This window comes from Streptomyces sp. NPDC041796, assembly GCF_055590785.1.
In genome coordinates, this window is sequence record NZ_JBVJAH010000003.1 from 113,590 (window position 1) to 169,502 (window position 55,913).

A 55,913-nucleotide genomic window follows, 5' to 3' on the forward strand; every position below is an offset into this window, starting at 1 on the left:
CCCTCCCCCCACCCCCCCCGCCCCCCCCCCCCCCCCCCCCCCCCCCCCCCCCCCCCCCCCCCCCCCCCCCCCCCCCCCCCCCCCCCCCCCCCCGCCGGGCCGCCCACCCTGAACGGCTGACGCCGGGCCGTGGGGCGGTCGACCGTCGGTTGGTTTTTTCGTCGTCGATACCCCCCCGGGCACGGGCCGGCCGGTCGGCCGCCGTGCCCGGGTCCCCCGGTCACATCGCCTTGTCCGGGGCCTCAGTCGACGAAGGTCTCGCCCCGCTCCGCCTTCTCCACCAGCAGCGCCGGCGGTTCGAACCGCTCCCCGTACCGCTCGGCGAGCTCACGCGCGCGTGCGACGAAGCCCGGAAGGCCGCCCTCGTAGCCGTTGATGTACTGGAGCACACCTCCGGTCCATGCCGGGAAGCCGATGCCCATGATGGAACCGATGTTGGCGTCGGCGACGGAGGTCAGTACGCCTTCCTCCAGGCAGCGGACGGTGTCCAGCGCCTCGGAGAAGAGCATCCGCTCCTTCATGTCGTCGAAGGGGACGGCCGCGCCGTCGGCGGTGCCGAAGTGCTCCCGCAGGCCGGGCCACAGGCCCTGGCGCGTGCCCTGCTCGTCGTAGTCGTAGAAGCCCGCGCCGCCGCTGCGGCCGGGGCGGCCGAATTCGTCGACCATGCGGTCGATCACCGCGTCCGCCGGGTGCTCGGCCCAGGTGCCGCCCGCCTCCTCGACGGCGCGCCGCGTCTCGTTGCGGATCTTGCGCGGGAGGGTGAGGGTGAGCTCGTCCATCAGGGACAGCACCTTCGCCGGGTACCCGGCCTGCGCGGCGGCCTGCTCCACCGACGCGGGCTCCACGCCCTCGCCGACCATCGCCACACCCTCGTTGATGAACTGGCCGATGACGCGGGAGGTGAAGAAGCCGCGCGAGTCGTTGACGACGATCGGCGTCTTGTTGATCTGCCGTACGAGGTCGAAGGCGCGTGCGAGGGCCTCGTCACCGGTCCGCTCGCCCTTGATGATCTCGACGAGCGGCATCTTGTCGACCGGTGAGAAGAAGTGCAGGCCGATGAAGTCGGCCGTGCGCTCCACGCCCTCCGCCAGGAGGGTGATCGGCAGGGTGGAGGTGTTGGAGCACAGCAGCGCGTCGGGCTCGACGATCTCCTGGATCTCCTGAAACACCTTGTGCTTGAGCGCCGTGTCCTCGAACACCGCCTCGATGACGGCGTCGCAACCCGCCAGGTCCGCCGGGTCGGCGGTCGGTGTGATGCGGGCCAGCAGTTCGTCGCGCTTGGCCTCGGTGGTGCGGCCCCGGGACAGCGCCTTGTCGAGGAGCTTGACGGAGTACGCCTTGCCCTTCTGGGCCGCCTCGGCCGACACGTCCTTCAGGACGACGTCGATGCCCGCCTTGGCACAGGAGTACGCGATGCCCGCGCCCATCATGCCCGCGCCGAGGACGGCGACCTTGCGGACCGTGCGCGGTGCGATGCCCTGGGGGCGGCTGGCACCGGAGTTGACCGCCTGGAGGTCGAAGAAGAACGCCTGGATCATGTTCTTGGCGGTCTGTCCGGTGACCAGTTCGGTGAAGTACCGCGACTCGATGGTCAGCGCGGTCTCGAAGTCGACCTGGGAGCCCTCGACGGCGGCCGCGAGGATGTTGCGGGGCGCGGGGTAGGGAGCGCCATTGATCTGCTTCTTCAGGTTGGCCGGGAAGGCGGGCAGGTTGGCGGCGAACTTGGGGTGCGCCGGGGTGCCGCCGGGGATCTTGTAACCGGGGACGTCCCAGGGCTGCTGCGACTCGGGGTGGGCGTCGATGAACGCCCGCGCCTTGGCGATCATCTCCTCACGGGTGGCGGCCACTTCGTGGATCAGGCCGTTGTCCAGGGCTCGCTGCGGCGTGTACTGGGTGCCCTGGAGGAGCACCTTGAGCAGGGCGTCGGCGATGCCCATGAGGCGTACGGTACGGGCGACGCCGCCGCCTCCCGGGAGGAGGCCGAGGGTGACCTCGGGCAGGCCGATCTTGGAGCCGGGCGCGTCGAGGGCGATCCGGTGGTGGGAGGCGAGGGCGATCTCGTAGCCGCCGCCGAGGGCCGCGCCGTTGATGGCGGCGACGACCGGCTTGCCGAGGGTTTCGATGCGGCGCAGGGCGCGCTTCATCTCCATGCCGGCGTCGAAGATCTGCTGGGCGTCCGCGGGCCCGGCCTTCATCATGTCCTTGAGGTCGCCGCCCGCGAAGAAGGTCTTCTTGGCGGAGGTGTAGATGATGCCCCGGATGGAGTCCTTCTCGGCCTCGGCGCGGTCGGCGACGGCGGCGATGGAGGCCCTGAAGGCCTGGTTCATGGTGTTGGCGGACTGGTCGGGGTCGTCGAGGACGAGGGTGACGACGCCGGTCTCGTCCTGTTCCCAGCGGATGGTGGTGGACTCGCTCATGGTTCTGGCTGCTCCGTAAGGCCGTACGGGAAAGGACGGGGGTCAGACGCGCTCGACGACGGTGGCGATGCCCATGCCTCCGCCGACGCACAGCGTGGCGAGGCCGTAGCGCTTGTCCTGGCGCTCCAGTTCGTCGACGAGGGTGCCGAGGATCATCGCGCCGGTCGCGCCGAGCGGGTGGCCCATGGCGATGGCGCCGCCGTTGACGTTGACCTTGTCCAGGGACAGGCCCATGTCCTTGACGAAGCGCAGCACCACCGCGGCGAACGCCTCGTTGATCTCGACCAGGTCGATGTCGTCGATGGTCAGTCCGGCCTTGGCGAGGGCCTTCTTGGAGGCGGGCGCGGGGCCGGTGAGCATGATGGTCGGCTCGGAGCCCGAGACGGCCACGGAGACGATCCGGGCGCGGGGGGTCAGCCCGTACCGCTCGCCGACCTCCTTGTTGCCGATGGCGACGAGCGCGGCGCCGTCGACGATGCCGGAGGAGTTGCCGGCGTGGTGGACGTGGTCGATCTTCTCGACCCAGTGGTACTTCTGCAGCGCCACGGCGTCGAAGCCGCCCATGTCACCGATGGCCGCGAAGGAGGGCTTGAGGCCGGCGAGCGAGTCGGCGGTGGTGCCGGGCCGCATGTGCTCGTCGTGGTCGAGGACGACCACTCCCGCGCGGTCCTGGACGGGGACGACGGACCGGTCGAAGCGGCCGTCCTTCCAGGCGGTGGCGGCCCGCTCCTGGGAGAGCGCGGCGTACTCGTCGACGTCGCGCCGGGTGTATCCCTCGATCGTGGCGATCAGGTCGGCGCCGATGCCCTGCGGGACGAAGTTGGTGTCCCAGTTGGTCATGGGGTCGGCGAACCAGGCTCCGCCGTCGGAGGCCATCGGCACGCGGGACATCGACTCGACGCCCCCCGCGAGGACCAGGTCCTCCCAGCCGGAGCGGACCTTCATCGCCGCCATGTTGACGGCTTCCAGGCCGGAGGCACAGAAGCGGTTCTCCTGTACGCCGGCGACGGTGTCGGGAAGCCCGGCGGCGATCGCGGCGATCCGCGCGATGTCGGACCCCTGGTCTCCGACGGGGCCGACGACACCGAGCACGATGTCGTCGATGGCGGCGGGGTCGAGGCCGGGGAAGCGGCCGCGCAGCTCGTGGATGAGGCCGACCACCAGATCGATCGGCTTGGTGCCGTGGAGGGCGCCATTGGCCTTGCCGCGCCCGCGCGGGGTGCGGATCGCGTCGTACACGTACGCTTCGGTGCTCACTGGTCAAGCCTTTCAGGGAGGGGTCAGCCGAGCAGGGAACGGCCGATGATTTCCTTCATGATTTCGGTCGTACCGCCGTAAATAGTCTGGATCCGGCCATCGGTGAAGGCCCTGGCGACCTGGTATTCAGCCATGTAGCCGTAGCCGCCGTGGAGCTGCAGGCAGCGGTCGGCGACCCGTTTCTGCAATTCGGTGGCCCACCACTTGGCCATCGAGGCGTGGACCGCGTCCAGTTCCCCCTTCGCGTGGTCGACGACGCAGCGGTCGACGAACTCGCGGGTGACCGCGCATTCGGTGGCCATTTCGGCGATCTCGAAGCGGATGTGCTGGAGCCTGGCGAGCGGCCGCCCGAACGCCTCGCGTTCCTTGACGTACGCCGTGGTGATCTCCAGGAGGTGCTCGGCGGCGGCGATACCGGCGACCGCGATGTTCAGCCGCTCCTGCGCCAGGTTGGTCATCAGGTGGATGAACGCGCCGTTCAGCTCGCCGAGCAGGTTCTCCTTGGGGACGCGTACGTCGTGGAAGAACAGTTCGGCGGTGTCCTGGGACTTCTGGCCGATCTTGTCGAGGTTGCGGCCCCGTTCGAAGCCGTCCATGCCGCGCTCGACGACCAGGAGGGACAGGCCGTGCGCGCCGCCCTCGGGGGTGGTCTTGGCGACGACGATCACCAGGTCGGCGAGGATGCCGTTGGAGATGAAGGTCTTGGAGCCGTTGAGCAGCCAGTGGTCGCCCCGGTCCTCGGCGGTGGTGCGGATGCCCTGGAGGTCGGATCCGGCGCCGGGTTCCGTCATGGCGATGGCGGTGACGATCTCGCCGGTGCAGAAGCCGGGGAGCCAGCGCCGCTTCTGCTCGTCGGTGGCGAGCGAGGTGAGGTAGGGGCCGATGATGTCGTTGTGGAGGCCGATCGCGAGACCGGGGGCGCCGGCGCGGGTGAACTCCTCGGCGAGGACGGCGCTGTAGCGGAAGTCGGGGTTGCCGCCGCCTCCGTACTCCTCGGGGACGGCGATGCCGAGCAGGCCCTGGCGGCCGGCGGCGAGCCAGGCGTCGCGCGAGACGATGCCGTCCTTCTCCCACTGCTCGTAGTGCGGCAGGACCTCCTTGGCGAGGAAGGTGCGGACGGTCTCGCGGAAGGCGTCGTGCTCGGCCTCGAAGATCCGGCGCTTCACCCGGTCCCCCTGTCGTCGTCGTCGGTACGGGCGCTGTCGTCGGTACGCGCGGCGTCGGTACGGGAGCCGTCGGTGCGCGCGGGGGCGCTACTGGCGGCACGCACGGCGTCGGTACGGGAGCCGTCGGTCGGCGCGGCGTCGGTACGGACGCCGTCGGTACGGATGCTCGGTACGCCCCAGTCGCCGGCGACCTCGTCGGTGTCGGCGCCCGGCTGGGCGGGCGGCCGGGTCACGGAGCTCGGGGTTACGGAGAAGCGGGGCGCAGGGGCCGGCTGGGTGATCCCGCCGTGGTCCGTGAACGTGGAGCGGGCCGCGAGGTGTGGGTGGGCGGGGGCCTCCCGCAGCGACAGGACGGGGGCGACGCAGGCGTCGGAGCCCTCGAAGACGGCCGTCCATTCGGCTCGGGTCTTCTCCTTGAAGCGCGCGGCGACGGCGGCGCGCAGCTCTCCCCAGCGGTCGAAGTCCTTACGGGCCGGAACCGAGTCCTTGATGCCGAGCAGCCGGATGAACTCGTCGTAGAACCGCTGCTCCAGCGCGCCCACGGCCATGGACTGGCCGTCGGCCGTCTCATAGGTGCCGTAGAAGGGGCAGCCGCCGTCCAGGAGGTTGGCGCCGCGCCGGTCCTGCCAGCCGCCGGCGGCCATCATTCCGTGGATCATCGTCGCCAGGTGCGCGGCTCCGTCGGTGATGGCGGCGTCCACGACCTGGCCCCCGCCGCCCTCCTGGCGCGCGTGGTGCAGCGCGGCGAGGACGCCCACGACGAGGTAGAGCGAGCCGCCCGCGTAGTCGCCGACGAGGTTGGCGGGCACGGTCGGAGGCTCACCGGCCTTGCCGATCATGGAGAGTGTGCCGGTGATGGCGATGTACGCGATGTCGTGCCCGGCGCGCTGGGCGAGCGGGCCCTCCTGCCCCCAGCCGGTCATCCGTCCGTAGACCAGCTTCGGGTTGCGGGCGAGGCACGCTTCGGGGCCGACACCGAGGCGTTCGGCGACGCCCGGGCGGTACCCCTCGATGAGGACGTCGGCGCGCTCGACGAGGTCCAGGACGCGCTCCGGGCCGTCGTCCGCCTTGAGGTCGACGAGCACCGAGCGCTTGTTGCGGTTGGTGAGGTCGTACGCCGGGTCGATCGCCAGCCCCGCGCCGCCGGGCCGGTCGACCCGCACCACGTCGGCGCCCAGATCGCCCAGGAGCATGGCGGCGAACGGGCCGGGCCCGATGCCCGCCAGCTCGACCACTCGCACTCCGGCGAGCGGGCCGCTGCCTGTCGCTGCCATATGACCCCCTGGACTGTGACACAACTGCTGTAACAGTGATGATGCTAAGAACGTGTTCCACTCCGCACAAGCCCTGTGGACAAGCGCGTGGCAGCACACCCGGACAATCGCTCCTCACCCCGCACGCTAGCCTCTGCCTCCGACAACGGCGCGGACGGCGGAGGGGCTGGATGGACACACGGGACGGCACGGAGCGGGCGCATGACGTGGTGCTCTTCGGGGCGACCGGATTCGTCGGTGAGCTGACCGCCCGGTATCTCGCCGCGCACGCACCCGAGACCTGCCGGTGGGCGCTCGCCGGGCGCAGCCGGGCCAAGCTGGAGGCGCTGCGCGACCGGCTGGCCGCGGAGCACCCGCGGTGCGCGGACCTGCCGTTGCTCACTGCGGACGCCGGCGACCCGGACTCGATGCGCGGGCTCGCCGAGTCGGCCCGGGTGGTGGCGACCACGGTCGGGCCGTACGTGCTGTACGGCGAGCCGCTGGTGGCGGCCTGCGCCGAGGCGGGCACGGACTACGTGGACCTGACGGGCGAGCCGGAGTTCGTGGACCTGATGTACGTCCGCCACGACGGGCGGGCCCGTGAGACGGGGGCGCGGATCGTGCACGCCTGCGGTTTCGACTCGGTACCGCACGACCTGGGCGTCTACTTCACGGTGGCCCAGCTTCCCGAGGGTGTGCCGTTGGCCGTGGACGGGTTCGTCCGCTCCAACGCCTTCTTCTCGGGCGGTACGTTCGCCTCCGCGATGACCGCCATGGGGCGGGGCCGCCAGACGCTGCGGGCGGCCCGCGAGCGCCGGCTGCACGAACCGCGGCTGGTGGGGCGGCGGGCACGGGCGCCGCTCGGGGCGCCGCGCTTCAGCCGGGAGACCGGGGCGTGGGCGCTACCGCTGCCGACCCTGGACGCGACCGTGGTGGCCCGTTCGGCCGCGGCCCTGCCCCGGTACGGGCCGGACTTCCGCTACCGCCACTACGCGGCCGTCAAGGCCCTGCCCGTGGCCATCGGCGGGACGGCCGCCGTCGGGGCGCTGTTCACGCTGGCGCAGTTGCCGCCCGCGCGGCGGTGGCTGATGGACCGTTATGAAGCGGGGCAGGGGCCGGACGAGGGGCGCCGCGCGCGCAGCTGGTTCACGGTCCGGTTCGTCGGTGAGGGCGGCGGGCGGCGGGTGTTCACCGAGGTGTCGGGCGGCGACCCGGGTTATGACGAGACGGCGAAGATGCTGGCCGAGTCGGCGCTGTCCCTGGCCTTCGACGCGTTGCCCCCGACCGCCGGCCAGGTGACCACGGCGGCCGCGATGGGCGACGCCCTGCTGGAGCGGCTGAGCCGGGCCGGGATCCGCTTCCGGGTCGCCGACTCGCGCTGAGCCGGCGCCCTCAGTCGCGTACGAGGCAGAACGGGTGCCCCGCCGGGTCGGCGTAGACGTGCCAGCCGCGGGCGGGGTCGCCGTCGTCGAGGGGCGCCGCCCCGAGCGCGAGGACGTCCTTCCTCGCCGCTACGAGGTCGGCCACGCCGACGTCCAGGTGGAACTGCTGGGGGCGGGACGGGTCGGGCCAGGCCGGCGGGCTGTAGGGCTCGGCCCGCTGGAAGCCCAGCACCTGCCCGCCGTCCAGGTGGAGGGTCGCCCAGTCCGCGTCGAGCGACCAGCGGGGGTCGGGGCGGTTCACCTCGCCGCCGAGCAGCCCCTGGTAGAAGCGGGCCAGGACGAGGACGTCGGGACAGTCCAGGACGGTGCACTGGAGCCGGCCGATCATGACGTCGCCTCCTTCAGGGCCCGCCGGCACAGGGTGTCCGCGTGGCGGGTGGTCTCCGGGATGCGGTAGCGGGGCGTCAGGTGCAGCGTATGGGCGCAGGCGTTGTCGAGGGAGACCCGGTGGCCGACCGACACGAACACCGGCTTGACCTCGGCCCGGGTGCGCAGCGCCCGGCCGACCTCCTCGCCGTCCGCGAGCAGCGGGCTGGACGCCCCTCGTTCGGGGCCGGGCTGTTCGAAGGTGAAGGTGAACGGGTTCTTGGCGACGCCGATCACCGGCAGGCCGGTGAGGACGCCGAGGTGGGCGGCGAGGCCGAACCGGCGCGGGTGCGCCCGGCCGTAGCCGTCGCACACCACCAGTCCGGGACCGCCGCGCAGCGCTTCCAGCGCGGCCAGGACGGTCGGTATCTCGCGGAAGGCGAGGAGCCCGGGAACGTACGGGAAGGACACCCGGCCCACGGCGGTCGCCTCCTCCACGACGGTGAGGGTTCGGGCGTCCAGGACCACGGCTGCCGCGGCGACGAGATCGCGCTCGTCGTCGTAGGCCACGTCGACGCCCGTGACCAGTCCGGTGCCGGGCGGCGGACCCGGCTCGTCCAGGACGACACGGTCGCGCAGTTCGTCCTGGACGGCCAGGGCCTCCGCCTCGTCGGACGGCCAGCCGGCGGGCTTTTCGATGATCGTCATAGTGACGGTCACCTTACGTCCGCCGGGACCGCCGGAGCGATGACCGGGTGACCGCCTGGCCCTGGCGGACCCGGTTGTCGGTGGCGCCGGATAGCCTCGCGGTCATGTTCGTACTGGAATTGACCTACACCGGGCCCATCGAGCGGGTGGACGAGCTTCTCGCCGACCATGTCGCCTGGCTCGACTCGCACTACGAGTCGGGCGTCTTCATCGCGTCGGGCCGCAAGAATCCGCGCGACGGGGGGATCATCCTGGCCGTGGGGGACGACCGCGCGCGGATCGAGGAGATCACGGCGACCGACCCCTTCGTCGTCGACGGTGTGTGCGCGTACCGCGTCACGGAGTTCATGGCGACGAGGACGGCGCCCGGACTCGCGGCATACCAGCAGACGCTCCCGGCCCAGGCGTAGGGAACCGCGCCACTCGCTCCGTACGTCGTCGCCGGGTGCGTCGGCGCTCAGCCGGCCCGGTCGGCCGTGCGCAAGGGGCAGCCGGTGCCGACACGCGCTTCGAGGTCCGCCCGCAGGGCCGCGAGTTCGTCCATGCGGGCGTCGATGAACCGGATCTTCTCCCGCATCAGCGCCGACAGCCCCTCGGCGGCGTCCGGCGCGTCACCCAGTTCCTCGCCGTGCCGGGCGATCTCGCCGAGGGAGAAGCCCAGTGCCTGTGCGGTGCGGACGTAGGCCAGCCAGGCCACCGTCTCGGGCGGGAAGTCGCGGTACCCGTTGGCGAGCCGCCGGCCCGTGACGAGGCCGATCCTCTCGTAGAAGCGAATGGTGTCCTTGGTGACACCCGCCTGCGCGGCCAGCTCCCCGATACGCATGAACGACCCCCGTCCGCCCGTGACTTGACCTTGGACAGTACTCCCCTGTCTAGCGTGAGGATTCGTTGCCGTCGCACCAGCAGGAGCCTCACGTGATGCGTTTCCTCACCCCTTCCCGCCGTACCTATCTCCGGGTCGTCCGCGCGAGCGCCTGGTACGACCTCGTCGTCACGGCGGCCTTCGCCACTCCGTGGACCTACGCGCTGGTGCACCGTGCGCTGTCGTCGCTGGGTTCGGCGCTCGGTCTGGGCGTCCTGCCCGCCCTCGATCCGGTCCAGACGATGTACGCGAACCTGCTGGGATCCGTCGTGGTCGTCTGGGCGCTGTTGCGGATCGTCAAGCCGTTGGCGGCGCACGGGCTGTTCGACGGTGTCGCCCGCGCGCTGTTCGCCCTGTGGCAGGCGTACGCGCTGGCGCAGGGTGCCACGGGGGTGCTGTGGCTGTTCCTCGCCGTGGAAGTGGCGCTCGGTGTCGCTCAGCTCGTCCCGTGGTGGCGGGGGCGTGCCGGTCTCGCCGACGGACCGGCCGGCTCCACGGCCGGGCACGCCCTCGGCGCCCCGGCCGCCTGAGGCGGCGGGCACGGCCGATGGCCGCCCCGCCGCCGGCCTGGTCCTACCGCTGCAGGCGGGCGACCCGGCCCTTCTCGCCCGAGGCCCAGCAGCCGAAGTCGGCGGCGCAGTCGACCGTGTCGTACGAGCCCGCGTCGACGGTCCGCCAGGTGCGGCCGCCGTCCGTGGTGAGGTCCGTCCCGGTGGGGCCGACGGCGAGGGCGGCCGACCGGCTGTGCGGGAGCCAGGTCACGCCCGAGCGGTAGGCGGGCGGCGGGGTGTGCGCCTGGCGCCAGGTGCGCCCGCCGTCCCGGCTGACGGCTCCCGCCCGGGGCGACGGCTGCCCCGTCCGGTAGTCGCCGCCGACGGCGATGCCGTGCGCACGGTCGCGGAAGGCCAGGGCGAAGACCCCGCGGGCCGGGTCCCCGGCCGGGACGGTCGACTCGGCCACCGTCCAGTTCAGGCCCCGGTCGGAGGAGTGCAGCACGCGCGCGGTGGCACCGCCTCCGGTGGCCAGCCAGACGTCCTTGGGGCCCGAGCTGACCAGGCACTGGCCGCTCGCCGCGAACCCCGCCTCTCCCGGCAGGGCGGCGGGCATGCCGGTGTCCGGCAGCACCTTCCAGGTGCGGCCACCGTCTCCGGTCGACAGGATGCGGTACTTGCCGTCGACCGGGTCGCTCATGGCGAGCCCGTGCCGGCTGTCGAAGAAGGTGACGCAGTCGTAGAAGGCCCTCGCGTCGGTGTTGCGGAAGGACTCGGTCCAGCTCGCGCCGCCGTCGTCGGTACGCAGGATCCGGGAGGCCTCCCCCTCCCCGATCGCCAGGACGACCGCGCGACGGCCGTCGAAAGCCTCGACGTCCCGGAACTCCAGGTCGCCCGCTCCCGGGGGCGACACGTTTCGCCAGCTCCGGCCGCCGTCCGAGGTGCGCAGCACCGTGCCCTTGGAGCCGGCCACCCAGGCGGTGGAACGGCTGACGGCCGCCAGGCCTCGGAAGCGCACCTCCGTCCCGGTCGGCTTGAGCTGCCAGGAGGGCTCCGCCGTGGTGGGAGCGGCCTGGGCCGGGGCGGCGGTCAGGGTGGCCGCGAGCGCCGCCCCGCACAGCCCCACCGACACCGCTCGTCTCGTCTTCCCCATGGACGTCATGGCGCGGGAACGTAGTCCACGCCGACCGACGCGTCCAGGGCGCCTCGGTGACGCAGGTCACACCGTTCGCCAATGCACGCGTCGCCGGAATTCGTCGTCCTTTCCGGTGTAAGAGTCGTACCGCCTCAGCCGTGTGAGGGAGCAGGCCTTGTCCACCGTCATCGAGCAGGCCGTACAGGTCCGCCTGGTCGCGTCCGCGCCCCGCATGGAATCCGTCGCCGCGACCCTGCGCTACGACCGCCGGAACCCGTTCGCGGTGCAGATGGCCTTCCCCGCGCGGGCCACCCTCGAAGGGATCGAGGTGTCCTGGGAATTCTCGCGGGAACTGCTCGCGGCGGGTGTCGACGGAGCGGCCGGGCTCGGCGACGTGCGCGTACGCCCCTTCGGCTACGACCGTACGGTCGTGGAGTTCCACGCCCCCGAGGGTGTCGCGATGGTGCACGTCCGCACCTCCGAGGTGCGCCGGTTCCTGCGGCGCGCCCAGCACCTGGTGCCGGCCGGCTGCGAGCACGAGTTCCTGGACCTCGACCAGGACCTCACCGAACTGCTGCGCGACGCCTGCTGATCCACGCGCCGTTAATTCCGTTGCCGCCCGGAACGGACCGGGCGTAACGTCGTTCCCGGCCCTTGTTGTCGTCGAACGGAGCAGGACGTTGCTCGTCTGAGGTCTTGAGACACCGTGTCGCACAGCCGCGTTCGGCGCTGTGCGCGCTGATGTGTGCGACCTCGGCCCGTGAGCCGTCCTGGTGTCTCACCCGTTGCCTTCTTCCCTTCTCATGCAACCGGGAGACCCGTATGTCTACGTTCCCCACTTTCATCACCTGCACCGACCTGTCCTTCTCGTGGCCCGACGGCACCGAGGTCCTGGACGGCTTCCAGCTCGCGGTCGGGCCCGGCAGGACCGGCCTGATCGGCCTCAACGGCTCCGGCAAATCGACCCTGCTGAAGCTGATCGCGGGGGAACTCGCCCCCGCCGACGGCACGGTCCGCACGATGGGCGAGATCGGCTATCTGCCGCAGAACGCCACGCTCGACACCGCTCTCCGCGTCGACCAGGCCCTGGGGATCGCCTCCGCGCGCGCCGCCCTGCACGCCATCGAGGGCGGCGACGCGAGCGAGGAGCACTTCACGGCGATCGGGGACGACTGGGACGTGGAGGAGCGGGCGCGCGCCGCACTCGACCAGCTCGGCCTCGGCCACATCGGCCTGGACCGCACCATCGGCGAGGTGTCGGGTGGCGAGTGCGTGCTGCTGCGGCTGGCCGCCCTGCTGCTGGCCCGGCCCGACGTGCTGCTGCTCGACGAGCCGACCAACAATCTCGACCTGCACGCCCGACGCCGACTGTACGCGGCCGTCGAAGGCTGGTCCGGGGTCCTTGTCGTCGTCAGCCACGACCGCGAACTGCTGGAGCTGGTCGACCAGATCGCCGACCTCCGGGACGGCGAGGTGACGTGGTACGGCGGGGCCTACTCGGCGTACGAGGAGGCGCTCGCCGCCGAACAGGAGGCGGCCGAACGCATGGTGCGGGTCGCCGAGGCCGACGTACAGCGCCAGAAGCGCGAACTGGCCGACGCACAGGTGAAGTTGGCACGGCGCAAGCGCTACGGACAGAAGATGTACGACAGCAAACGCGAACCGAAGATCGTCATGAACGCGCGCAAGCGGGCGGCGCAGGAGTCGGCCGGCAAGCACCGCATCATGCACAGCCAGAAGCTCGCCGAGGCGAAGGAGCGGCTCGACGAGGCGGTGGACGCGGTACGGGACGACGACGAGATCCGTATCGAGCTGCCGTACACCACGGTCCCGCCGGGCCGGGGCGTGCTGCTGCTCCGCGACCTGGAGCTGCGCTACGGGGCGCGGGTCGGCGGCGAGTGGGAGGTGCGCGGCCCGGAGCGGATCGCGCTCGTGGGGCGCAACGGCGCGGGCAAGACGACGCTGCTGCGGACGATCGCCGGTGAGCTGGAGCCGGTGACGGGCGAGGTGGTGCCGCACGTCCCGCTGCGTTTCCTGCCGCAGCGGCTCGACGTCCTCGACGACGAGCTGAGTGTCGTGGAGAACGTCGCCCGGTACGCGCCCGAGGCGACCAACAACCGCATCCGGGCACGGCTGGCCCGCTTCCTGTTCCGGGGGGCGCGGGCCGATCAGCCGGCCGGGACACTGTCGGGCGGCGAGCGGTTCCGCGCGGCGCTGGCCGCGCTGCTGCTGGCCGAGCCGGCACCGCAGCTGCTGATGCTGGACGAGCCGACGAACAATCTCGACATGGCCAGCGTACGGAAGCTGACGGCGGCGCTGGACGCCTACGAGGGGGCGCTGATCGTTGCCAGTCACGACGTGCCGTTCCTGGAGTCGATCGGCATCACGCGCTGGCTGCTGCTGGAGGACGGCGAGCTGCGGCCGACGACGGCGCAGGAGGTGCTGTCGGACCTGTGACGACCTGGCGAGTACCCGGCGGGCGGTGTCGGGTACTCGCCATGGCGTCCCGGGGCGCCGGGTCCGGGGTTCGTCGTCCAGGAGACATCGCTGCCGGTGCCGCCCGTGCCGCGTTTCCCGCCCGCCGGGCGTGCGGAGCGCGTGCCTCGCGCAGTCGGTCACCGACGAGGTAGGGGACGGCGGTCACCAAGCCCCTTCGTACGGTGCAGCGGCAGATGGATCACGCGTCCTCCCCTTCTTGGTTCCGGGCCTGCGCCGGCAGCGCGGCCACGACGTCGTTCGTCCCGTCCTCGGTCTGTGCACCGAGCGTGTCCACCACCTCTTCGGTGGCGCCGCCGAGAACCTGCCGCTGGAGGCGTTCCATCGGCTTGGGATCGGTGCCGCCGATGACGGACGCGGAGTGGGCCGGGTCCGGCCGCGCTGCTGCCGGTGCCCGGGCCGGCTGCGCGGCCGGGGCGGGCAGCCGGAGGCGTACTGCCACCGGGCGATACTGGACACGATCCGCTACCTGATCGACAACGGCACCAAGTGGCGGGTTCGGCCAGCCAGCCCCGGCGACCAGCCGTTTCGCCTTCGAACACAGCGCGCCTCCGCCTCGGGCCGGCACCACGTCCGGCCGAACACTGACGGGCAACTCTTGACAGGCCAGCGGCCCTTGGCGGAGCCGGTACCGGTCCGCGAGGGCCTCGAGGATGCGCTCCAGTCCACCGACAGCACCTGGGCGCCGGCCGAGGTGACCCACTGCAGCAGAGCACCCAGCAGCTCGCCACCCCAGGCCGACAATCCATGACAAACAGCGTAGGCTGGTCATCGGATGGAGACCGAGTGGCTCGGCCCAGCGCTGGCTGCTCAGTAAGGCACAGGCCGTCCGCTCCAAGGCACCCCAAAGGCGATGTCTCCGCCGGGGGCAGGTGGTGCCCCGACCGTGCGTATGAGGGCCTCGAATCCGCTCCACTCGGCGCGCTGTTCATCCAAGAATCGGGTACGCGCTGTTCATCGTCGAGTCAGTCACCTCGTAAACCGCTCGCGGAACCGCCATACCTGTGAGTGCTCGCCAGCCAGCCCGGTTATCGAGAGGAAGGCCGGCGCCATGAATGCCAACTTCGCCAATTCCGAAGTGAACCACGCTTTGGCGGGTGGCACGCTCCTCCCCTTGTGGATCGTCCTGGGGTGCTTCGCTCTGATTGCCATCGGGTTGTTGTTGACCCGCTTCCATGCTCCGCGTGGTCACCGATGAGTCGCTTCATCTCGGCCGCTGCGATGCTGGTGGTCGTGGCGATCATCCTGATCACACATGGCGGCACCATGGCATCTGTCTACGGGACCGCCGTCTTTGCCTTGATGTTCGCCAAACTGGGGGCTTCTCTCGTCCGGCGGCCGAAGACAGCCGCAGCCCCTGAGGACCTGGCGAAGGTGAACGATCTGAAGGTCGGCGCTATCGTCACCGTCTACAACGAGGACCCTGAAGCGTTCAGCAGGTGTCTCGACAGCGTTCTGGAGCAGACCCGCCATCCGACCACACTGGTGGTTGTCGATGATGCCTCGACGGACTCTCGCGCGCTGGATCACGCGCTCTCGCCCGAGGTGGTCCAACGGTTCCGTGACGCGGAAATCGGCTACCAAGTGGTGGAATTTACTGAGAACAAGGGAAAACGCCAGGGATTGGCGGCCGGTTTCCGGCTTCACGCCGATACGGACATCTACCTCGGCATCGATTCGGACACCGTGCTGGACAAGTACGCCATCGAGCGGGGAATGCTTCCATTCGCCTCGGACAAGGTGAACGCCGTCACAGGACTGGTCCTGGCCCTCAATGCCCGCAAGAACGTTCTCACCCGGCTGATCGATCTTCGTTACGCGAATGCGTTCCTGTACGAGCGTGCCGCGTACAGTCTGCTGGGAGCGGTCCTGTGCTGTTGCGGGTCGCTTGCCTTCTACCGCGGAACCGTGGTGCGCGAGCACCTTCATGGCTTTCTCAACCAGCGGTTCCTGGGCAGGCTGTCCACCTTCGGCGACGACCGGCACATGACGAACTACTGCCTGCTGACCGGCAAGGCGGTCCTGCAGGCCAACGCGGTGGCCTGGACTCTCGTTCCTGAGAACGTCAGGCACTACCTGCGGCAGCAGGTGCGGTGGAACAAATCGTTCTTCCGTGAATCGCTGTGGATCATCCGGGTCGGACAGATCAGCAGGCCGGGATTCTGGCTGGCGATGCTGGAGTTGATTTCCTGGACCTGTTTCACAGGGCTGCTGATCTTCGCCATGGTCATGATGCTCATCAGTGCTCAGGGCGCCTTGCTGCTGGTGTACCTCATGCACGCGATGCTCCTCAGCTACGCCTGGTCGGCCAGATATCTGGAGTCCGGTGACCGTACCCGGATTCCCTGGACGGAACGGCTGGGGACCTTCTTGCTGGCCCCGCTGTACGGCCTGCTGCACATAGGTGTTCTGCTGTGGGTGCGGGTCTACTCCCTGTGCACCCTGCGCGACACCGCCTGGGGCACTCGCACAGGAGTGGAAGTCTCCCTGCCCGCCATGACCGGCCCGAGGGAGCCGCCTGGTAGCTCAGAGTGACGGGCGCCCGAGCGCCCTGTACGTCCATCCGGCTTCCCGCCAGCGCCCGGGATCCAGGCAATTGCGCCCGTCGAGGATCCGTTTGTGGCACACCCCATCAAGGGCCGCGGGTTCCATGTCCCGGAACTCCTGCCATTCGGTCAGATGAAGCACGACGTCCGCTTCATGAGCCGCATCCCGGGCCGAGTCCACGTAGTCGAGTGTCGGGAAGGTTCTCCGTGCGTTGTCGTTGGCTTTGGGGTCGTACACGGTGACCTGTCCGCCGTACAGCTGGATCTGAGCTGCGACATTCAGTGCCGGCGAATCCCTGACGTCGTCAGAGTTCGGCTTGAACGCGGCTCCGAGTACCGCCACCCGTTTACCGAGAAATTCGCCGCCGCAGTACTGGCGGGCCATGTCGACCATACGTGTCCGGCGGCGCATGTTGATCAAGTCGACCTCACGCAGGAAGGTGAGAGCCTGATCCGCACCCAACTCGCCCGCACGGGCCATGAAGGCGCGGATGTCCTTGGGAAGACAACCGCCTCCAAACCCAAGGCCGGCGTTGAGGAATTGTTTACCGATCCGCGTGTCGTGCCCCAGCGCCTCACTCAACTGCAGCACATCGGCGCCTGTGGCTTCGCACACCTCTGCCATGGCGTTGATGAAAGAGATTTTAGTGGCAAGGAAGGAATTCGCCGCGGCCTTGACCAGTTCGGCTGTGGCGAAATCCGTCACCAGAAAAGGCACTCCTTGGGAAATGGGTTTGGCGTAGACTGCCCGGAGGAGAGATTCGGCGCGCCGGCTGCGTACACCCACGACCAAGCGGTCCGGTCGCAGCGTGTCACCCACGGCGTGGCCCTCTCGCAGGAATTCGGGGTTCCAGGCAAGCTCCGCTTCCTGTCCCGCCGGTGCCAGCATCGCCAGGCGCTCGGCCAGCCGGGCGGCGCTTCCCGCCGGAACGGTCGACTTGCCGACTACCAGCGCCGGACGGCTCAGATGAGGAGAAAGCGCCTCGATGGCCGCCTCCACATGGCTCATGTCCGCGGCAAGCCCACTGTGACGCTGGGGCGTACTGACACACACGAAATGAACATCCGCACGTGCGGCAGCCGTCTCCCATGACGTCGTGAACCGCAGCAACCCGGTTGATCCAGGTTGCCCCACCACGTGCTTGGAAAGCAGCTCCTGCAGATCCGGCTCGTACACCGGCGCCCTGCCGGACGACAGCAGATCCACCTTCTCCTGATCAATATCGACCCCCACCACCTCGAAGCCCATCTCCGCCATGCACGCGGCATGAGTGGTCCCCAGATATCCTGTCCCGATCACCGAGATGCCGATGGCCATGCCTGTCACCTTCCAGCCTCGCCGGACCCGACAGAGAAACCCTTGCACGTAGGCGGCGTCTCCTCTCGACAGGCGGAAAGACGGAAGCCGCAGGCGGACATATGTCCGCCTGCGGCTGTGCGGAAAAAGAGCCAAGGTGAGACAGGCGATCGGGCGACTGAGGCCGTCCGCAGGTCGGCCCAGAACTTTGCTGAGGGCAACGGGTCAAACGCGCGCTTCAAGGGCTGCGGCCGTTTGGGGAAGCGCACTTCGACGCGGCGCGCATGGCGCGTTCGGGGCACCGGCATCAGCAGAGCGTGACTGGGCCAAGAGAGTGATACTGGGCGACACCGCCGCCGTTGCGGCAGCCGTTGGACGGGCGATATCCTGATAGCGCACGGAATGCGCGCCCGGTCTGCTGCCTTTGGTCAGCCGGAAGGCGCGGGGTCAACAGAGTCCCCCTTTGCCATGCGGCCGCCGATGCACCCACTGGGCCACCTGCCGTCGGTGGGCACTCGCCTTCCGCAGCTTTCCACGCGCGGTGCCCACTGTCTCCCTGGGCGACCATCTAGTTGCGATAGAGCACCAATAGGGCGTTGTGCCTTGATGCCCTGAGAATGCAGCCCCCATGAGTGAGAACATCACCGGCTGCGGTTCGAGGAGGAAGCGGTCACGATGAGTGGGTCCCGGTCGGGACCGATGGCCGGTCAGTGGTCGTCGCTCGCACGCCTGCGGAAGGCCGTCGGACCACGCCAGCTCGTCCGCCGGTCGTTCCTGGAACGGGAGCCGACGGTTATGGCCGAGCGCCCTGTCCCGGTGCAGACGCATCTCAGGTCGTTCCTCCCGCTCCCCGGCGGTGGCACCTTTCCGCCGTCATTGCGGCCTTCCTGGTCGCGCGGGAGGAGAACGCCTTCGTCGAGTTGACCGCAGGAGCCGTCAGATGACGCCGTCGTGCCACCCCGCTCCTCCGCCCGAGACTCCGCAGCAGCGCCTCCGGACCTCCGCCGCCTCCCACGACTGGTGGCGCAGCGCGGTCGTCTACCAGGTGTACATCCGCAGCTTCGCCGACGGAAACGGTGACGGCATCGGTGACATCACCGGGCTCCGGAACAGGCTCCCTTACCTCAAGGAATTGGGGGTCGACGCGCTGTGGCTCAACCCCTGGTATCCCTCGCCCATGGCCGACGGGGGCTACGACGTCGCGGACTACCGCTCCATCGATCCGGTCTTCGGCACGCTGGAAGAGGCCTCGAGCATGATGAAGGAGGCTCACGAGCTCGGACTCAAGGTCTTCCTCGACATCGTTCCCAACCACACGTCCGACCAGCATCACTGGTTCCACGAGGCACTGACCGCTGGACCGGGTTGCACCGCACGCGACCGGTACGTCTTCCGGACGGGGCGTGGCTCGGGGGGTGGCTTGCCGCCCAACAACTGGCGCAGTGGCTTCGGCGGGCCCGCCTGGGTCCGGGTGACCGAGCCCGACGGAACCCCCGGGCAGTGGTACCTCCATCTCTTCGCGCCGGAACAACCGGATCTCAACTGGGACAACGCCGAGGTACGCAGAGAGTTCGAGGCCGTCCTGCGGTTCTGGTTCGATCTCGGCGCGGACGGTATCCGCATCGACGTGGCCCACGGACTGGTCAAGGAGAAGGGTTTGCCCGACCTGGGCCACTCGGACATCGAGCGTATCGGGATGGCGGCCGACGGCGGGCACCCGCACTGGGACCGGGAAGGCGTTCACGTCATCTTTTGCGGCTGGCGCGCGGTCGCCAACTCCTACGACGACCCACGCGTATTCGTCGCCGAGGCGTGGATGGGTGCTCCGGACCGGCTGGCCCGCTACGTACGCCCCGACGAACTGCACACGGCCTTCAACTTCGACTACCTCACGGCGCCTTGGCGCGCGGACCGTCTGCGTGAGGCGATCGACACCAACCTCGAGGCTTTCGGCGCCGTCGGCGCACCCGCGACGTGGGTGCTGTCCAACCACGATGTGGCGCGACACGTCTCCCGCTACGGCAGGCCCCAGCCCGACGAGCCCGTACGGGCGCTGTCCGACTTCCTCAAGGACAAACCCTTCGACCTGGAACTCGGCACCAGACGGGCGCGAGCAGCCGCACTGCTGACTCTTGCCCTTCCCGGAGGGGCGTACATCTATCAGGGGGAGGAACTGGGTCTGTGGGAGATCGAGGATCTCCCCGAAGAACTTCTCCAGGACCCCACCTGGAAACGCTCGGGGGGGACCGACCGTGGCCGCGACGGCTGCCGGGTGCCCATGCCGTGGTCCGGCGATTGCCCGCCGTTCGGATACAGCCCCCCGGCGGCCACAGCAGAGCCCTGGCTGCCGCAGCCGACCGCGTGGAAGAGCCTGACCGTGCAGGCCCAGATGGGCGACGAGAAGTCCATGCTGGAGCTCTACCGCAAGGCTCTTCACCTCCGCCGTGCGCACCCCGCACTGGGCGACGGAACCATGACCTGGGACTCCACGGCCCAGGAGGAGGTCCTCTCCTTCACCCGAGAGCCGGGGTTCCGATGCGTGGTCAATCTGTCCGAGCATCAGATGGCCCTACCTGACCACACGGAGGTGATCCTCTCCAGCGCGCCGGTCCACGATGGCTGCCTACAAAGTGACACCGCTGTTTGGCTGACCGGATAACCGCCCATGAGCGTGACTGGCGGTTGTCTTTTCGATCTTGAGAGGTGCGCGTCGAACGGGAGTCCCGATCGAGCCTTCGGGGACGCTGGGCGCATGCCTGGTGGCGCCTTCTGAACAACTCGTAGCCGCCGACGCGCACGACCCGCCGGCCCCGGTCCGGACCGACGAACGCGGTCGGCGTGGCGCAGCTGCGGGCGGTGTTCGAGCCGCTGGGGACGCGTGTGGCCGTGCCGCTGAGCCGGGGGCTGCGGCTGTTCGCGGACCTCGGGTACGAACCGGTCGTTGTGGACATCGGGGAATTCGAAAAGCTCGAAGGGTGCGTGACCTGCATCTCCGTACGCCTCCGCGACCTCGGCACATAACGGAACGTAAGCCTCCATCCGAGTACCCGGGCTTGGCTCAGGCTTACGGCCCCCTTAACCTACGGTCTCGTAACCTACGAAGCCGTAAGTAATTCTCCCGTCCCCAGGAGCCCCCGTATGACCCTCACCTCTCCCCACCTCGGCAGTTCGGAAGCGTGGACCGACGCCCGGCTGCTGTACGCCCTGGAGGAGGTGGTCGAGAAGGAGCTCAACCGCCATCTCAAGGTCGTCAAGGACTGGATGCCGCACGAGTACGTCCCGTGGTCGGACGGCCGCAACTTCCCCGGTCTGTTCGAGGACGGCGAGGCCTGGGAGCCCGAGCAGTCCAAGGTCACCGACATCGGCAAGATCGCGCTCGTCGTCAACCTGCTGACCGAGGACAACCTGCCGAGCTACCACCACGAGATCGCCACGCTCTTCGGGCGGGACGGCGCCTGGGGCACCTGGGTGCACCGCTGGACCGCCGAGGAGGGCCGGCACGGCATCGTGATGCGCGACTACCTGCTCGCCTCTCGCGCCGTGGACCCGGACAAGCTGGAGCAGTTCCGGATGTCCCACATGAGCGAGGGCTTCGAGTCGGACAACCGCCACTCGATGCTGCACTCGGTCGCGTACGTCGCCTTCCAGGAGCTCGCGACCCGCATCTCGCACCGCAACACCGGCCACCAGTCGGGCGACCCGGTCTGCGACCGGATGCTGGCGCGCATCGCGACCGACGAGAACCTGCACATGGTCTTCTACCGCAATCTGCTGGGCGCGGCCTTCGAGCTCGCCCCGGACCTGACCATGCAGGCGGTCCGCGACGTGGTCGTGAACTTCCGCATGCCGGGGCACGGCATGCCGGGCTTCGAGCGGGCGGCGGCGCAGATGGCGATCGGTGAGATCTACAACCTGCGCATCCACCACGACGACGTCCTGCAGCCCGTCCTGCGCTTCCTGAAGGTCCTGGAGATCGACGGGCTCGGCCCGGAGGGCCTGAAGGCGCAGGAGGAGCTGGGCCTGTACATGGACGGGCTGGACTCGGAGGCGAGCAAGTTCGACGAAAAGCTCGCCGCCCGCAAGGCCCGCATGGCGGCCCGCGGCCGCTGACCCGCCGGGGCCGCGTTCCCCGACGGCGGGCGCCCCCTGACCGCCCCGCGCAGCGGGGCACGGGCGGGCTCGAAGCCCCGGTACGCACGGGAGCCCGGGGGAAGCGCACAGCGGCCCCCGGGACGCCGGACGCCCCGGCGCCATGACTGACGCCGGACGCCCGGGCACGGTGGCCGACGCCGACCGGATCGGGGCCGGGCCGACGCCGGCCGGGCCAGGCGCCGGACGTCGGACGCCCCGTACGCGGTGGCTGTCGCCGGCCCGACCAGTGGCAGGCCCGTACCGGGTGCCAGGCGACCCGGCGCGGTGGCCGGACGACCTGGCGCCGTGGCCGACGGAGGGCCCGTACCCGGCGGCTCCGGGCGGCAAGCGGGCCCGGGCGACGGGCGACGCGGTCGTGTGCGGGGCGGCCCGCCGCTGGAGGCGTGGGCTCCGGTTGGGCCGGGCGGGCCAGGCGCACAGGGCACTCACAGGGAACGCGCGAGCGCGTCGTACGCTGTGGCGCGTGAAGCCTGTGACCCGCCTTTTCCTGATCGGCGCTCCGATAGCCGTCGCCGCCGCCCTCGTCTTCGGCGGAGGCGACGGTTCCGTACGCCCCGCCGACGCCGTCGACGACAGCTCCGTCCCGCAGGCGCCCAGCACCACCGGGGCACCGAACCCGCTCAAGGCGGGCACGGCGGACGAGCAGAAGGCCCTGGAGGCGCGCATCGCCAAGATGCCGCCGGGGCTGGCCGCGCCCGACAAGAAGGAGCTCGCCGCCCAACTGGTGGCCAGCGCCGACAACTCGACGCTCGACTGGCGCGGTGAGTACGACGACATCGAGGACATCGGCGACGGCAACGGCTACACCGCCGGTGTCATCGGCTTCTGCTCCGGCACCAACGACATGCTGCAGCTCGTCGAGTACTACACCAAGCAGGACCCGGACAACCCGCTGGCCGCGTACCTCCCGGCGCTGCGCGAGGTCGACGGCACGGACTCGCACGAGGGCCTCGATCCCGGCTTCACCGGCGCCTGGAAGAAGGCCGCCGAGGACCCCGCCTTCCGCAAGGCACAGGACGTGATGCGCGACCGCATCTACTTCGACCCGGCCGTGCGGCTGGCGAAGATGGACGGCCTGTCGACGCTCGGCCAGTTCATCTACTACGACGCCATGGTGCTGCACGGCCCCGGCGTCGGCCCCGAGGAGTTCTACGGCATCCGGGCGGCTGCGATGAAGAAGGCCGAGACCGCTGCCGAGGGCGGCGACGAGAAGGCGTACCTCAACACCTTCCTGGACGAGAGCCGCGCCGTGATGAAGGCCCAGCGGACCGAGCGGGAGCGGGACACGTCCCGCATCGACACGGCTCAGCGCGTGTTCCTGCGGGACGGGAACATGGACCTCAAGGTTCCGCTGACGTGGCAGACCTACGGGGAGACGTTCCGGGTCACCACGCCGCCGGCCGGTAATCCTTGAGGAACACCCCGGCGACCGGCGCGCCCGCCTCGCCCCGCACGATCGGGTCGTAGACACGGGCGGCCCCGTCCACGACGTCCAGCGGGGTACGGGTGCCGACGGCGGCGATCCGCGCCTTGCGGGGTGCGGGGTTCTCGTCGGTGATCCAGCCGGTGTCGACACTGCACATATGGACCCCCTGTCCGGCGAGGTCCTCGGCGCTGGTGCGGGTGAGCATGTTCAGCGCGGCCTTGGCCATGTTGGTGTGCGGGTGGCCGGCCGTCTTGTTGCGTACGGTGAACCGCCCTTCCACCGCGCTCACGTTGACGATGTAACGGCTCGGGTGTGGGGACGCCAGCAGCAGGGGCAGCAGGCGGTCGCACAGGAGCGCGGGTGCGAGGGTGTTGACGAGCTGGGTCTCCAGCAGCTCGGCGGGGTCGAGTTGCCCGAGGCGGGCGGACCACGAGTTGTGCGGCGCGGGGTCGGGCAGCAGCCCGGCCTCGTCCGCTTCGCCGTCGAGGACGAGGGCGAGCGCACCGCTGCCCGTGGCCGGCAGGGCGGGGGCGTAGCCGGGGGCCGCGATGACGCCGACCGGCAGCTCGCCCCGCTCCCCCGCGTGGAGCGCGGCGTACGACTCGGGTGGGCGGCGTATCGTCTGGGCGGCGTTGTTGACGAGTATGTCCAGGGGCCGGCCCTCCGCGAGGAGTCGCTCGCACAGACCGAGGACCTGGCGCGGGTCGCGCAGGTCGATCGCGACGACCGTGAGCCGCTCCAGCCACCGTTCGCTGCCCTCGGCGGCGCGGAAGCGGCGCAGGGTGTCCTGGGGGAAGCGGCTGGTCACGAGGAGTTCGGCGCCGTCGCGGAGCATCATCAGCGCGAGCTGGAACCCTATCTTCACGCGCCCGCCGGTGAGCAGCGCACGGCGCCCCGTGAGGTCGGTGGACAGGGCGCGGCGCGTGGCGTTGTCCGCGGCGCAGGTGGGGCAGAGCCGGTGGTAGAACGCGTCGGCCTGCCGGTACGGAGCTTTGCAGACATAGCAGTGACGGGGCTTGAGGAACTCGCCGACGCTGCCCCGCCGGGTCGGCAGGGGGGCGTCCTCGCGCCGGTCGAGCGCACCGGTCGCGGTGGCGGCGCTGAGCAGGGCGTCGGCCTCGGAGCGCGCGCGCTGCCGGGCTTTGCGGCGCTTGTTGCGGCTCTCTCGTGCGAAGGAGGCGGCGAGTTCCTCGGCCCGCATCCGCAGCGGGTCCTCCAGCGGCAGGGCCCGTAGCCGCCCCACCGTACGGCCGAACGCGGCCAGTTCGTCGTCCGTCACTGCGCTGTGCTGGTGCTCCATGCGCATGTGATCTTAAGGGCGGGCCCGCTGGGCGGGCACCCCGTTATCCCTGTCCCCGGCGGATCAGCGCCCCTGCCGCCTGAGCGCGTACCGCTCCTTCTCGGACAGGCCGCCCCAGACGCCGAAGCGTTCGTCGTGGGTGAGGGCGTATTCGAGGCATGCCTCGCGGCCTTCGCAGGCCGCGCAGAGGCGCTTGGCCTCACGGGTGGAGGAGCCCGGGTCCGGGAAGAAGAAGTCCGGGCCCGTCTGGGCGCACAGGGCGGTCTCCTGCCAGGAGAGTTCGTGGTCGTGGGGAGCGGTGCGGTTGATCGGCATGCCGAACACGCTGCCCCGCTGCGATAAACGGGACGTCAACGAACGATCAACGGCGTGAGCGTTGGAGGTGCGCCGGTTCGCTCCGTAATCATGGGCCTGCGTGAGGTGATCGGGCAAGGAGTTCGGCCGGGGTGTCCCCCGGTGTTCTACGGCTGTGCCGGAGCGCTGGTGATGACCGCGAAGCGGGCGCCGTAGGGGTCGGACAGTTTGGCGAAGCGGCCGACGCCGCCCAGTTCGGTGGGGGCCAGGCGGACGGTCCCGCCGAGTTGTTCGGCCTTCGCGGCGGTCGTGTCGGCGTCGGGGACCTCGAAGTAGGGCGTCCAGTACGGGCCTTCGGCCGCCTCCACCGGGTCCGTGTCAAGGGGCACCACGCCGCCGAACGAAGAGTCGTCGCCACCGCCCGGTGGGGTGAGCAGGATGTACGTGCCGGTGCCGTCGGGCCACGGTACGGAGGACGACTCGATGCCGAGCACCGCGCCGTAGAAGGCCATGGCGGCGGCCGGGTCCCGGGTGTACAGCTCCGTCCAGCACAGGGTGTGGGGGTCGTTGACCACGTCCAGGCCCTTGTTGGCGCCGGGCTGCCAGACGGCGAAGCCGACGCCGGCCGGGTCGGCGAAGACCGCCATGCGGCCGAGGTCGAAGACGTCCATCGGCTCGAACAGCACGGTCCCGCCGGCGTCCCGTACGGCCGTCGCGGTGGCGTCGGCGTCGGGTGTGCGGAAGTAGACCATCCAGCCGGGCGGCGCCTGCTCGGGAGGGACCGTCATGCCACCCGCGACGGTCCTTTCGCCGAGCTGGAACGTTCCGTAGCCGCCGGCCTCGGGACCGGCGGACCGGAAGCGCCAGCCGAACAGGCCGCCGTAGAAGGATTCGGCGCCCTGGAGGTCGGGCGTGCCGAGGTCGAGCCAGTTCGGGGAGCCGGTGACGTAACGGGTGGTCAGCATGGGCCCGAGTCTGCTGGGCGCGACGGACCACCGCATCAGGAGTACGCCCGCACGTATGATCGGGCCATGACGAATCGGGCGTGATGACCGGAAAGGCTCATGCCGCGCAGGGCCCGCCTCCCCCGCCCCTCGGCGCACGCGCGCCGGTCCAATGCCTGGGCGGCGGTGTGTGGACGTCGCCCTACGGCGGAGCCCCGCTGCTGGAGGTCCGCGGCGACGACGTACGGGCGCGGACCGGCCCCGTCCGGGCCGCCGGCGGCCTCGCCGTCCGCCGTGATCGGGTCGTGTTCCATGGCGGGAACGGCAAGGCCGCGGAGCTGCTCACCCACTGCCGGCTGACACCGGACGCGGCGGAGCCGGTGTCCCGGGTACGGCTCCGCCGGGCGGACGGTGGGCCCCTCCTGCGCTGCCGGACGATCTGCCGGGGGCCCGCGCGTGTGCGTACGGCACGAGTCGGCCGTCGACTGGGAGGTCCTCGACATCGCGGCCTGACCGCACGACCGTGCGTTCAGTACGCTGGGTGGATGACGGACGGACGTGACGGACGTGTCGAGCGCGGCAACCAGACCCGGCGGCTGATCCTCGGCCGCACGGTGCACATCGCCTCGGTGGAGGGGCTGGAGGGTCTCTCCCTGGGACGTATCGCCACGGAGCTGAAGCTGAGCAAGAGCGGTGTGTTCGCGCTGTTCGGCTCCAAGGAGGAGCTCCAGCTGGCGACGGTACGGGCGGCGGTCGCCATGTACGTGGAGCGGGTGATCACCCCTGTGCTGGACCTGCTGCCCGGGCCGGGACGCGTGTGGGCGCTGTGCGAGAACTGGCTCGGGTACTCCCGGGAGCGGGTGTTCGCGGGCGGGTGCTTCTTCTACGGCGTGGCGGCGGAGTTCGACGCCCGCGGCGGCCCGGTGCGGGAGGCCATCGCGAAGGCGCGCCACGACTGGGTGGCGTACGTGGAGCGGACCTTGGACGAGGCCCGTGCGGCGGGTGGCTTCGCCGCCGGGATGGACGAGCGCCAGCTCGCGTTCGAGCTCATCGCGTTGATGGAGGCGGCGAACGCCCAGTCGGTGCTGCACGACGACGACGCGGCGTACGCCTTGGCCGCGAAGGGCATCCTGAGCCGGTTGCGGGCCGAGGCGACGGACCCGGGGGCGTTGCCCCGGCGGCCGTAGCCGTACGGGCCCCGGGTGGGCCCGCTCGGCGCCGCCCTGGGGCAGGACCGGGGTCGGACCGCCTGTGCCGCGGGGCTCGCGGACGACCGGAGCCGACGTGCCGTGTCAGGACAGGGCGTCGGCGGTGACCACGAAGTCCACGGTCCGCGCGACGACGTCCGGGTCGCCGAGGATGCGCCGGTGGCCGAGGCCCCGGGTGACGACGAGCCGGGCGCGGTCGCCGTGGACGGTGGCGGCGAGCCGGGACTGGGCCACGGGAGACATGTCGTCGTCCTCGTCGTGGAACAGCAGTACGGGCACGGCCAGGCGCTCGGGCCGGTAGGCGACGGTCAGGCGCTCCCATATGCCGGGCTCGTCGGGGAAGAGGCTGCGCTCGACGTGGCCGCGTATGTCCTGCTTGAGCCGCTCGCGCAGGCCGAGGCGCGTGCAGAACGCGTCGAGGAGGTGGTCGAATTCGGTGACGCCTCCGATGCCGACGACCCGGTGCGCCACGACACCGTGGTGCAGCGCGAAGAATGACGCCAGTACTCCGAAGGAGTGCGCGATGACGGCGTCGAAGTCACCGTGCTCGGCGTGCAGCCGCCCGATGATCTCGCGGTAGTCGCGGATGCTGCTCGCACGGCCCTCCGAGTCGCCGTGCCCGGGGGCGTCGAAGGTGACGGGACTGTACCCCTTGTCGCAGAGCGCGGTGATGAACGCGCTGAACCGGGAGCTCCGCGACGACCAGCCGTGGACCACGAGCACCGGCCGGGCGCCGTCGCCCCACGTGTACGTGACGACCTTCCGGCCGTTCACCCGCAGCGCGCCGATTCGGGCCCGGTCCAGCAGTGCGCGCTCGGCCGGCCGGACGCGGCTGCGCCCCAGGGGCCGGACGAAAGCGGCGAAGGCGGCACGGCCGGCGAGGCGCGGCGCGATGCGGGAGGTGGTGTTGAGGGCGGTGTGAAGGAGTGGAGCCATGGGATGCATGCCGGGTCTCCTCGGTGGGCCGGGTGAGACCCATAATTTAGCACGATCGTTCGTATAGTTTTAGAGGGGTGGATGAGCCCCGCCCCGACGCCGGGGGGCGGGACTCGGCGAGCACGGCCGACCGCTCAGTGGGCGTGCGTACCGCCGGCGCCGGCCGTCGGGTGATGCGGCTCGTGGCCGGGGATCGTGCCGTCCGGCTTGGCGACGAGGAAGAGACCGGCCATGCCCATGTCCGAGTGGCTCTGGACATGGCAGTGGTACATCCAGGCGCCCGCGCCCACGTGCTCGCCCGCGATGACCTGGAAGCCGAACGAGTCGGCGGGGCCGGTGATCTTGTTGTCGACGACGCGGCTGGGATCGTCCGGGCCCGTGAGCAGGCCGGTGCGGTTGTCCGCCCACCGATGACCGTGGATGTGGAAGGTGTGGTAGTACTCGCCGTGGGTGATCATGATGATCTCGACGCGGTCGCCCACCGTGGCCCGGAAGTCGGGGCTCTGGTGACCGGGCCTGTTGTTGATCGTCATGTCGTTGAAGACGATCGTGAACTGCTTGTCCGGCAGGATGTCGCCCTTGCGCCGCACGACGACCGGCCCGTAGAGCCCCTTGCGGATGCCGCCCGTGCCGTGGTCGGTGCCCACGACGTGGTCGTGGTAGTGCCAGTAGCCGGCGCTGCCGGGGCGCCAGGTGCCGTCCTTGCGGCGGCCGGGGGCGTGGGTGCGCCAGGTGTAGGTGCGGGTGCGGCCGGGCTCCACATGACTGCGGTTCATCTTCGTGCCGTCGCTGGCGATGTCGTAGTCCACGCCGTGGACGTGAAGGCTCGCCGGGACGTCCATGGTGTTCTCGAACTCGATGTGGAGGGTGTCCCCTTCGTTCAGTTCGATCAGGGGGCCGGGGATGGTCGCCTTGCCCTTCTCCAGGCCGTATCCCATCTGACCGTCCGCCAGTTTCTCGGCGTACAGCTTGAGATGGCGCACCTGACCGCCCGCGGGGGCCGTGGGCGGCGGCGTCTCGGCCGACACCGCGTCGGACGCGGAGGCGAGGGACAACGATGTCACGCCGGTCGCGGCAACCGCTCCCCCAGCCAGCAGGCGCCGGTTGAAGCTCCGTCTGTCCATGCCGAACTCCCCAGTGCGGTGCGGAGGATGACGGGGCGGAGGCGCCCCCGGGACGGGCACACCGTAGCCGGGCGGGCCGGGGTTTATCCACAGCCAGGACAAAGTTCGCGCAATTGGTGCCAAGCTATTGGCGTGTTGCGGAAAGAGGTCTAGCTTCATCGTCGTTTGCTGTGACCACAGAGGGGTGGGTGAACACATGCACCGTGCACCACATCACCGGTCAAGATCCCGCCGCGGAGCGGCTGCCGCACTGGCCGCCGGCGCCCTGGCGGCCTCCCTGCTCAGCGGTACGGCGGCCACCGCCGAACCCAATCCCGGCGAGCCCGGCCCGAGTCGGACAACGTTGTCGATCCCTTCGCCGCCCGGCGGGGCCGATGTGCGGGTGCTGGTCTTCCACGCCTCGGCGACGGCCGAATCCCCGACCGTCGACGCCGGTATCGCGGCCATCGAGTCCCTCGGCCGATCCGGCCCCGCCGCCCAGCAGTTCCGCACCGAGGCGACGGACGACGCCTCGGTCTTCACCAACGCCCGCAGGCTCGGCCGGTACAACGCGGTGGTGTTCCTGACCGGCGGCGGCGATGTGCTCGACCCCGAACAGGAGGCGGGCCTGGAGGCGTACATGGAAGCCGGCGGCGGCTTCCTCGGCATCCACGACGCGGCGCGCACCGAGCCGTATTCGGACTGGTTCACCGGCCTGGTCGGCGCCCGGCCCGCCACGGCCGGCCCCACCACCGTCCAGCGCGCGACCGTCGAGGTGGGCGACCGGCAGCATCCGGCCACCAGGCTGCTTCCGTTGAACTGGAAGCGTCCGGACAAGTGGCTCAACTGGGCGGTCAACCCGTCGGGCACCGTCCACACGGTCGCCCGCGTCAAGGAGAGCACGTACCAGCCGGGCGCCGGCGCCAACGGCTGGGACCACCCGGTCTCCTGGTGCCGTGACTACGACGGCGGCCGCTCCTTCTACACCGGCATGGGCGGCACGGTCGACTCGTTCGCCGAGACCGACTTCCGAGACCACCTGCGCGGCGCATTGCTGTGGACGACCCGGCTCTCCCGCGCCGACTGCAAGGCCACCATCGACGCCCACTACACCGCGGAGCGGGTGACCCAGCCCAACCAGCCGGGTCGCAACGACCAGATCGGCGAGCCGCACGGCCTGGTCGCAGCCCCGGACGGCCGCATCCTCTACATCGGGCGCGGCGGCGCCGACTCCTCCCAGCCCGTGGTCACCGACTGGAACAACCCGGACATCGGCAAGGGCCGGGGCGAGATCCACGTCTACGACCCCAGGACGAAGAGGGTGCGGCTCGCGGGCGCGCTCACGGTCTTCGGCAACAAGGGCGGTGGCGACGAGCTCACCAAGAACGAGGAGGGGCTCCTCGGTATCGAGCTCGACCCGGACTTCATGACCAACGGCTGGGTGTACCTGCACTACACCCCCCACTCCCGGATCAACCGCGACACCCGTATGGCGGAGCGGTACGTCTCCCGCTTCACCCTCGACCTCGCGACCGACAAGCTGGACCCGGCGAGCGAGAAGGTGCTGCTGAAGTGGCCGGTGCAGATCCACAGTTGCTGTCACGCCGGCGGCGGCATGGCCTGGGACTCCAAGGAGAACCTGTACATCGCCACCGGTGACAACAACTCCAGCGGCTTCAGCTCCGGGTACTCCGGCAACAACCCGGAGCCGGACTTCAAGGGCGTCTCGTTCGCGGACGCGCGCCGCACCTCGGGCAACACCAACAACCTCAACGGCAAGATCCTCCGCATCCACCCCGAGGACGACGGGACGTACACGATCCCCGAGGGCAACCTCTTCACCGGCAGGGAGCCGGACGAGGGGGGTGGCAAGACGCGCGGCGAGATCTATGTGATGGGCGTGCGGAACCCGGCGCGGATCTTCGTCGACAAGCAGACGGACGTCCTGTACGCGGGGTGGGTCGGTCCCGACGCCGGTGCCCCGTCCACCACCTGGGGTCCGGCCAAGTACGACACGTTCGCCGCGATCACCAAGGCGGGCAACCACGGCTGGCCGTATTGCATGGGCAACAACCAGCCGTACCGGGACCGCAATCTTCCCGACCCGAGCAAGCCGCTCGGCTGGTACGACTGCGCCAGGCCGAAGAACGAGTCACCGAACAACGACGGTCTGGTGAACCTGCCGCCGGTCACGCCGAACACCATCTGGTACTCGCCGCAGGGCGGCGGCGTGGACTACCCGCGCGACGCGAACGGCGTGCCCAGCTACCGGACGGAGGAGCAGAAGCTGCTGCTGCCGTGGCTCAAGGGCGGTGGCCAGGCCACCATGAACGGCCCGGTGTACCGCTACGACGCGGCGTCGGACAGCACGGTCAAGTGGCCGTCGTACTGGGACGGCAAGTGGTTCGTCGGTGACTTCTACGACGGGGACCAGCCGCGGCACGCCGTGCTGACCGATCCGAGGACGGTCGGCAAGGGTGGTCTGCCGGTGCACGCCGAGTCACTGAAGAAGATCATCCCGGTCGGGGCGAACGGCATCCGCAACCTGATGGACTGGAAGTTCGCCCCCGACGGATCCCTGTACGTCCTGGACTACGGGCGTGGCTTCTTCACCTCCGACTCCAAGTCCGCGCTGTGGCGTGTGACGTACAAGGGTGGCGGGCCGACCCCCGCCGCCGACGGTCTCGCGAGGAAGGCGGCCACGCAGTGAGACACCGCTCCCTACGGCTGTGGACGGCCCTGACCGGGGCGCTGCTCATGGTTCTCGGGCTGACGTCCACCGCCGCGCACGGGCGGCCCGACAACGGGCCGGCGGCCGCGGCGGAACAGGTGCTGACCTGGACCGCCGGTGACCCCATCGACCGCTATCCGACCTTCCCGGCCACGGCGGTGGCGGGCCCCACGACGATCGTCTTCGAGAACAGCGTGGCCACCGGGAACACCACCGGGATGCCGCACACCCTGACGTTCGACGTCTCCGACCCGGAGTACAACAACGACGTCCCGCTGAACATCCTGGCCAACCCCAACGACGACCGGGGTGGCAAGCACACCGCCCAGGTCACACTGACGCCCGGCCGGTACCGCTTCCACTGCACGATCCCCGGCCACGGCTCGATGCAGGGCATCCTCACCGTGACGGACGCGAGCGGCGGCGAGGACACCACCGCGCCCGAGACGTCCGTGAAGGTCGAGGGCGAGCGGAACGCGGACGGCGCGTACATCGGCCACGCCAACGTCACGGTCTCGGCGACCGACACCGGCGGCTCGGGCGTGGACCGGATCGAGTACGCGGTCGGCGCGGCCGGTGCGTGGCAGGCGTACACCGCTCCGGTGATGGTCCACGAGGTGGGCACCCACAAGATCCGCCACCGGGCGACCGACAAGGCGGGCAACACGTCGGCCGAGAAGGCCGTGGACTTCACCGTCGTGGCTCCGCCGACCGACGACCGGACCCCGCCGGAGACCTCGGCGACCGTCAGCGGCGAGAAGAACGAGCAGGGCCAGTACCTGGACATGGCGACGGTCACCGTCACCGCGTCCGACACCGGCTCCGGGGTGAACACCATCGAGTACGCGCTGGGGGCCGACGGCGTCTGGCAGTCCTACACCGCCCCGGTGATGGTCCACCAGGCCGGCACCCACACGGTCCGCTACCGGGCCACGGACCGGGCCGGGAACGTGGCGGGCGAGAAGTCGGTGCGGTTCACGGTCGTCACCCCGCCCACCCGGGACACGACGCCACCGGTGACGACGGCGTCGGTCACCGGGAGCAGGAACTCGGACGGCGCGTTCATCACCAGCGCCACGGTGACGGTCACCGCGACCGACACCGGCGGTTCCGGTGTGGACAAGGTCGAGTACTCCCTCGACGGCGGGCCGTACCTGGCGTACACGGCGCCGGTCGTGGTGGACCGCGTGGGCCACCACACGGTGCTGCACCGGGCCACCGACAAGGCCGGTAACACGTCGGGGGCCGGGCGGGTCACCTTCGACATCGCCGAGGGCGGCGGTGTCCCGGCGCCCCACTGCCCCGAGTACGACGAGCGGCTCACCGTCATCGTCGGCACCGTCGACAGCGGCGTACCGAACCGGATGACACGCAGCCGGTGCACCGTCAACGAGCTGATCGAGGACGAGAAGGACTGGTCGTCGCACGCGCTGTTCCTCAAGCACGTGGACGCGGTCCTCGACAGGCTGCTCGCCGACGGGGTCGTCGATGCCCGCGAGCACCGGACGGTCTACCGGGCGGCCAAGGAGTCCGGCATCGGCAAGCCCGGCCGGACCGGCGGGTACCGCACGCTGTTCGACGGTTCGGCGGAGACCTTCGCCGCGTGGCAGCACGTCGGCGGCGGGAAGTTCGCCCTGAACGGCGACGGCTCGATGACCAGCAGCACCACGGTCCCGGGCATGGGCATGCTCTGGTTCCCGCAGCGGCGGTACGGGGACTTCTCGCTGAAGCTCCAGTGGCGCGACGACGCCCCGGGCGCGGGTAACGCCAACTCCGGTGTCTTCGTCCGCTTCCCGCACGTCCACGACCACCCGGAGGAGCCACGGCCGGAGTGGGTCGCCATCAAGTTCGGGCACGAGGTCCAGATCCTGGACCGGCCGGACGGCGACATGTACAAGACCGGCTCGGTCTACGGCTTCGACCGGGTCGGCCTCGGTGGCGCGGGCGTCACTCCCAAGGGCACCTGGAACGACTACGAGATCCGGGTGGAGGGCCAGCACTACTCGGTCTTCCGCAACGGTGTCCTGATCAATGAGTTCGACAACAACGGCGGCCAGGAGTTCTCCCCGCCGCGCGCCGACGACCCGGGTACCGACGGCCGGCGGTACGCCACCGGCTACATAGGGCTCCAGGTGCACGGCACGACGGATGTGATCTCCTACCGCGACATCCGGATCAAGGAGCTCTGACAGTCACTCGCTCTTCTTGGCGCGGCTCGGCTGTACCCGCTTGGGCTCACCCGGCATCTTGGGGTAGTCCGGCGGGTACGGCAGGTCGGCCAGGCCGTGGTCGCGCTCGTCCTTGGCGGCCAGCTCCAGCAGGCTGTCCAGCGTGAAGGCGTGGTCGTCCATGTCCGCGTGGATGTCGCCGTGGTCGGCGTACCGCACGGGCATGGTCGCCAGGTCGAAGTCACGGGGGTCGACGTCGTCCAGTTCCTCCCACCGCAGGGGGGCGGACACCGGGGCGTGCGGCTTGGGGCGGATCGAGTACGCGGAGGCGATGGTCCGGTCGCGGGCGGTCTGGTTGTAGTCGACGAAGATCTTCTCGCCGCGCTCCTCCTTCCACCAGGCGGTGGTGACCCGGCCGGGCATGCGCCGTTCGAGCTCACGGCCGACGGCGATGGCCGCACGGCGCACGCGGGTGAAGTCCCAGCGCGGTTCGATGGGCACGTAGACGTGGATGCCGCGTCCACCGGAGGTCTTCGGCCAGCCGCGCAGCCCGTGCTCGTCGAGCAGGGCGTGCAGCTCGTGCGCGGCGGCGACCGCGTCGGCGAACCCGGTACCGGGCTGCGGGTCGAGGTCGATGCGCAGCTCGTCGGGGTGGTCGGTGCGGTCCCCGCGGACGGGCCAGGGGTGGAAGGTGAGCGTGCCGAGGTTGGCCGCCCAGATGACGGCGGCGATCTCGGTGGGGCGGATCTCGTCGGCGAAGCGGCCGCTGGGGAAGGTGATGTGGGCGGTGGGGATCCAGTCGGGGAGGTTCTTGGGCGCGCGCTTCTGGAAGAAGGACTCGCCCTCCACGCCGTCGACGAAGCGTTCCAGGGTGGTCGGGCGGTCGCGCAGGGCGCGGGTGATGCCCTCGCGCACGGCGAGGAAGTAGCGTGCCACGTCCAGCTTCGTGAAGCCGCGCTCCGGGAAGTAGACCTTGTCCGGGTTGGACAGGCGTACGGTCCGCCCGCCGGCCTCCAGCTCCACCGCGTTTCCCATGGGTGTCACAGTAGGACGCCCGGATAGAGCTCGCATATCGGGCATGGCTGGACACTCTCGGGCAGAATCGAGGCATGGACCTGCCGGTGATGCCACCTGTCAAACCGATGCTGGCCAAGTCCGTGAAGAAGATCCCGCCCGGTATGCAGTACGAGGCCAAGTGGGACGGCTTCCGGGCCATCGTCCACCGGGACGGTCCCGAGCTGGTGATCGGCAGCCGCACCGGCAAACCACTGACCCGGTACTTCCCCGAACTGGTCACCGCCCTGCCGCCCCGGCTCCCGGAGCGCTGTGTCGTCGACGGCGAGATCGTGATCGCCCACGAGGGGCGGCTGGACTTCGACCGGCTCACCGAGCGCATCCACCCCGCGGCCTCGCGGGTCACGATGCTCTCCGAGCGCACGCCCGCCCGGTTCATCGCCTTCGACCTGCTGGCCCTCGGCGACGAGTCGCTGCTGGACACGCCACTCGTCGAACGCAGGGCGGCGCTGGAGGACGCCTTGCGCGGCGTCGACGCCCCCGTCCACCTGGCCCCGTCGACCACCGACATCGACGTGGCCCAGGGCTGGTTCGAGCAGTACGAGGGGGCCGGGCTCGACGGTGTGATCGCCAAGCCCCTGGACCTGCCCTACCGGCCCGACGCCCGCCTCATGTACAAGATCAAGCACGAACGGACCGCCGATGTGGTCGTGGCCGGCTACCGGTTCCACAAGAGCGGCCCGGTGGTCGGCTCCCTGCTCCTCGGTCTGTACGACGACCGGGGCGCGCTCCAGCACGTGGGCGTCTGCGCCGCGTTCACCGAGAAACGCCGTGCCGAGCTGATCGACGAGCTGGAGCCGCTGCGCATGGACCCGCCCGACGGTCACCCCTGGGCCGCCTGGACGGACGTGACCGCCCATGAGACCGCCCGGCTGCCCGGGGCGCCGAGCCGCTGGTCCGGCAAGAAGGACCTGTCCTGGGTGGCGCTGCGGCCCGAGCGGGTGTGCGAGGTCGGGTACGACCACATGGAGGGCAACCGGTTCCGGCACACGGCCCAGTTCCGCCGGTGGCGGCCGGACCGTACGCCGGAGAGCTGCGGGTACGGACAGTTGGAGGAGCCCGTCTCGTACGACCTCGGCGAGGTGCTGTCAGGAGGAGGCGGGGGCGGGGGTTGAGCAGGGTCGGCCGGCGAGGGGTTCGGTGGGCGGTTCGGTGGGGCCGGGAGTCGGGGACGGGGAGGGCGAGCCGGTCGGGGGCGGGGACGGGGCCGGGTCCTGGCAGGTGGGGTCCGGGGACGGTTCCGTCGGTACGGGAGTGGGTGTGGGGGTGGGGGTGGGGCTCGTGGAGGGCGACGGGGAGGGGGTGGGTGTCGGGGAGGGGGACGGGGTGACGGGCGGCCGGGTCGGGCGCGTCGACGGGCGCGGGACGGTCGGCGGCCGGGCGGAGGGCTGCGGGCCCACCACGATGCCTCCGCCGCTCCCGCTCGCAGGCGGGCCCGGTTTCGTCCCCTTGCCGTTGCCGGCGTCGTCGTTCCGGCCCGCGCCGGGGCTCAGCGGGAGCACGCCCGTGGTGTCCGGCACGGGATGGGCGCCGCGCTGGTAGAAGGCCAGCCAGGCGAGGACGGTCCGCAAGTAGGCGCCCGAGTGGTTGTAGCTCAGGACCGCCCGGTCCAGATCGGCCTTGACCGTGAGGGTCCGCTCCCCCGCGCACAGGTAGTGCCCGGCGGCCAGGGCGGCGTCGTACACGTTGTCGGGGTCCCGACGGCCGTCGCCGTTGCCGTCCACGCGCCAGCGGGCCCACGTCGAGGGGATGAACTGCATGGGGCCCACCGCCCGGTCGTACACCGTGTCACCGTCGTACGCCCCGCCGTCGGTGTCCGTGATCCTGGCGAACCCGGCACCGTCGAGCACCGGTCCGAGGATGGGCGCCAGCGTGGTGCCGTGGGCGTCGACGCGCCCTCCCCGTGCCTGGCCCGACTCAACCTTGCCGATCGCGGCGAGCAACTGCCACGGCAGCCGGCAGCGCGGGTCGGTGCGGGCGACGGCGGCCTGGGCGCGCCGGTAGGCCGCGAGGACGGTGGCGGGTATCCCGGCGTGGACGGTCACCTGCCGGGGCAGGTGGGCGCCGCCGGGCGCGGGCGCGACCGCGGGCGCCATGGACGGCGGTACCGGTGGGACGAGCGGGGGCAGCTCCGTGTGGTAGGCGCCGTCGTCCGGTGGCCGCGCCACGGCGGGCCGGGACTCGCCGCCCGCCAGCGGGTCCCCCGCGGCGGGTACCGGTGACCGGGCGAACCCGGGCGCCTGCGACGCGGTCAGCGCGGCCATCGCCGCGACGGCGGCCGCGGTCCCGGTGACTCCCCGGCGCAGCCGCACGTGTCCCCGTACCCTCATGAGCCCGCCCCCAGGGTGTCGATGGCGGCGATACGCCAACTGGTGTCCTTCCGTACCGCCTCCACGGCGAACATGGCGGCGCCGTACGTCGTCTCGGCCTTCTTGGCCGCCGTGCGCGTGTTGCTCTGGTCCGCGTAGATCAGCACCCGTGCCCGGTCGCCGTCGATCAGCTCGACGCCGCTGTGGGTGACAGTGGTGGTCAGGACGAGTTTCTGTTTCGCCGCCTCGGCCCTGACCGGGGCGAGCATCGTGCGGTGCTGCTCGACCGCCTTGCCCATGAGGTGGGTTCGGACGGCCTTGTCGGCCGTGGCGCCGGCGGCGTAGTCGTACGAGAAGAGCTCGTTCACCGCCTTGGTGACCTGGCCCTTGACCTCACTGGTGCGGGCGATGTCGGTGAGCGCGGCGTTGCGGGCGGCGGGCGTGTCGCGCAGGCCGGCCGCCTCCCCGGTGGACCAGTCGGCGAAACCGCCCAGGAGGACGGTGAGGACGCCCAGCGCGGCGGTCAGCCGGCGCCGCGGCCGGGCCTCCCGTGGCGGTCGCGGATCACGGGGCCCCGGTGCGGCCGCCCCTTGCCGCCGGGGCTCGCGCTTGGGCGCGGGAGCGGCCGCGCGGGGCGGTCGGGACTCGCGCTCGGGCGCGGGAGCGGCCGCGTGAGACGCGTTCGCGGCCGCCAGGCGCCGCTGCCGGTTGATGAGGTGACGGGTCGTCGACATAGGGCTTTGTCCTCTCAGTCGGCCGGGGCCGCCGTGTTGCCGACCGGTGCCTGGCCGAGGGCGCTGAGTTTCCAGCCGCCCGGGGTACGGGTGAGCTCGCCGAGCATTCGGCTCTCCTTGGCGGCGGGGCTGCCCTTGGGCGGGGTCACCGTGATCCGGAGTGCGACCATCACGCTCGCCCGCCCGGCCCGGGTGTCCAGCTCGGTCACGGCGCCGGACAGCACCTTGGCGCTGGTCACCGTCCTCGCCTGCCGGATCTGCCGCTCGAACTGCGGGCGCCCTTCGGTGAGCTGGGTCAGCAGGTCGCCGGTGGCGGACTCCTGCCAGGTGTCCAGTCCTCGCCGCAGGTCGCGGTGGTCGAGCGTGTTCATGTTCTGCACGGCCTGCTCGCCGGCGGCGAGCACCTCGTCGCGGGTCGTGGCGTAGGCCGTCGTCCCGTCGTGCGCCGCCGTGTACCAGGACCAGCCGCCCCAGCCGGCGCCGCCGGCCGCGAGCAGGGCCAGCGCGGCCGCCGCCGTCAGGAGCGGGTTCCCTCTCATAGTGCGGACCATCGGTGCGGGTGCCCCCTATCGCGATCGGATGTCCACGATCCGCCAGCGGCCGTCGCGCAGTTCCGCGTCGACCGAGAGCTGAGCGGCGACCGTGGTGGCGGGTTCGCCGGCGCGCTGGGCGACCTGGTCGAGGAAGACCAGGAGGTGCGCGGCACGGTCGTCGAGCCGGGTCACCCCGGCGCGTACGACATGGGTGGTGAGCGTCAGCCTCTGCTGTGCCGCCCGCCGCTCGACCTGGCCGAACAGCACCTGGTACTGGCGCGCCGCCTTTCCCGCGAGGAGGCGGCGCGCCGCCTGCCGGGTGGTGGCGGTGTCCTCGGGGCCGTACGAGAAGACCCGGGTGAGCGCCCCGCCGACCTCCCCCACCACCCGGGAGGTGGCCTCGGTGTCGACCAGCGCCTGGTTGAGCGCGGCGGGCGCGCCGGTCAACTGCCGCGTGCGGAGGAGGAATCCGCCCCCGCAGGCGAGCAGGGCGACCAGCGTGAGCACGAGGGCCAAGGCCGTCCGGGGGCGGGAGGCGCTCATGAGCCGGCCACCGGTACGGAGGTGAGGGCGGAAACCTTCCAGCCGTCGCCGGTGCGGGTCAGGGTGGCCTCCAGGCGCTTGCGGTCCGTGCCCGTGGGCCGGCCGTCGCCGGGCGTGGTCTCCACCCGTACGGTGGCGATGAGTCGGGCCGTCCCGGCCCGGTCGTCCAGGGCGGTGAGGGCGGCGTCCGTGACCGTGGCGCGGGCGGACGCGGTTCCCGAGTCCTTCCGCGGGCCGGCCCTCTTCAGCCGCTCGTGGAGGTCCCCCGCGGTCGCGTCGAGCCACTGGGTCCGTGATGCGTCGGGGTGCGCCGCGTCGACGCTGCTGAGCCGCGCGATGTGCCCGCGCCCCACGTCCAGGGCGTCGTCCCGCGTCTCGGCGTACACCCGGGTCCCGTCGCCCACCGCCCGGGCGTACGACCAGGCGGCGAGGCCGCACAGCAGCGCCGCCACGGCGACGGATACCCACGGTCCCCATCGCCGGCTCATCGGCCGGCCCCGGGTGTGGCCGGGGGCGGCAGCGGGCCGCCGCGGGGTGCGTTGGCGGAGCCGCGGACATTGGTGCCGCTCGACGGCGGGGAGGCGCAGCGGGCCCTGGTGTCGAGGGCGGGCGGGGGCGAGAGGTCGAGGCCGTTGCGGTAGGTCGTCCCCTCGTACCCCGCCGTGCAGGGCAGCGGCTGGAAGAAGGTGACCGACATGCCGAGGTTGACGCCCTGGGCGGTCACGGCGGTCGCCCCGGCGGCGGCGAGCGCGGGCACCTTCACCAGGAACTCCTCCATACCGCGCTGCCGGGTCACCGCGACCTCCGAGGTGGTGAGCAGGTTGGCCAGCACGACGCCCAGGGCGGGGTCGAGGTCCCGGAGCGCTCCGCTGATCTGGCCGGCGGCGTCCGGGGCGGCGGCGATCAGGGCCCGCACGTCGGTGTCGGAGCTCTTGAGCCGCGCGGCGAGCTCCTTGGCCCCGGTGGCGAAGGAGACCAGCGCCTCGCCCTCCTCGGCCTGGGTCCGCAGCACCGTCTCGCCGTCGACGATCAGGCGGGTGGTGGCGGGCAGCGCCTTGTCGGCGGCGAGGACGAGGTCGGTGCCGCCGTCCATGAGGGCCTGCAGGTCGTCGCCGCGTCCGTTCAGGGCCGTACCGAATTCGTCGACGACCGTGCGCAGCGACTCGAGGTCGACGGACGACGCCAGCGAGGAGACCCCGCTCAGGACGGAGGTGACGGGTGCGGGTGTCCGGGTGTCGGCGTGGGCGATGACCGCGCCGTCGCGCAGATACGGTCCGCTGTCGGAGCGGGGGCGGAGGTCGATGTACTGCTCGCCGACGGCGGAGAGGTTGGCGACGACGGCTTCGAGGTCGGCGGGGATGCGGGGGGCCGACTCCTCGATGCGCAGTTCGGCCTCGACTCCGTTCTCCGTGAGGTGGATGGGGCCGACGCGGCCGACCGGGACCCCGCGGTAGGTGACGTCGGAGTGCGTGAACAGCCCGCCGGTCGTCTCCAGTCGTACGCGAACGGTGTAGTGGTCGCGGAGGCCCACGAGGTGCCCGAGGTCCGCGTACCGCACGCCGACGACTCCGAGGACGAGGGCGCCGATGAGGAGGAAGGCGAGGTTCTTCAGCCGGGTGGCGGGGGTGAGCATCAGTTCCTCCCGGCGGACGGCAGGGGCAGGGGCAGGGACGGCCCGGTGCGCGCGGCCGGTTCGGTGGCGTCCGGCGGTGTGAGGGCGGGGACGATCTGCGTCCCCGGGGCGGCGGTGACGTCCAGGTAGACGTTGAGGTAGTCGCCCTTGACGCCGCGCAGCACCTCGTCCGTGAACGGGTAGGTGAGCAGCACCTCCAGCGAGTCGGGCAGCGCCCTTCCGGAGTCGGCGAGCGCCTTGAGGGTGGGGCCGAGGGCCCTGAGGCCGGCGATCAGGTCGGCCTTGCTCCTGTTGACGGTGTCGACGGCGACGCCCGAGAGGGTGTCGAGGGCACGGAGCATGGTGAGGAGCGAGGCGCGCTGCTGCTGAAGGACCTTCAGGCCGGGGCTGAGCCGGGTGAGGACCGTGTCCACGTCCTGTTCGCGGGTGGCGAGGGTGGCGGTGAGCCGGTTGACGCCGTCGAGGGCGGCGGTGATGTCGCTCTTGTTGGCGTCGAGGGTGCCGACGAGGGTGTTGAGGCGTTTCAGCAGGGAGCGGACCTCGGTCTCGTTGCCGCGCAGGGCGGTGCCCAGCTCGGTGGTGATGGTGCGGAGCTGCTGGATGCCACCGCCGTTGAGGAGCATCGACAGGGCGCCGAAGACCTCTTCGACCTCGGGGTTGCGGTTGGTGCGGCTCATGGGGATGCGGGCGCCGTCCTTGAGGGTGCCGTGCGCCTTGGGTGGTGCGGTGAGCTGGATGTACTTCTCACCGAGCAGGCTGGACTGTTCGAGGTGGGCGTAGGCGTTGGCGGGGAGCGTGACCTCGCCGTTGACCCGCAGGGTGACGGTGGCGGACCAGTCGCCGCGGTCGAGGGCGATGTGGGTGACGCGCCCGACGGCGACATCGTTGACCTTGACCGCGGACTGCGGGACGAGGCTGAGGACGTCGGCGAACTCGGCGGTGATCTCGTACGGGTGGTCGCCGAGGTCGGCGCCCCCGGGCAGCGGCAGCTGCTCGATGCCGGACAGCTCCAGGCCTCCCGTGGACACGTCGCAGCTCGCGACGGTCGCGGAGAGGCCGACGGCCAGGGCGAGGGCGGCAGCCATAGCGGTGGTGGTGGTACGCGAGGGCCGGTTCACCGTGGGTTCCCCTTCCCGGGTGTGCCGTACACGGTGCCGACGGCGGGCAGCGGGAGCGGGGGCAGGGCCTTGCGGCGGGCGGGGTCGACGGGGACGAGACCGGTGGGAGCGCCTGTGGTGGCCCCCATGCCGAAGCTGAGCTCGTTGATGTCGGCGCGCCCGTTGAGGGTGCGGTGGACCGGGTCGTACGCCCGGAGGGCGTTGCCGGCGGCAAGGGGGGCGGTGTCGAGCGCTTCGGCGAGTGAGGCACGCTGTTCGACGAGCGTGCGGGTGAGCGGTACCAGGAGGTCGACGTTCTTCTTCAGGCTCCCGCGGTTGTCCTCGATGAAGGTCTTCACCTGGGCGAGGGCGGTGCCCAGTTCCTTGAGGGCGGCGCCCAGGTTCTCCTTGTCCTCGGCGAGGAAGCCGGTGACGGTCGCGAGCCGCTGTTCGGCCGTGCGGACGTCGGCGTCGTTGTTCTTCAGCATGGTGGTGAAGGCCTGGAGGGAGGTGAGTGTGGCGAAGAGGTCGCCGCTGCTGCGGTCGAGGGTCTTGGCCGCCTTGCCGAACTGCTCGATGGAGTCGCCGATGGCCTTGCCGTTGCCCCGCAGGTTGGCGGCGCCGGTGTCGAGGAGTCCGGCCAGGGCGCCGTCGGCGTCGGCGCCCTTCGGGCCGAGGGCTTCGCTGAGCTCGGTGATGGACGCGTACAGCTCGTCGACCTCCAGGGGTGTGGCGTTGCGGGCGGCGGGCAGGACGGCCCCTTCCCGGATCTCCGGTCCGCCCGTGTACGCGGGCGCGAGCTGGACGTAGCGGTCGGCGACGACGCTGGGGGCGACGACGACGGCGTGGGCGTCGGCGGGAACGCGGACGTCCTCGTCGATCAGCAGGGTGACCTCGACCTCCTTGCCCTGGGGACGCACGGGGCCGACGGTGCCGACCTTCACCCCGAGGATCCGCAGGTCGGAGCCCTCGTACACGCCGGTCGCACGGTCGAAACGGGCGGTCACGCGGGTGGTTCCGGACGCGTCGACGGCCCTGACGCCGAAGACGCCGGCGACGGCCAGGAGGGCGAGCCCGGTGGTGATGCCGAGGGCACGTCGGAGGTTCACCGGGTACCGCCTCCCGCCGTTCTGGGCGGCATGCAGCCGGTGGCCGGGGGCGTGCCGGGGGCCAGGTAGTTCCTGGGGACGAGACCGCAGACGTACGTGTCGAACCAGCGGCCGTTGCCGAGGGTGTTGCCGACGAGCCGGTAGTAGGGGCCCGCCAGGGCGAGGGTCCGGTCGAGTCCGTCGCGGTTCTTCAGCAGGACGCCGGTGACCCGGCTGAGCGCGGCCAGCGTGGGCCCGAGCTGCCGGTTGTTGTCCTGGACGAGTCCGGTGAGCTGGGTGCCGAGGTCCCTGGCGCCGGTGAGCAGCAGGTGGATGGCGTCGCGGCGGGCCTGGAGTTCGCCGAGGAGCAGGCCGCCGTCCTCCAGGAGCGTCTCGAAGCTGCTCTTCTTCCCTTCCAGGGTTTTTGTGAGCCGCTTGCTGCCCTTGAGGAGTTCGGCGAGCTGTGCGTCGCGCGACGAGACCGAGCGGGAGAGCGCGGACAGGCCGGTGGCGGCGCTGCGCACATCGGGCGGGGAGTTGGCGAACGTGGCGGAGATGACCCGGAAGCTCTCGGCGAGCGCTTGTGTGTCGATGGCGTCGATGGTGTCGCCGAGGCCGGTGAGGGCCTGGGTGACGTCGTAGGGGGAGGTGGTGCGGGAGGCGGGGATGCGTTCCGCGGGGTTCTGGGCGCGGGTGCCGAGGGGATCGACGGCCAGGTACTTCTCGCCGAGCAGGGTCTTGATGGCGATGGCGGCGGTGCTGGAGTCGCCGATCCAGGTGGTGTCGTCGACCTCGAAGTCCACGGTGACCTTGGCGCCGTCGAGTCCGATGCCGGTGACTTCACCGACCTTGACGCCGGCGACGCGTACCTCGTCGCCCTCGTCGAGTCCGGCGGCCTCGGTGAAGTCGGCGGTGTAGGCGGTGGTGCCGCCGGCCAGGGCGTCCGCCTTGTAGGCGCCGAGGGCGATGAGCGTGAGGAGGAGCAGGCCGGCGATGCCGACGGTGACCGGGTTTCGTTCCCGTACGGGTGTGCGGGCGGGGCGCTTCACGCGCGGAAGCCGGAGCCGCGGAGGTCGGACGCGCGGGAGCCGGAGCCGCAGGGGGTTCGGGAAGCGCGGGGCGTTCGGGAGGCGCGGGGGGTTCATGCGCGGCACCTCGGTTCGGTGATCGCGATGCCGGTGGGCGGCCTGGAGCCGTCGTCGGTGGTCACGCCGGTGACGGTGGCCTCGCAGAGGTAGAGATTGAGCCACGACCCGTACGAGGCGAGGCGTCCGACGGCCTGCATCTTGGCGGGCGTGGTGCGCAGGAAGTTCTCGATCCGGTCGGTGTTCCCCGCCAGTTGTGCGGACAGGCGGCCGAGTTGACGGATGTCGTCCTTGAGCGGGGCGCGCCCGTCCTCCAGCAGCCCGGCAGTGACGGTGGTGAGCGACCCCATGGCGGTGATGGCCTCGCCGAGTGGCCGGCGGTCGCCCGCGAAGCCGCTGACGAGCCGCTGGAGGGTGACAACGAGGTCGTTGAAGCCCTCCTCCCGGTCGTTGACGGTCTTCAGCACGGTGTTCAGGTTCTTGATCACTTCTCCGATGACCTTGTCCTTGCCGGCGACGGTGGTGGTGAGCGACCCGACGTGTTCGAGGAGGGAGTCGACGGTGCCGCCCTCTCCCTGGAGGACCTGCACGATCGATCCGGCCAGGCCGTTGACCTCGTTGGGCGACAGGCCCTGGAAGAGCGGCTGGAAGCCGTTGAAGAGCTGGGTGAGGTCGAGGGCGGGGGTGGTGCGTTCGAGCGGGATGACCGCACCGGCGGGCAGGGCGCGGCCGACGGGGCCGGTGCCCCGGTCGAGGTCGATGTAACGCTGGCCGACCATGTTGAGGTACTTGATCGACGCGGTCGCCGAGGCGGGCAGGGTGCGGCCCCTCCGGACCGCGAAGGCGACTTCGGCGACCCGGCGGTCGGCGACCCTGATCGACTCGACCTGCCCGACCTTCACTCCGGCGATGCGGACGCCGTCGCCCTCGACGAGCCCGGTGACGTCGGTGAAGCGGGCCTTGTACGTGACGGTGTCGCCGACGCCCTTGTTGGCGACGGAGAACGCGAGGACGGTGGTGGCGAGGACGGTCACCACGACGAAGGCGAGCGATTTGGCGAGCGGTCCGGCCAGGGAGCGGCGCTTCATTTCAGGGTCACCTCCGCTCCGCGGAAGACGGGTCCGGTCAGGACGGTGCTCCAGTCCGGCAGGGACTGGGGGGAGGCCTTGAGGCCGGGGGCGATCAGTTCGTTGACGAGCTGGTTCTCCTGCGGCGAGTTGGGCAGGCCGAGGCCGCGGTCGCCGGCGTGGGAGGCGGGGGCCGGCGCGCCGGTGTACGGGACGGCGTAGCAGTGCGGTCCGCCGGTCGCGTCGTACACGGGCCGGTCCTTGCCGGGGACGTACCGGCCGAGGGAGGGGACGGTTCGGAGGTTCACATGGAGGCCCGGTTCGTCGGTGCCCTTGCCGAGCGCCTTGTCCATGGCGGGGACGAAGCCCGCGAGGGTGCGCAGGGTGCAGGGGAAGGAGGAGGAGTGGCGGGCGAGGAGTTCCAGGGTGGGGCGGGAGGCGGCGGAGAGCCGGATGATGTTCCTCCGGTTGTTCCGGAGGAACGCCGTCAGGTCCTGGGCGGAGGCGGTGGTGGCGCCGTACAGGGACGCCAGCCGGGCCTGGTGGCCGGCGATGGTGCCGCTGGTGGTGGTGAAGTCGGTGAGGGCGTCGAGTACGTCGGGGGCGGCGTCGCCGTACACGCGGCTGACCTCGACCAGGTGGCTGATGTCGCGGTTGAGGGCGGGCAGATGCGGGTTGAGCCGTTCCAGGTGCGCTTCGAGGGTGACGAGGGTCCGGCCGAGCTGCTCCCCGCGTCCTTCGAGTGCCTGGGCGACGGCGGTGAGGGTCGCGGACAGCTTCTCCGGTTTGACGGCGGTGAGCAGCGGGAGCAGTTGGTCGAGGACCTGTTCCAGTTCGACGGCGTTGGCGGAGCGGTCCTGCGGGATGGTGGCACCGGCCGTGAGGGCGCGTGGGGAGGGGTTGACGGCGGGCGGTACGAGAGCGACGAACCGTTCACCGAAGAGGGTGGTGGGCAGCATCTGCGCGGTGACGTCGGCGGGAACACGGTGGAGGTGGCGGGGGTCGAGGGCGAGGGTGAGGCGGGCGCCGGTGCCGTCGGCGCTGATGTCGCGCACCTCGCCGATGACGACGCCGCGCAGTTTCACCTCCGCGCCGCGGTGCATCTCGTTGCCGGCGCTGGTGGTGAGGACGGTGACCGTGGCGGTATGCGTGAACTCCTTGTCGTACACCGCCAGCGAGAGCCGGACGAGGAGGACGGGCACGAGCAGGAACACGACGCCGGCGAGGCGTCCACGGAGCTTCTTCGCGGTCATCCGGCCACCTTCACGGTCGTGGTCGCGCCCCAGAGCGCGAGCGAGAGGAAGAAGTCGGTCAGGCTGATCAGCACGATGGCGTTGCGTACGGAACGCCCGACGGCGACGCCGACGCCGGCCGGGCCGCCGGAGGCGCGGAAGCCGTAGTAGCAGTGGGCGAGGATCACCAGCACGCTGAAGATCAGGACCTTGAGGATGGACAGCAGGACGTCGTCCGGGGAGAGGAAGAGGGTGAAGTAGTGGTCGTACGTGCCCGCCGACTGGCCGTTGAACAGGACGGTGACCGTGCGGGACGCCACGTAGGAGGAGAGCAGCCCGATCGCGTAGAGCGGGACGATCGCGACGACTCCGGCGATGATGCGGGTGGTGACGAGGTAGGGCATGGAGCGGACGCCCATCGCCTCGAGGGCGTCGACCTCCTCGTTGATGCGCATGGCGCCGAGTTGGGCGGTGAACCCGGCGCCGACGGTGGCGGAGAGGGCGAGTCCGGCGACAAGCGGGGCGATCTCGCGGGTGTTGAAGTAGGCGGAGATGAAGCCGGTGAAGGCCGCTGTGCCGATCTGGTTGAGGGCGGCGTAGCCCTGGAGGCCGACGACGGTGCCGGTGAACAGCGTCATGGCGATCATCACGCCGATGGTGCCGCCGATGACTCCGAGGCCACCGCTGCCGAAGGCGACCTCGGCGAGGAGGCGTTGCACTTCCCTGGAGTAGCGGCGCAGGGTGCGCGGGATCCAGGCGAGCGCCTGGAGGTAGAAGACGAGGTGGTCGCCGGAGCGGTCGAGCCAGGCGAGTGGGGAGGCCATCGTCACGCCCCCTTCGCGGGGACGATCTGGAGGTAGATCGCCGTGAGGACCATGTTGACGAAGAAGAGGAGGAGGAAGGTGATGACGACGGACTGGTTGACGGCGTCGCCGACCCCCTTCGGCCCGCCGCGCGGGTTGAGGCCCCGGTGGGCGGCGACGATGCCGGCGAGGAACCCGAAGATCAGGGCCTTGATCTCGCTGATCCAGAGATCGGGGAGCTGGGCGAGGGCGGAGAAGCTGGCGAGGTAGGCGCCGGGGGTGCCGTCCTGCATGATCACGTTGAAGAAGTAGCCGCCGAGGGTGCCGACGACGGAGACCATGCCGTTGAGGAGGACGGCGACGAGCATGGTGGCGAGGACGCGCGGGACGACCAGGCGCTGGACGGGTGAGACGCCCATGACCTCCATGGCGTCCAGCTCCTCCCGGATCTTGCGCGAGCCGAGGTCGGCGCAGATGGCGGAGCCGCCGGCCCCGGAAATCAGCAGGGCGACGATCAGCGGGCTGGCCTGTTGGACGACGGCCAGGACACTGGCGCCGCCGGTGAACGACTGGGCGCCGAGCTGCTGGGTCAGCGAGCCGACCTGAAGGGCGATGACCGCGCCGAACGGGATGGACACCAGGGCGGCGGGCAGGATCGTGACGCTCGCGACGAACCAGAACTGCTCGACGAGTTCGCGGAGTTGGAACGGCCGGCGGAAGATGTCCCGCGCGACGGTGACGGCGAGGGCGAACAGCCGCCCGGTCTCGCGCAGCGGCGCGAGCACCCGCGCGGGCGGCGGCCCGTATGCGGCGCTCCGGGCCCCGCCCCGCCGCCCGGCGCGGACCTCGGGGCGGGTGGGGGCCTCCGGGCGGGCGGGGGCCTCCGCCCGGGTGGAGCCCTCCGGGTCGGTGAGAGTCTCTGCACGGGTGCTGCAGCCCTCCGGGCCGGTGGGAGCCTCCCCACGGGTCGGGGCCCCCGGGCCGGTGAGAGCCTCCCCACGGGTGGAGACCTCCGGGCGGTCGGGGGTCATGAGGCGGCACCGCCGACCGTGCCGGCGGGGGCGTAGCTGCGGAGGATCGCCGTTCTGGCGGCCTCCGGCAGGCGCGGCAGCATGGCGAGGACCCGTTCCCGGCGGCGCAGGACGGCGGCGCGGGGCGGCATGCCGGGTGAGGGCTCGAGTTGGGGGGCGAGCGTGCGTGGCGCGTACGCCGTGGGTGTGCGTTGCTCACGCGCCAGTGTCGCGGCGTCCTTCTCCTCCGACATGCCGATGGGCCCTTCGCGGCGGCCGCTGAGGAATTGAGCCACGACGGGCTCGTCGCTCGTGAGCAGGACTTCGCGCGGCCCGAAGGTGACGAGATTGCGCCGGAACAGCATTCCCATGTTGTCCGGAACGGTGGCCGCGATGTCGAGATTGTGGGTGACGATCAGCATCGTGGCGTCGATCTGGGCGTTGAGGTCGATCAGGAGCTGCGAAAGGTAGGCGGTGCGGACCGGGTCCAGGCCCGAATCGGGTTCGTCGCAGAGGATGATCTGCGGGTCGAGGACCAGGGCGCGGGCGAGTCCGGCGCGTTTGCGCATTCCGCCGGATATCTCGCCGGGCAGTTTCCCCTCGGCGCCGACGAGTCCGACCATCTCCATCCGCTCCATCACGATGCGGCGGATCTCCGACTCCTTCTTGCGGGTGTGCTCGCGCAGCGGAAAGGCGATGTTGTCGAACAGCGACATGGATCCGAAGAGTGCCCCGTCCTGGAACATCAGGCCGAACAGCTTCCGCGTCTCGTAGATGTCGCGTTCGGGGCTGTTCACCATGTCGACACCATTGATGAGGACGCGTCCCCGTTCCGGTTTCAGCAGCCCGATGACGGATTTCAGGAATACGGTTTTCCCGGTGCCCGAAGGGCCGAGCATCACACTGACCTCGCCGGCGGGCAGGGTGAGGGTGACGTCCTGCCAGATGTTCTGCGGGCCGAAGGATTTGGTGAGTCCTTCGACGACCACTTCTGTTCCCACCACAACTCCCAGGTCGCGCTCTCGCTGACGTGCTGAGGAAGTGACAAAAGTGCGTCGGGGGGCGCACGTTACGGTCACTCGGAGGTCTTCGACAAGCGCCGCGCAGGACGTCTTCCGAGGGAAGGATCTCTTTGTCACCGCATGACAAACCGATCCGGTTTCTTTGTCGCCCGGTGCGCACCGGCGGCCGCTCGGTTCACCGTGCCGCGCACCGTTCCGCGCACCGTTCCGCGCACCGATCGGTTCACCGTTCGGGCTTCGGCTTGGGCGGGTTCGGGCAGTGCTCCGGCTGGCCCGGGGAGCACAGCACGCCCTGGGTCATCTTCGTGTGGTTGCCGCCTCCCGACAGGGACGCCGTGAACAGCCGGTCGAGGTCCTCCGTGACGCCACAGCCGCTGAACTCCGGGATGGTTGCGGTGCCGGTCAGCGGGCCGCCGGTGACCACCGTGTAGCCGTGCGGCCTGCCCTCGGCGTCGTACGAGCCACGGCCCGTCAGAACCAGTTCCATGGGCCGGGCGGTGCGGCACGCGGGGCCGACGTCGAGCGGGGTGCCGTTCACCTCGACGTCGTGGAGCCGCACCCACAGCTTCGCGGTCGCCCTCGTCACCTCGGAGAACTGCCCGTCGGGTGAGAAATGGCTACCGGTGGCGATCTCCATCGGCGCGTCCAGGGTGAATTCCGCGGTGGCGGTCGTCGGCATGAAGCCGAAGGTGAGGAACGTCGACCGGGCGGGCGGCAATTGGGGCTTTCCGCGGTGGTCGAACGTGGCGTCGCTGTACATGGTGAAGACGAGCCCGTCGTCGCGGGGGCACTGATAGGTCTGGGTGGCCTTGGCCATGTTCACCTTCATCAGACCGGGCTCCTTGATGAACACGGCCGAGCCCAGTTTGAGGACGTTGGCGTAACCGGCGATGTAACCGTGGCTCGGTACGGGTTCCTGCGTCACGGGCGGGGCCTCCACGCACTCGTCGGGCGGGGCGGTTTCGTGGCCCGTTCCGCTCCCGGCGGCGCTGCCCGGCGGGGCCGGCACCGGTCCGTCCTCCGCGTCACCCTGACCGGGTGGGGGCGGCTCGTGCACGACCGGGGGCCGGGCACCGGTGCCGGGCGCGGGGAGGACCGCGACCCGCCCGATGGTCAGGTCCTGGTCCGGTTCGGGCTCGCAGGTGACGGAGAGGCCGGGCGGCGTCGTCGGGGTGTCGTCGCCCCTGCGCAGGAGCAGGTCCAGCGTGACGGGCCCCGTGGAGAAGGAGAGGTCGCCCCCGGAGGAGGCCGTCACCGTCGGCACGGCGCCCGCGGCCTCGACCGCGTACGGCCCCGTGGCGGGAAGGTCCCCGTCCGGGGCGGTCAGCTGCGTCCATGGCAGGTCGGCGGTGTCGTCGCCCTGCGCCACCCGCCCGGTGAGACGCACCGCCCCGCTCGCCGCCACCGCGCCGAGTGCGGTCAGTTCCGCCACCGCCTCCGCGGGCAGGCGTACCGCGACCCGTACGTCCGAGGGCCGCACCGGCCGGCCGGCCGCGACCTGCCGCGGCAAGGTGGCCGAGACCCGTACCTCCGCACGGTGTTGCCCGCCCGGCAGGCCGCACCGGTAGCCGAAGTCGGCCTCGGCGTTCCGCACGCCCTCGTCCACGGCGACCCCGGTCCCGGTTCCGGGTACGAGTCCCGCCACCAGGACGGCGGCGCCCACGGACGCGGTGCGTGGCCAGGTCCGCCGCCGCCGGCGGCCACCGCTCGTGCTGCTGCCCATCGGTCAACCCCCATCGCCCGCTGCCGTCCGTCCGCATGGGCCTTTTCCCTCGTGAGTCCGTGCGGCCGGGTGCACGCCGACCGCACGACTCGGCAGGGATCGCCCGCGCCGTGGTTACGGGCTGGTGACCGTGATGACCGGCGAGACCTGGTACTTGGCGCCGAACTTGGCCTTGTCCCCTGCCTTGATCAGCCCGGCGCACGAGCCGGACGCGCTGGTGACGGTCAGCGCGGGTGTCGTGTCGGGCACGATCTCCAGGACACCGGTGCCGTTGGTGTAGCTGCCGGTGTTGGCCGACCCTTCGATCGTCGCGTTGCAGGTGCCGAGCACACTGGTGCCGGTGAGGGTCACCTTGACGCCGGTCAGCGAGCCCTTGGTGACGCCGGCGCTGTAGGTCGCCCCGTTGAGTTTCATGGGCTGGACGGACTGCGAGACCCACTTGGACCCCAGCGGGCCGTTGCACTTGGTGGTGGAGGTGCCGAAGGTGGCGCTGCCGATGGTGGCCAGTCCCGCGCCACTGTCGTACACGCCGTCCACGGCCGTCCCGCTCGCGCCGTAGACGGCGCAGGTGATGGTGGCGCCGGTGGTCACATTGGTGAGGACGGCGTTGACTGCCGCGACGTTCGTGGCGCTGAAGGCGTCGTTGGCGGCCGGGTTGGTGACGGTCCACTGGGCCTGGGGGGCGGCCGAGGCGGTCGTCGCGGACATTCCGGCGGCGGCCAGTAATGCGGCGGCGGAAAAGGCGGAGATTCTGGTAATGCGTCGCACGGGCTTTTCCCTCCTGAGGGGATGGGGCGTACCTGATGACCGCTCTCCGCCGGCGCGTATGCGGCTCGTACGCGCCGGGGAACAGCGGTGGCGGCTCACTTCACGGAACGCGGGGCCAAATTCGGGAGGCCACCAGGTCGAGCACCTTGCGCGATCGACGCTACGAGCGAGTAACCGGCCGCGCAATACTCGACCGTAAGTTTTGCCCGACGCTCTTACCGATGGGTATTTTCTTGTCGCCCGGGCAACAGATCGCCGGGCTTTCTTATGCGGAAGTGAGCACTCCCGACCCGTCGTCCGCAGCTCGGCTCCCCTCGGGCGGCGGTGACGGTCGGGCTTCGGCCAGATCCGGGCGCCGCACCGTCCGCCTTGGTCCGAACTCATGCGCGTCCGGCGGCTCCTGGTCTATGTTCGGCTCCCCACGAAGTGTCACCCCCGTCCGCGTGGGAGCGCTTCCCCCCACGCGCCCCGCACCCCACCTCCCCCCACCGGCACGCCGGAGAAGGAGGGGCCGTCCGCCATGCCCCGAACCACCACCCAGCCGTCGGACGCGGGCGAGCCACTGGGGCCGCTGCCCCAGGAGTTCGCCGCCATCATCCGGCCGGAACTGCCGAGCCTCATCAAGGAGATAGGCATCGAGGTCACTCGGGCCTACCCCGAATACGCCCGGCTCCTCAACGGTCCTTACGGCCAGGCGATCCGCCTCGGCGTCGAGCAGAACATCTCCGCCTTCGTCGACCAGGTCGCCTCCCCGACGGCGCCCACGACCCTGCGCGACGAGATGTGCCGCCGGTTCGGCCGGTTCGAGGCGTACGAGGGGCGCAGCCTGGAGAACCTGCAAGGCGCCTACCGCCTGGGCGCGCGGGTCGCGCTGCGGCGCGCCAAGAAGGTCGGCCGGCGATACCACCTCTCCCCCACCCTGATGCTCAGCTTCGCCGACGCGCTGTTCGCCTACGTGGACGAGCTGGAGGCCCTCTCCCGCGAGGGCTACCTCCAAGTGCGGGCGGAGACCGTCGAAGAGACCGAGGCGTTACGCAGGCGGCTGCTGCGTCTCCTTCTCGCAGGGCCGCCCGTACCGCGTACCGCCGTCGTGGAGTTGGCCGAGCAGACCGGCTGGCCGCTGCCCGACCGGGTCACTCCGGTCGCCCTGCGCTCCCCCGCCCGGCTCTCCCCGTCCGGGAAACTCGACAACGATGTCCTGGTCGACCTGAGTGAACCTCAGCCACTGCTACTCCTCCCCGGACCGCCGGACGACGGGCGAAGACGCGCGCTGGAGGCGGCGTTCCCCTCGACCCGGGCCGCCGTCGGCCTCACCGTCCCCACCGCGTCCGCCGCCGACTCGCTCCGCTGGGCCCGCCGCGTGCTGGAACTGATCGACACCGGCGTCGTCGAGGACGCCCCGCTCACCTTCTGCGCCGACCATCTGATCACCCTGTGGCTCCTGGCCGACCCCGCCCTGGTGGACCAGCTCGCCGAGCGTGAACTCGCGCCGCTCGCGGGGCTCACGCCCACCCGCCGCGACCGGCTCATCGAGACCTTGCGCACCTGGCTGGACACCCGCGGCACCGCCGCCCAGATGGGTGAACTACTCGACGTCCACCCCCAGACCGTGCGCTACCGGATGCGCAACCTGGAAGCGCGGTTCGGAGGCCGGCTCGCCGACCCGCGGTCCCGGTTCGCGACCGAGGCGGTGCTGCGGGCGCTGCACTTGCGCGCCGCCGAGACCCGGGGCCGGCGCACCGGCGGCTGAAGCCCGTACGGCACCGGCCCCGTAACAGAAAATCATGGTCGCCGGAGCAAACGGTTGCAGCACAGATACAAACCCTTGGGGAAAACGCGAACCTGATGCTGTACCCATGGAGGGAGCACAGCAAACTGACAGCTGCCACAAGCAGGCTCAAGCAGTGAAGGACTCCACGTGACCGCGTCGCCCCTCGTCCCCGTCCCGATCCCCGACCGGGTCGCCGCCCTCATCGGGTCGTGCATGCCGATCGGCATCCTTCAGGCCGAGGTCGACGCCGAGTGCGCGGCGCGCGAGGTGTACCGGTTCCGCGCACCGCTGTGCACCGAGGACCAGGCGGACCGCGAGCACGCCCTGGCGGCGCTGGCCAGGGCGAACAAGGTCCTCGGCGCGTACAACCCGGGCCTGCTGCTGCGCCCGGGCGCGGCGTGGCGCTGACCGCGCCGAAGCGGAACGGCGTGGCCGGCCCCGGCGGGCGCCGCCAGGGGACCGAAGCAGAGCGGCGTGGCGCTGACCGCGCCGACCCGGGCGGCGGGCCTTCGGCCGTCCGTGCGATCGTAGCCCCATGATCACAGTCGACAGGCCGACGCCGTCCGACCGGGACGCCTGGGAGGCGCTCTTCCGCGCGTACATCGACTTCTACGGGAGGGTCGAGCCGCCCGAGATGTACGAGCGGTCCTGGCGCGCGTTCCAGGAGGACACCCGGATGCACGCGCTCGTGGCGAGGCTGGACGGCCGGCTCGTGGGGATCACGCACTTCTTCGTGCACGCCAACACCTCCGGGCCGGACGTGTGCTACCTCCAGGACCTGTTCACCGCGTCCGACGTGCGCGGCCGGGGCGTCGCCCGGGAACTGATCGCCGCGGTGACGGAGTGGGCCCGCGAGCGGGGCTGCGTGCGCGTGTACTGGAACACCCACGAGTCGAACGCGACGGCCCGGCGCCTGTACGACAAGGTGGCCGAGAACCGCGGTTTCATCCGGTACCAGATCGAGCTCTGACGCCCCGGTCACCGGTCCGGACCGGGTCCGCATGCGGGTGCGGGCCGCCGGTGTGAGGGTGCAAGCGTGACGACGACCACGCAGCAGGTTCCGGTGGCACCGCCGGTGCTCGACGCGCGGCAGCGGAACATCGTCTTCGTGACGATCATGCTGGGTGTGCTGCTGGCGGCCCTGGACCAGACGATCGTCGGGACGGCCCTGCCGACGATCGTCGCGGAACTGGGTGGCGCCGCCCACATGTCGTGGGTGGTCACGTCCTACTTGCTGGCGGAGACGGTCGCCACCGTGCTGGTCGGCAAGTTCGGTGACCTCTTCGGCCGGAAGGTGGTCTTCCAGGTCTCGGCGGTCGTCTTCATCACCGGGTCGTTCCTGTGCGGGCTGGCGACCAACATGATGCTGCTCATCGTGTGGCGGGGGTTGCAGGGCATCGGCGCGGGCGGGCTGATGGTGACCGCGATGGCACTGATCGCGGACGTCATCCCGCTGCGCGAACGGGGCAAGTACCAGGGCGCGATCGGAGCCGTCTTCGGTGTGTCGACGGTGATCGGCCCACTGCTGGGCGGGCTGTTCACCGATCACGCGTCCTGGCGGTGGGCCTTCTACGTCAACGTCCCCATCGCCGTCGTGGTGGTCGTCGCCGCGGCCCGTACCATCCCGGTCGTCAGGCCGCCGGCCAAGCCCGTCATCGACTACCCCGGCATCGCCCTGGTCGCGGTCGGCGCCAGCGCGCTGATCCTGGCGACGAGCTGGGGCGGCAACGAGTACGCATGGGGCTCACCGGTCATCATCGGGCTCTTCGCCGGCGGGGTGGCCGCGCTCGCGCTGTTCTGTGTGGCGGAACTGCGGGCGGTGGACCCGATGCTGCCGATGCGGCTGTTCGGCAATCCGGTGTTCACGGTGTGCTCGGTGCTCAGCTTCATCGTGGGTTTCGCGATGCTGGGCGCGATGATCTTCCTGCCCTCGTACCTCCAGTACGTCGACGGCGACTCGGCGACCGTGTCCGGCGTCCGGACGCTGCCCATGGTCGTCGGTCTGCTGATCGCCTCGGTCTTCAGCGGCAACGTCGTCAGCAAGACCGGCCGCTACCGGATCTTCCCGGTCGTGGGGTCGCTGGTGATGTGCGTCGGGCTCTACCTGCTGTCCCTGATGGGGCGGGGGACGAGCAGCCGGCTGGAGTCCCTGTACATGTTCGTCCTCGGCATCGGGATCGGCCTGTGCATGCAGGTGCTGACCATCGCCGTGCAGAACACGGTGGACTACGCCGACCTGGGCACGGCCACGTCGGGCGTGACCTTCTTCCGCACGCTGGGCATGTCCTTCGGGACGGCGGTGTTCGGCACGATCTACGCCAACGCGCTGGGACCCAATCTTCAGGAGGGCGTCGCCAGGGCGGCGGCGGTCCCCGGGGCGCCGGACGCGTCGGTGCTGGCGCGGGCGGCGCAGAGCCCGGCAGGGGTGCACGCGCTGCCCGCGGACCAGGCCGCGCCGATCATCGAGGCGTACGCGGACACGCTGCACACGGTGTTCCTGTGGACGGTGCCGGTGGCGGCCGCGGGGTTCGTGGTGGCGCTGTTCCTGAAGCAGGTGAAGCTGCGCGACACGGCCCGGGCGACGGCCCCCGACATGGGCGAGGGTTTCTCCTCGCCGGTCGCGACCGCCGACTCGGCGAAGCTGCTGGAACTGTCGGTGGGCAAGCTGCTGCGCCGGACGGACCTGAACACCGTGCGGCGGGTGGTGGCGGCGTCCGACACGCGGCTGGACCCGGCGGGGGCGTGGGCGGTGATGCAGGTGGAGCTGATGACGCGGCTGGTCG

49 protein-coding genes and 1 pseudogene (1 of these 50 running past the window's edge) are annotated in these 55,913 nt (G+C 71.0%); 18 read left to right on the top strand and 32 right to left on the bottom strand.

What is annotated here, in order from left to right:
• Window positions 1–242 precede the first annotated feature (242 nt).
• The 4 genes from ACZ6C1_RS06705 to ACZ6C1_RS06720 are packed head-to-tail and all read right to left on the bottom strand — an operon-like array spanning window position 243 to window position 6,114.
• Window positions 243–2,417, bottom strand: a complete 2,175-nt coding sequence (locus tag ACZ6C1_RS06705; protein ID WP_469238357.1) for a 3-hydroxyacyl-CoA dehydrogenase NAD-binding domain-containing protein — start codon at window positions 2,415–2,417, stop codon at window positions 243–245.
• Window positions 2,418–2,459: 42 nt separating this feature from the next.
• Window positions 2,460–3,674: an acetyl-CoA C-acetyltransferase gene (locus ACZ6C1_RS06710; protein ID WP_469238358.1), complete on the bottom strand. Its 1,215-nt coding sequence runs from the start codon at window positions 3,672–3,674 to the stop codon at window positions 2,460–2,462.
• 23 nt (window positions 3,675–3,697) lie between these two features.
• Window positions 3,698–4,840 (bottom strand): acyl-CoA dehydrogenase family protein, encoded by a 1,143-nt coding sequence (locus ACZ6C1_RS06715; protein WP_469238360.1) that lies wholly within the window; start codon window positions 4,838–4,840, stop codon window positions 3,698–3,700.
• The gene (locus ACZ6C1_RS06720; protein ID WP_469238362.1) at window positions 4,837–6,114 is read right to left on the bottom strand and encodes a CaiB/BaiF CoA transferase family protein; all 1,278 of its coding nucleotides are present in this window, start codon (window positions 6,112–6,114) and stop codon (window positions 4,837–4,839) included. Before ACZ6C1_RS06720 ends, ACZ6C1_RS06715 begins: the two co-directional genes overlap by 4 nt.
• 170 nt (window positions 6,115–6,284) lie before the next feature.
• On the opposite strand from ACZ6C1_RS06720, the gene ACZ6C1_RS06725 reads away from it, so the two are divergent.
• A complete protein-coding gene (locus ACZ6C1_RS06725) occupies window positions 6,285–7,475 on the top strand; it encodes a saccharopine dehydrogenase family protein (protein ID WP_469238364.1) in 1,191 nt (396 codons plus the stop codon).
• Window positions 7,476–7,485: 10 nt separating this feature from the next.
• Here ACZ6C1_RS06725 and ACZ6C1_RS06730 read toward each other — a convergent pair whose 3' ends face one another.
• Complete coding sequence (locus ACZ6C1_RS06730) at window positions 7,486–7,863, bottom strand: VOC family protein (RefSeq protein ID WP_469238366.1); 378 nt, start codon at window positions 7,861–7,863, stop codon at window positions 7,486–7,488.
• A complete protein-coding gene (locus ACZ6C1_RS06735; protein WP_469238367.1) occupies window positions 7,860–8,549 on the bottom strand; it encodes an endonuclease V in 690 nt (229 codons plus the stop codon). Before ACZ6C1_RS06735 ends, ACZ6C1_RS06730 begins: the two co-directional genes overlap by 4 nt.
• A gap of 104 nt (window positions 8,550–8,653) precedes the next feature.
• Between ACZ6C1_RS06735 and ACZ6C1_RS06740 the strand changes: the two genes are divergently transcribed.
• Window positions 8,654–8,959 carry a YciI family protein gene (locus ACZ6C1_RS06740; protein ID WP_469238369.1) on the top strand — a complete coding sequence of 102 codons (306 nt, stop codon included), beginning with the start codon at window positions 8,654–8,656 and terminating at the stop codon, window positions 8,957–8,959.
• 47 nt (window positions 8,960–9,006) lie between these two features.
• On the opposite strand, the gene ACZ6C1_RS06745 is transcribed toward ACZ6C1_RS06740, so the two are convergent.
• Complete coding sequence (locus ACZ6C1_RS06745) at window positions 9,007–9,372, bottom strand: MerR family transcriptional regulator (protein ID WP_469238371.1); 366 nt, start codon at window positions 9,370–9,372, stop codon at window positions 9,007–9,009.
• Between the two features lie 95 nt (window positions 9,373–9,467).
• Between ACZ6C1_RS06745 and ACZ6C1_RS06750 the strand changes: the two genes are divergently transcribed.
• Window positions 9,468–9,941 (top strand): hypothetical protein, encoded by a 474-nt coding sequence (locus ACZ6C1_RS06750; RefSeq protein ID WP_469238373.1) that lies wholly within the window; start codon window positions 9,468–9,470, stop codon window positions 9,939–9,941.
• Window positions 9,942–9,984: 43 nt separating this feature from the next.
• On the opposite strand, the gene ACZ6C1_RS06755 is transcribed toward ACZ6C1_RS06750, so the two are convergent.
• Complete coding sequence (locus tag ACZ6C1_RS06755) at window positions 9,985–11,064, bottom strand: WD40/YVTN/BNR-like repeat-containing protein (protein ID WP_469238375.1); 1,080 nt, start codon at window positions 11,062–11,064, stop codon at window positions 9,985–9,987.
• A 148-nt stretch (window positions 11,065–11,212) separates the two neighbouring features.
• Here ACZ6C1_RS06755 and ssgD point away from each other — a divergent pair, with 148 nt between their 5' ends.
• Window positions 11,213–11,629, top strand: coding sequence for a spore wall synthesis regulator SsgD (gene ssgD / locus ACZ6C1_RS06760; RefSeq protein WP_469238376.1), 417 nt, complete (start codon window positions 11,213–11,215; stop codon window positions 11,627–11,629).
• A 230-nt stretch (window positions 11,630–11,859) separates the two neighbouring features.
• Window positions 11,860–13,494, top strand: coding sequence for an ABC-F family ATP-binding cassette domain-containing protein (locus ACZ6C1_RS06765; RefSeq protein ID WP_469238378.1), 1,635 nt, complete (start codon window positions 11,860–11,862; stop codon window positions 13,492–13,494).
• A 220-nt stretch (window positions 13,495–13,714) separates the two neighbouring features.
• On the opposite strand, the gene ACZ6C1_RS06770 is transcribed toward ACZ6C1_RS06765, so the two are convergent.
• Complete coding sequence (locus ACZ6C1_RS06770) at window positions 13,715–13,975, bottom strand: hypothetical protein (protein ID WP_469238380.1); 261 nt, start codon at window positions 13,973–13,975, stop codon at window positions 13,715–13,717.
• A 791-nt stretch (window positions 13,976–14,766) separates the two neighbouring features.
• Between ACZ6C1_RS06770 and ACZ6C1_RS06775 the strand changes: the two genes are divergently transcribed.
• Window positions 14,767–16,068 (top strand): glycosyltransferase, encoded by a 1,302-nt coding sequence (locus ACZ6C1_RS06775; protein WP_469238382.1) that lies wholly within the window; start codon window positions 14,767–14,769, stop codon window positions 16,066–16,068.
• Here ACZ6C1_RS06775 and ACZ6C1_RS06780 read toward each other — a convergent pair.
• Window positions 16,060–17,397, bottom strand: coding sequence for a UDP-glucose dehydrogenase family protein (locus ACZ6C1_RS06780; RefSeq protein WP_469238384.1), 1,338 nt, complete (start codon window positions 17,395–17,397; stop codon window positions 16,060–16,062). The genes ACZ6C1_RS06775 and ACZ6C1_RS06780 overlap by 9 nt on opposite strands.
• A gap of 919 nt (window positions 17,398–18,316) precedes the next feature.
• On the opposite strand from ACZ6C1_RS06780, the gene ACZ6C1_RS06785 reads away from it, so the two are divergent.
• The 4 genes and pseudogenes from ACZ6C1_RS06785 (at window position 18,317) to ACZ6C1_RS06800 (ending at window position 22,942) form a co-directional block, all read left to right on the top strand.
• A complete protein-coding gene (locus tag ACZ6C1_RS06785) occupies window positions 18,317–20,035 on the top strand; it encodes a glycoside hydrolase family 13 protein (protein WP_469238385.1) in 1,719 nt (572 codons plus the stop codon).
• A gap of 251 nt (window positions 20,036–20,286) precedes the next feature.
• Window positions 20,287–20,397, top strand: a pseudogene (locus tag ACZ6C1_RS06790) (N(G),N(G)-dimethylarginine dimethylaminohydrolase); the annotation flags it as partial.
• A gap of 117 nt (window positions 20,398–20,514) precedes the next feature.
• A complete protein-coding gene (locus tag ACZ6C1_RS06795) occupies window positions 20,515–21,486 on the top strand; it encodes an acyl-ACP desaturase (RefSeq protein WP_469238387.1) in 972 nt (323 codons plus the stop codon).
• A gap of 514 nt (window positions 21,487–22,000) precedes the next feature.
• Window positions 22,001–22,942, top strand: coding sequence for a chitosanase (locus tag ACZ6C1_RS06800; RefSeq protein ID WP_469239063.1), 942 nt, complete (start codon window positions 22,001–22,003; stop codon window positions 22,940–22,942).
• Here ACZ6C1_RS06800 and ACZ6C1_RS06805 read toward each other — a convergent pair.
• The 3 genes from ACZ6C1_RS06805 to ACZ6C1_RS06815 form a co-directional block, all read right to left on the bottom strand.
• Window positions 22,914–24,254: an SDR family NAD(P)-dependent oxidoreductase gene (locus ACZ6C1_RS06805; RefSeq protein WP_469238398.1), complete on the bottom strand. Its 1,341-nt coding sequence runs from the start codon at window positions 24,252–24,254 to the stop codon at window positions 22,914–22,916. The genes ACZ6C1_RS06800 and ACZ6C1_RS06805 overlap by 29 nt on opposite strands.
• Before the next feature lie 63 nt (window positions 24,255–24,317).
• Complete coding sequence (locus tag ACZ6C1_RS06810; RefSeq protein ID WP_469238441.1) at window positions 24,318–24,569, bottom strand: WhiB family transcriptional regulator; 252 nt, start codon at window positions 24,567–24,569, stop codon at window positions 24,318–24,320.
• 146 nt (window positions 24,570–24,715) lie between these two features.
• Complete coding sequence (locus ACZ6C1_RS06815) at window positions 24,716–25,513, bottom strand: VOC family protein (RefSeq protein WP_469238526.1); 798 nt, start codon at window positions 25,511–25,513, stop codon at window positions 24,716–24,718.
• 524 nt (window positions 25,514–26,037) lie between these two features.
• On the opposite strand from ACZ6C1_RS06815, the gene ACZ6C1_RS06820 reads away from it, so the two are divergent.
• A complete protein-coding gene (locus ACZ6C1_RS06820; protein ID WP_469238529.1) occupies window positions 26,038–26,679 on the top strand; it encodes a TetR/AcrR family transcriptional regulator in 642 nt (213 codons plus the stop codon).
• 105 nt (window positions 26,680–26,784) lie between these two features.
• Here the strand turns inward: ACZ6C1_RS06820 and ACZ6C1_RS06825 are convergent, their stop codons facing one another.
• Together ACZ6C1_RS06825 and ACZ6C1_RS06830 are read right to left on the bottom strand one after the other, a co-directional pair.
• Window positions 26,785–27,636, bottom strand: a complete 852-nt coding sequence (locus tag ACZ6C1_RS06825) for an alpha/beta fold hydrolase (RefSeq protein ID WP_469238531.1) — start codon at window positions 27,634–27,636, stop codon at window positions 26,785–26,787.
• 134 nt (window positions 27,637–27,770) lie between these two features.
• Window positions 27,771–28,760 carry a multicopper oxidase domain-containing protein gene (locus tag ACZ6C1_RS06830; protein WP_469238532.1) on the bottom strand — a complete coding sequence of 330 codons (990 nt, stop codon included), beginning with the start codon at window positions 28,758–28,760 and terminating at the stop codon, window positions 27,771–27,773.
• Window positions 28,761–28,956: 196 nt separating this feature from the next.
• Between ACZ6C1_RS06830 and ACZ6C1_RS06835 the strand changes: the two genes are divergently transcribed.
• Both ACZ6C1_RS06835 and ACZ6C1_RS06840 read left to right on the top strand, forming a co-directional pair.
• Entirely contained in the window at window positions 28,957–31,449 is a 2,493-nt protein-coding gene (locus ACZ6C1_RS06835) for a ThuA domain-containing protein (RefSeq protein ID WP_469238533.1), read from the top strand.
• A 47-nt stretch (window positions 31,450–31,496) separates the two neighbouring features.
• Complete coding sequence (locus ACZ6C1_RS06840; RefSeq protein ID WP_469239065.1) at window positions 31,497–33,659, top strand: OmpL47-type beta-barrel domain-containing protein; 2,163 nt, start codon at window positions 31,497–31,499, stop codon at window positions 33,657–33,659.
• 3 nt (window positions 33,660–33,662) lie between these two features.
• Here ACZ6C1_RS06840 and ligD read toward each other — a convergent pair whose 3' ends face one another.
• Complete coding sequence (gene ligD / locus ACZ6C1_RS06845) at window positions 33,663–34,673, bottom strand: non-homologous end-joining DNA ligase (RefSeq protein ID WP_469238535.1); 1,011 nt, start codon at window positions 34,671–34,673, stop codon at window positions 33,663–33,665.
• 74 nt (window positions 34,674–34,747) lie between these two features.
• On the opposite strand from ligD, the gene ACZ6C1_RS06850 reads away from it, so the two are divergent.
• Window positions 34,748–35,827, top strand: coding sequence for an ATP-dependent DNA ligase (locus ACZ6C1_RS06850; protein WP_469238536.1), 1,080 nt, complete (start codon window positions 34,748–34,750; stop codon window positions 35,825–35,827).
• Here ACZ6C1_RS06850 and ACZ6C1_RS06855 read toward each other — a convergent pair.
• The 16 genes from ACZ6C1_RS06855 to ACZ6C1_RS06930 form a co-directional block, all read right to left on the bottom strand.
• On the bottom strand, window positions 35,801–37,042 hold the full coding sequence (locus ACZ6C1_RS06855) for a lytic transglycosylase domain-containing protein (RefSeq protein ID WP_469238538.1): 1,242 nt from the start codon (window positions 37,040–37,042) through the stop codon (window positions 35,801–35,803). The genes ACZ6C1_RS06850 and ACZ6C1_RS06855 overlap by 27 nt on opposite strands.
• Window positions 37,039–37,755, bottom strand: a complete 717-nt coding sequence (locus ACZ6C1_RS06860; RefSeq protein WP_469238540.1) for a hypothetical protein — start codon at window positions 37,753–37,755, stop codon at window positions 37,039–37,041. The genes ACZ6C1_RS06855 and ACZ6C1_RS06860 overlap by 4 nt, the downstream gene beginning before the upstream one ends.
• Window positions 37,756–37,769: 14 nt before the next feature.
• Window positions 37,770–38,294, bottom strand: a complete 525-nt coding sequence (locus tag ACZ6C1_RS06865) for a nuclear transport factor 2 family protein (protein WP_469238542.1) — start codon at window positions 38,292–38,294, stop codon at window positions 37,770–37,772.
• A 27-nt stretch (window positions 38,295–38,321) separates the two neighbouring features.
• Window positions 38,322–38,831 (bottom strand): hypothetical protein, encoded by a 510-nt coding sequence (locus tag ACZ6C1_RS06870; protein ID WP_469238544.1) that lies wholly within the window; start codon window positions 38,829–38,831, stop codon window positions 38,322–38,324.
• Window positions 38,828–39,319, bottom strand: coding sequence for a hypothetical protein (locus ACZ6C1_RS06875; RefSeq protein WP_469238545.1), 492 nt, complete (start codon window positions 39,317–39,319; stop codon window positions 38,828–38,830). The genes ACZ6C1_RS06870 and ACZ6C1_RS06875 overlap by 4 nt, the downstream gene beginning before the upstream one ends.
• Window positions 39,316–40,464, bottom strand: coding sequence for an MCE family protein (locus ACZ6C1_RS06880; RefSeq protein ID WP_469238546.1), 1,149 nt, complete (start codon window positions 40,462–40,464; stop codon window positions 39,316–39,318). The genes ACZ6C1_RS06875 and ACZ6C1_RS06880 overlap by 4 nt, the downstream gene beginning before the upstream one ends.
• The gene (locus tag ACZ6C1_RS06885; protein ID WP_469238547.1) at window positions 40,464–41,549 is read right to left on the bottom strand and encodes an MCE family protein; all 1,086 of its coding nucleotides are present in this window, start codon (window positions 41,547–41,549) and stop codon (window positions 40,464–40,466) included. Before ACZ6C1_RS06885 ends, ACZ6C1_RS06880 begins: the two co-directional genes overlap by 1 nt.
• A gap of 29 nt (window positions 41,550–41,578) precedes the next feature.
• On the bottom strand, window positions 41,579–42,670 hold the full coding sequence (locus ACZ6C1_RS06890) for an MCE family protein (RefSeq protein WP_469238548.1): 1,092 nt from the start codon (window positions 42,668–42,670) through the stop codon (window positions 41,579–41,581).
• On the bottom strand, window positions 42,667–43,794 hold the full coding sequence (locus tag ACZ6C1_RS06895; protein WP_469238550.1) for an MCE family protein: 1,128 nt from the start codon (window positions 43,792–43,794) through the stop codon (window positions 42,667–42,669). The genes ACZ6C1_RS06890 and ACZ6C1_RS06895 overlap by 4 nt, the downstream gene beginning before the upstream one ends.
• Window positions 43,791–44,822: an MCE family protein gene (locus ACZ6C1_RS06900; protein WP_469238552.1), complete on the bottom strand. Its 1,032-nt coding sequence runs from the start codon at window positions 44,820–44,822 to the stop codon at window positions 43,791–43,793. The genes ACZ6C1_RS06895 and ACZ6C1_RS06900 overlap by 4 nt, the downstream gene beginning before the upstream one ends.
• Entirely contained in the window at window positions 44,819–46,054 is a 1,236-nt protein-coding gene (locus ACZ6C1_RS06905; RefSeq protein WP_469238554.1) for an MCE family protein, read from the bottom strand. The genes ACZ6C1_RS06900 and ACZ6C1_RS06905 overlap by 4 nt, the downstream gene beginning before the upstream one ends.
• On the bottom strand, window positions 46,051–46,857 hold the full coding sequence (locus ACZ6C1_RS06910) for an MlaE family ABC transporter permease (protein ID WP_469238556.1): 807 nt from the start codon (window positions 46,855–46,857) through the stop codon (window positions 46,051–46,053). The genes ACZ6C1_RS06905 and ACZ6C1_RS06910 overlap by 4 nt, the downstream gene beginning before the upstream one ends.
• A 2-nt stretch (window positions 46,858–46,859) precedes the next feature.
• Entirely contained in the window at window positions 46,860–47,867 is a 1,008-nt protein-coding gene (locus ACZ6C1_RS06915; protein WP_469238558.1) for an MlaE family ABC transporter permease, read from the bottom strand.
• Window positions 47,864–48,847: an ABC transporter ATP-binding protein gene (locus ACZ6C1_RS06920; protein WP_469238561.1), complete on the bottom strand. Its 984-nt coding sequence runs from the start codon at window positions 48,845–48,847 to the stop codon at window positions 47,864–47,866. Before ACZ6C1_RS06920 ends, ACZ6C1_RS06915 begins: the two co-directional genes overlap by 4 nt.
• A gap of 244 nt (window positions 48,848–49,091) precedes the next feature.
• Window positions 49,092–50,591 (bottom strand): DUF6801 domain-containing protein, encoded by a 1,500-nt coding sequence (locus tag ACZ6C1_RS06925; protein ID WP_469238563.1) that lies wholly within the window; start codon window positions 50,589–50,591, stop codon window positions 49,092–49,094.
• A 114-nt stretch (window positions 50,592–50,705) separates the two neighbouring features.
• On the bottom strand, window positions 50,706–51,299 hold the full coding sequence (locus ACZ6C1_RS06930; RefSeq protein WP_469238564.1) for a hypothetical protein: 594 nt from the start codon (window positions 51,297–51,299) through the stop codon (window positions 50,706–50,708).
• Window positions 51,300–51,879: 580 nt separating this feature from the next.
• Here ACZ6C1_RS06930 and ACZ6C1_RS06935 point away from each other — a divergent pair.
• From ACZ6C1_RS06935 to ACZ6C1_RS06950, 4 genes are all read left to right on the top strand, one after another.
• Window positions 51,880–53,109, top strand: coding sequence for a PucR-like N-terminal domain-containing protein (locus ACZ6C1_RS06935; RefSeq protein ID WP_469238566.1), 1,230 nt, complete (start codon window positions 51,880–51,882; stop codon window positions 53,107–53,109).
• A gap of 168 nt (window positions 53,110–53,277) precedes the next feature.
• Window positions 53,278–53,538: a hypothetical protein gene (locus ACZ6C1_RS06940; protein WP_469238568.1), complete on the top strand. Its 261-nt coding sequence runs from the start codon at window positions 53,278–53,280 to the stop codon at window positions 53,536–53,538.
• 127 nt (window positions 53,539–53,665) lie between these two features.
• A complete protein-coding gene (locus ACZ6C1_RS06945) occupies window positions 53,666–54,100 on the top strand; it encodes a GNAT family N-acetyltransferase (protein WP_469238570.1) in 435 nt (144 codons plus the stop codon).
• Between the two features lie 66 nt (window positions 54,101–54,166).
• A protein-coding gene (locus ACZ6C1_RS06950) for an MDR family MFS transporter (protein ID WP_469238572.1) crosses the window boundary here: on the top strand, window positions 54,167–55,913 show its 5' portion. 302 nt of this gene lie beyond the right edge of the window; only the first 1,747 of its 2,049 coding nucleotides appear in the window; its start codon is at window positions 54,167–54,169; its stop codon lies off the right edge, out of view.

Coding starts and splice junctions, on each gene's coding strand:
- ACZ6C1_RS06705 (WP_469238357.1), bottom strand. CDS start 2,417: ATGAGCGAGTCCACCACCATCCGCTGGGAACAGGACGAGACCGGCGTC.
- ACZ6C1_RS06720 (WP_469238362.1), bottom strand. CDS start 6,114: ATGGCAGCGACAGGCAGCGGCCCGCTCGCCGGAGTGCGAGTGGTCGAG.
- ACZ6C1_RS06725 (WP_469238364.1), top strand. CDS start 6,285: ATGGACACACGGGACGGCACGGAGCGGGCGCATGACGTGGTGCTCTTC.
- ACZ6C1_RS06730 (WP_469238366.1), bottom strand. CDS start 7,863: ATGATCGGCCGGCTCCAGTGCACCGTCCTGGACTGTCCCGACGTCCTC.
- ACZ6C1_RS06735 (WP_469238367.1), bottom strand. CDS start 8,549: ATGACGATCATCGAAAAGCCCGCCGGCTGGCCGTCCGACGAGGCGGAG.
- ACZ6C1_RS06740 (WP_469238369.1), top strand. CDS start 8,654: ATGTTCGTACTGGAATTGACCTACACCGGGCCCATCGAGCGGGTGGAC.
- ACZ6C1_RS06745 (WP_469238371.1), bottom strand. CDS start 9,372: ATGCGTATCGGGGAGCTGGCCGCGCAGGCGGGTGTCACCAAGGACACC.
- ACZ6C1_RS06750 (WP_469238373.1), top strand. CDS start 9,468: ATGCGTTTCCTCACCCCTTCCCGCCGTACCTATCTCCGGGTCGTCCGC.
- ACZ6C1_RS06755 (WP_469238375.1), bottom strand. CDS start 11,064: ATGACGTCCATGGGGAAGACGAGACGAGCGGTGTCGGTGGGGCTGTGC.
- ACZ6C1_RS06765 (WP_469238378.1), top strand. CDS start 11,860: ATGTCTACGTTCCCCACTTTCATCACCTGCACCGACCTGTCCTTCTCG.
- ACZ6C1_RS06780 (WP_469238384.1), bottom strand. CDS start 17,397: ATGGCCATCGGCATCTCGGTGATCGGGACAGGATATCTGGGGACCACT.
- ACZ6C1_RS06785 (WP_469238385.1), top strand. CDS start 18,317: ATGACGCCGTCGTGCCACCCCGCTCCTCCGCCCGAGACTCCGCAGCAG.
- ACZ6C1_RS06795 (WP_469238387.1), top strand. CDS start 20,515: ATGACCCTCACCTCTCCCCACCTCGGCAGTTCGGAAGCGTGGACCGAC.
- ACZ6C1_RS06805 (WP_469238398.1), bottom strand. CDS start 24,254: ATGGAGCACCAGCACAGCGCAGTGACGGACGACGAACTGGCCGCGTTC.
- ACZ6C1_RS06810 (WP_469238441.1), bottom strand. CDS start 24,569: ATGCCGATCAACCGCACCGCTCCCCACGACCACGAACTCTCCTGGCAG.
- ACZ6C1_RS06815 (WP_469238526.1), bottom strand. CDS start 25,513: ATGCTGACCACCCGTTACGTCACCGGCTCCCCGAACTGGCTCGACCTC.
- ACZ6C1_RS06820 (WP_469238529.1), top strand. CDS start 26,038: ATGACGGACGGACGTGACGGACGTGTCGAGCGCGGCAACCAGACCCGG.
- ACZ6C1_RS06825 (WP_469238531.1), bottom strand. CDS start 27,636: ATGGCTCCACTCCTTCACACCGCCCTCAACACCACCTCCCGCATCGCG.
- ACZ6C1_RS06830 (WP_469238532.1), bottom strand. CDS start 28,760: ATGGACAGACGGAGCTTCAACCGGCGCCTGCTGGCTGGGGGAGCGGTT.
- ACZ6C1_RS06835 (WP_469238533.1), top strand. CDS start 28,957: ATGCACCGTGCACCACATCACCGGTCAAGATCCCGCCGCGGAGCGGCT.
- ACZ6C1_RS06840 (WP_469239065.1), top strand. CDS start 31,497: ATGGTTCTCGGGCTGACGTCCACCGCCGCGCACGGGCGGCCCGACAAC.
- ligD (WP_469238535.1), bottom strand. CDS start 34,673: ATGGGAAACGCGGTGGAGCTGGAGGCCGGCGGGCGGACCGTACGCCTG.
- ACZ6C1_RS06850 (WP_469238536.1), top strand. CDS start 34,748: ATGGACCTGCCGGTGATGCCACCTGTCAAACCGATGCTGGCCAAGTCC.
- ACZ6C1_RS06855 (WP_469238538.1), bottom strand. CDS start 37,042: ATGAGGGTACGGGGACACGTGCGGCTGCGCCGGGGAGTCACCGGGACC.
- ACZ6C1_RS06860 (WP_469238540.1), bottom strand. CDS start 37,755: ATGTCGACGACCCGTCACCTCATCAACCGGCAGCGGCGCCTGGCGGCC.
- ACZ6C1_RS06865 (WP_469238542.1), bottom strand. CDS start 38,294: ATGAGAGGGAACCCGCTCCTGACGGCGGCGGCCGCGCTGGCCCTGCTC.
- ACZ6C1_RS06870 (WP_469238544.1), bottom strand. CDS start 38,831: ATGAGCGCCTCCCGCCCCCGGACGGCCTTGGCCCTCGTGCTCACGCTG.
- ACZ6C1_RS06875 (WP_469238545.1), bottom strand. CDS start 39,319: ATGAGCCGGCGATGGGGACCGTGGGTATCCGTCGCCGTGGCGGCGCTG.
- ACZ6C1_RS06880 (WP_469238546.1), bottom strand. CDS start 40,464: ATGCTCACCCCCGCCACCCGGCTGAAGAACCTCGCCTTCCTCCTCATC.
- ACZ6C1_RS06885 (WP_469238547.1), bottom strand. CDS start 41,549: ATGGCTGCCGCCCTCGCCCTGGCCGTCGGCCTCTCCGCGACCGTCGCG.
- ACZ6C1_RS06895 (WP_469238550.1), bottom strand. CDS start 43,794: ATGAACCCCCCGCGCCTCCCGAACGCCCCGCGCTTCCCGAACCCCCTG.
- ACZ6C1_RS06900 (WP_469238552.1), bottom strand. CDS start 44,822: ATGAAGCGCCGCTCCCTGGCCGGACCGCTCGCCAAATCGCTCGCCTTC.
- ACZ6C1_RS06905 (WP_469238554.1), bottom strand. CDS start 46,054: ATGACCGCGAAGAAGCTCCGTGGACGCCTCGCCGGCGTCGTGTTCCTG.
- ACZ6C1_RS06910 (WP_469238556.1), bottom strand. CDS start 46,857: ATGGCCTCCCCACTCGCCTGGCTCGACCGCTCCGGCGACCACCTCGTC.
- ACZ6C1_RS06915 (WP_469238558.1), bottom strand. CDS start 47,867: ATGACCCCCGACCGCCCGGAGGTCTCCACCCGTGGGGAGGCTCTCACC.
- ACZ6C1_RS06925 (WP_469238563.1), bottom strand. CDS start 50,591: ATGGGCAGCAGCACGAGCGGTGGCCGCCGGCGGCGGCGGACCTGGCCA.
- ACZ6C1_RS06930 (WP_469238564.1), bottom strand. CDS start 51,299: ATGTCCGCGACGACCGCCTCGGCCGCCCCCCAGGCCCAGTGGACCGTC.
- ACZ6C1_RS06935 (WP_469238566.1), top strand. CDS start 51,880: ATGCCCCGAACCACCACCCAGCCGTCGGACGCGGGCGAGCCACTGGGG.
- ACZ6C1_RS06945 (WP_469238570.1), top strand. CDS start 53,666: ATGATCACAGTCGACAGGCCGACGCCGTCCGACCGGGACGCCTGGGAG.